This window comes from Streptomyces sp. NPDC004667 (genome assembly GCF_040609475.1).
Lineage (GTDB): Bacteria > Actinomycetota > Actinomycetes > Streptomycetales > Streptomycetaceae > Streptomyces.
Genome location: NZ_JBEXKC010000039.1, coordinates 15,167 through 71,550, shown reverse-complemented (window position 1 = coordinate 71,550; position 56,384 = coordinate 15,167). Strand labels below are relative to the sequence as shown.

The window sequence follows — 56,384 nt, the reverse complement described above, 5'->3', positions numbered from 1 at the left end:
TGGGCTTCGGCACCAGGGTGTGGATGCCGATCCGCAGGGCGTGGCAGGTCCGGCCCTCGACGCTGGGCTCGGGCAGTTCGACGAGGTCGGAGGTGTTCGGGAAGGCCGCGGCCAGGCTGGTCACGCCGGACTCGACCTCGGTGATGTTCAGGTACGTCATGGCGTCGCTCCTAGGCGTCGTTCACCTTGAGGGCCAGTCCTTGCGGGACCGCATCCTCGGGGGCGAACCTGTCCCCCCGGCCGACCTCGGCCTGGCGGGCGCGTCCGGTGGCGGTGGCGTCCTCGACGATGGCGGCCGTGACGCCGTCGCGTTCGAACGCGTCGGCCTGGTCGGCGGGTACGTAGGCGTCGATGGTGCAGCTGCCGTCCTCGTGCCGGCGGACGCGGCCGCCGACGTCGGGACGGGTCTCGCGCAGCAGCGCGCGGAGGGTGTCGGCGTCCCGGGCGGTGACCCGGACGCGCAGGATCGGGTATTCGTGGTGGGACATGACGGCCTCCCTGGGGCGCCGTCGGCCGATGTCGCCGGCGTCGGATGATGCCTGCTGATGTCGGCTCAGGGGGTGGATCGCGTACACATATGGGCGATGTGTACGTCGTATCCTCAGCGTGCGCCCCCGCCGTAGAACGCGTCAAGGGGCGCCTCGGGCATGCCGCTGAGCAGGCTGTCGAGGCCTTCGATCAGTTCGCGCTCGTCGTCGTACTCGGCGAGTTGCGGGACGAGCGCGCGCAGTCGCGGGTACTCGGCGGCGGGCAGCCGGTGCAGGCCGAGGCGCAGCATGACGTCCGGCTCGTCGGGGTTGTCGACCACCTGGCGCTTGTCCACGAGGAGGCAGCCGAGGATCCAGGCCGCGAACGTGCGGTAGATCGTCAGTGCGGTGGTGTCGTCGAAGCCGGCCCGGCCGAGGACGGCGAGGACGTGCTCGGTGAGCTGGAGCGCCGGTGCCGGCCGGCGGGCCACCGGCACGCTGAGCGGGCGGGTGGCCACCACGGGCAGGATCTCGGGGTGGGCGTGCACCGCGGCGGCGAAGGCGCGGGCGATCCGGCGCAGTTCCGCGCGCCAGGAGGGCACGGCGGCTTCGGCCGAGGTGCGCAGCCGGTCGTTGACCTCGGTGAAGAAGGCCTCGACCAGGCCGTCGAGGAGCGCCTCCTTGCCGGCCGTGTACCGGTAGATGGCCATGGGCTCCACGCCCAGGTCGGTGGCCAGGCGCCGCATGGTCAGCGCCGCGAGGCCCTCACGGTCCACCAGTGCCACGGCCGCGGCGAGCACGAGGGGGCGGCTGAGCCGCCGCCGCTTGTCCGGTGTACCCGGGTCCGGTCCGGCCATGTCCGCACTCCCGTCGCCCCGCCCGGCAACGCCCTGGGGCGTGCCGGGGCCGATCCGTGGATCGAGGGATACACAGTACATTTACTCAAATATTGTACTTAAATGCTCCCGTTGAGACCGAAGGCGGCGCCGTGGACCAGGCCGTGCCCGGTCAGAGGCGGCGCGCCGAGCTGCCCGGGGTCGGGCGGGGGTAGGTGCGGGACTGCTTCACGCTGCCGTACGCGAAGCTCGACTCGATCGCGGCGATCCCCGGGATGGCGTGGATCCGGTGGCGCACCAGGGATTCGTACGCCTCCAGGTCCTCGATGACCACCCGCAGCAGGTAGTCGCTGCTGCCCGCCATCAGGTAGCAGTCCTGGATGTGCTCGATGACGGCGACGTGCTCCTCGAAGAGCCGGACCGCCTCCGCCGTGTGCCGCTCCAGGCGGATGCGGACGAAGACGGTGATCGGCAGCCCGAAGGCGACCTGGTCGACCATCGCCGTGTAGCCGCGGATCAGGCCCGCTTCCTCCAGCCGGCGGACGCGGCGCAGACAGGGAGAGGGGGAGAGCCGCACCCGGTCGGCGAGGTCCTGGTTGGAGAGCCGGCCGTCGGCCTGCAACTCCCGGATGATCTGAAGATCGACCGCGTCCATGGCCACGTTCCGGCGCTCCTCGGCTGTTTTTCGCCACTCCTTGGCAGATTCTGCCCCAAACGTATGTCCGAGCGGCAGAACTGGCAATCGGCTGCCCCGCCCCAGGCCCTAGCGTTGCCGGCGAGCGGACCGGACCGGTCCGTAGAGCAGAGGCTGGAGTCACTTCCTTGGTCGCGACGAACACCACCCGAGCGGTCGAGCCTCCCCACACGGTGAGCGAGCCGGCCGGACACCCCGGCCTGCTCGGGCTCTCCCCCCAGGCCCGCGGCATGGCGGCGCTGCTGGTCACGGTGGCCATCTGGGCCGCCTTCGCCCTCAGCGCCCGGGCCCTGAGCGCGTCCACGCTGCTCCCCGCCGACGCCGCACTGCTGCGCTTCGGGGTCCCGCTGCTCGTCCTGGCGCCCGCCCTGTGGCGTCGGCGCCGGCGGATCGCCGCCGTACGGCCGGGTGCGGCCGCCAAGATCATCTGCGGTGCCGGGGTGCCCTTCTTCCTGGCCGCCATGCACGGCGGCGCCCTCACCTCGGCGGCCTTCGTCGGCTCGATCGTCCCCGGGATGGTCCCGCTCTTCGTCGCCGCCCTGATGGCCGCCCGGGGCCGCGGCCTGCCCCGGGGGACCCAGATCGCCGGGCTCGCGCTGATCGCGCTCGGTGTGGCCGCCCTGGTCTGGCGCTACGTGGTCCCGGTGGACGCCGACGTCCTGGAGGGCGCCGGCACCCTGCTGGTGGCCAGTGGTCTGTGGGCCCTGTACACGGTGGGCCTGCGCGACGTGGACCTCGACCCCGTCGGCTCGATCGGCCTCCTGTGCCTGCCCTCCTTCGTGGTGATCGGCCTGCTGGTGCTGACGGGGGTGCTCCCGACCGGCCTCGCCCACGCGGCGGGCGGCGACATCGCGTTGTTCCTCGTGGTGCAGGGGCTCGGCGTCGGACTGTGCGCCGGCCTCCTCTACGCCTTCGCCATCCGCCGGCTCGGGGCGGAGCGCAGCTCCGTCGTCGGCAGCCTCAGCCCCGTGGCCGTCGTCCTCCTCGCCATCCCGCTGCTCGGCGAATCCCCGACCACCGCCGTGCTGATCGGCGTCCCCCTGATCACCGTCGGCGTCGTGCTCGCCAACCGCCGCTCCGCCGGTGCCCGTTCCGCCACCGCCCGCCCCCACCCCCGCCCCGAGGTCCCCGCAGATGCTTGAGCTCCTCCCGCCGCCGCCCACCGACCCGCTGTGGGACCTGACGTACGAGTTCGGTTCCGACGAGCGCGCCGAGCGCCTCAACCTGGTACTCGGCGTCTACCGCGACCCCTCCGGCCGCACCCCCGTCATGGCCGCCGTGCGGGAGGCCGAGATCCGCCTCGCGGAGCGCTCGGAGTCCAAGGAGTACCGGGGGCTGTCCGGCAACGCCGCCTTCAACCGGGCCCTGCTCGCCATGGTGCTGGGGCCGGGCGCGGAAGCCGACCGGGCCGCGGCCGTCCAGACCGTCGCCGGCTCCGGCGCGCTGCGGCTGCTGGCCGATCTGATCTGCCGGACCCGCCCGGGGACCACGGTGTGGATCAGCGACCCGGCGTACGTGAACCACCGGCCGATCCTGGAGGCCGCCGGGCTCCGGGTGCGCACGTACGGCTGGTGCGACGACGAGGGCGGCTTCGACTCCGAGGGCGTCCTCGCGGAGCTGGGGCGGGCGGAACGCGACGACGTCGTCCTGCTCCAGGGGTGCTGCCACAACCCCACCGGAGCCGACCCCTCGGGAGAGGACTGGGCGGCGCTGGCCGAACTGGCGGTGCGGGGCGGCTGGGTCCCGTTCGTCGACCTCGCCTACCACGGCCTCGGTGACGGCCTGGAGGCCGACCTGTGGGCCACGCGCCACCTGGCCGCGCGGGTCCCGGAGATGCTCATCGCCGTCAGCTGCTCGAAGAATTTCGGCCTCTACAGCGACCGCACCGGCTGCGCCATCGTCCTCGGCGCGTCGGGCCGTTCGGTGCGGCACGCCGAGACGGCCCTGCAGAACGCCGCCCGCACCCTGTACTCGATGCCGCCCGAGCACGGGGCCGCCGTCGTGACGACCGTCCTGGAGGACGACGGCCTGCGGGCGCTGTGGCGGGCCGAACTGGACGTCATGCGGGACAGGATCGAGGCCAACCGGTCGGAACTGACCGCCCGCCTGAGCGCCCAGGGCCACGAGGCCCAGGCCCGCTCGCTCGCGCGCCAGCGCGGCATGTTCTCGATGCTCCCGCTCACGTCGCAGGAGATGCTCCGGCTGCGCAGGGAGCACGCGATCTACGGAACCACCGCCGGCCGGATCAACATCGCGGGCATTCCGGCCGACCGGATCCCTTGTCTCGCGCGCGGCATAGCGGCGGTCCTCGGGACGCGTTGACGTTCCCCCGCGCCGCCCCACGGCTCCGTTCCGGCCGAGGTCCGACCGGACCGCGGCCGGAACGCCGGGGGAGTGGCCGGATAGAACGTACGTCGAACAGGCGGGAGTTGGGGGTGTGGCATCATGGCCGCGTTGTCCGACCGCTGGGTTCGCCGGAGGACTGAGGGATGAAGTTACCTGGCACCGGATTACCGGCGTCGGAGGACAGGCGGCTCAGGCGTCGCCTCAAGAAGGTCCGTCATACGTGTGAGGCCCTGCTCGCGGAGTGGGGCATGGAACACGGCTGTGGAATCGACGAACTCCTGCGCGACCTCAGCGAGCGCCGCCAACGTCCCATCCATCTGCTGGCGACGCCCTTCCCCGAACGGCACTTGTTCGGAATCTGGCTGAAAATGGATGACTTCGACGTCATCGTGTTCGAGCAGGCGGCGACGCCCTCACACAAAGAACACATCATCGCGCACGAACTCGCCCACATCGCCTTCGACCACAGCGGCTCGGTGCGACTCGACCGGAACGACGCGGGCGATCCGAGCCTGCTCCTGCCCGACGTCGAGCCCGAAGCCGTGCGGAGCATGCTGATGCGCTCCCGCTACAGCGACGACGAGGAGCAGGAGGCCGAGACGATGGCCTCGCTGATCCTGGCCCGCGCCGCCAAGCGCTGGACGGAACCGGCCTGGGGCGTCCCCGACGAGGCCGCCGAGATCGTGGCCCGCATCGAGAGCGGACTCGGCCGACCCGACCAGGGGCCCGCGTGATCTACACGATCCTCGCGTGGGTCTGCGCCTTCGTGGGCCTCGCGGCCTTCGGCTACCGCCTCCCCGACCTGCTGCGCCGCCGGCGCGACGTCGCCCTGTGGGCCCTGTGCACCTACTTCCTCTGCTCCGGGATCAGCTTCCTCGTCGACCTGGACCAGCTGCGGCTGCACATCTCCGGCTTCTTCGGGCTGCCGAACATCACCTCCCTGATCACCCAGGCGGCGGTGGTCGTCCTCACCGCGGCCCAGCAGGTGGTCCTCGTCTACTGGTCCGCGCCCCCCGCCGAGGCCCCGCGGATGGCGCGCCGCCGCGTCCTCGTCTTCGGCGCGGCCCTGGCCGTGCTGGTGGTCTCCTCCTTCGTCGTCGGTCCCGTGGCCCACTCCGACACGGCCACCTCCACGATCCTGCTCAGCATCCAGCACGGCGGTTACGCCCTCTACATGTCGTTCTACCTGCTGGTCTGCGCCGTCGGGCAGTTCGAGACGGTGCGGCTGTCGCTGCGCTTCACCGGGATGGTCAACCGCCAGTGGCTCAAGGTCGGCATGCGCACGGTCACCGTCGGCGCCAGCCTGATCCTGGTCTACTGCGTCACCCGGGGCATCCAGATCGCGGGCACCCGCCTGGGCTTCGACGCGGCCGCCCTCGACCCCGTCCAGTGGACCAGCGGCAGCGTCGGCGCACTGCTGCAGATCGCCGGCTGGACCATCCCCTCCTGGGGCATCCACATCACGCGCGCCCGCGGCTGGATCCGCAGCTACCGCTCGTACCTGCGGTTGCGGCCCCTGTGGTGGGCGCTGTACCAGGCGTCGCCCGACATCGCCCTCGACCCGCCGAGGTCCTGGCTGGGCGACCTGGTCCCGCCCCGCGATCCCCAGTACAGCCTCTACCGGCGCGTGATCGAGATACGGGACGGACAGCTGATCCTGCGCACCGCGCTCTCGATGGCGGAGTTCACCCGCGTCGCGCGCTCCCTGGACCTCCCCGAGGACCCCACCTCCCCGCTGGGCGAGGCCCTCCAGGTGCGCGCCGTCCTGAGCCGTCCCGCCGAGGAGCGCGCCGAGCGGGCGGAGCGGGCCGACGCCGAGTCCGACATCCCGGCGCGGCCGCCCTACGAGGACTTCCGCGACGAGGTGGAATGGCTGACCAGGGTCGCGGACTCCTTCAACGCCCTCGGCCAGAGCCGTCCCGGCCCGGTCGGCGCCGGCCTGCTGTCATGACGCCGCCCGCCGCGTCCGCGGCCGTGGCCCTGGCCGCCGTCCGGCGCCTCGTGGCCCTCGACACCGAGCGGGGGGCGACCGCCGCCGTACCCGCCGTACGGGAGACCGTGCGGCGGATCCCGGAGCTGTCGGCCGACCCCGGCGCGCTGCGCCACCGGGACGCCGACGGGCTCGCGGCCCTCGCCGAACTGGCCGAGGTCATCGGCTGGATCCTCTTCGACGCCGGCCGCTACCGTCCGGCCCACCGGATGAACGCGCGGGCGCTCGCCCTCGCCCGGCTGTGCGGCGACCGCTGGACGGCGCGGCTGGTCCTGCTCAACCACAGCATGCTCACCACCCACACGGGCCACCCGCGTGCCGCACTGCTGAGCGCGGACCGGGTGCGCGGGACCCGCCCGCTGCCCGCCCGCGTCGCCGCCCTCGTACTCGTCCGCCGCGCGCACGCGACCGCCCTGCTCGGCGCGCGCTCCGAGGCGCTGGCGCTGATCGCCCGCGCCCGGAGCAGCTTCCTGGACGGCGTCTCGCACCGCGACCCGCACTGGGCCTGGTGGATCGACGAGGCCGAGCTGCTGGGCCACCACGGCTGGGTCCAGGCCAGGCTGCGCCGCTGGGACCGGGCCATCCCCCTGCTGCACCAGGCGGCCACCGCCCCCGGACCCGCCTACCGGCACCTGTTCACGGCGGAGCTGCTCTCCGCCCTGGCGGGGGCCGGGGCGTGGCGGGAGGCCGAGGACCTGATCGCGGAGGTGGCCCCGCGCGCCGCGGGCATCGGGTCGGTCCGCACGACCGAGACCCTCGGCCGGACGGCGGCGGGCCTGCGGGGGCGCGCGGACGCGCCGGGCGGCGTACGGGACGCGGCGGACTTCCTGCTGGAGTCGCTGCCCGCCTGAGCGCCCGCCCGGACCGGGGGAGGCCCCGCCCGGACCCGGCCCGGCCGCGATCCGGCCTGATCCGGTCCGCCACGCCACGCCCCGAACCGAACCGAAGCGAACCGCCAGGACCCGAACCGGACCACCAAGACCCGACCCGACACGACCCGACACGACAGACAGGACGACGACATGCGATCCATCCGGATCTCGACGCCCGCGGCCGCCTTCCTGGCGGCTGCGGCCCTCCTCTTCGCACTGGGCGGCCCCGCTTCGGAGGCCGCCTTCGGTACGCACGAGGCCTCCGCGGCGAGCGAGCAGACCGTCGCCGAGGAGGGCAGCCCGTACATCTCGACGCACCTCTACTTCGGCACCGGGCGGCACAACGGCAACCCGCCGATCACCGAGGAGGAGTTCATGAAGTTCGTGGCCGACGTGATCACCCCGCGCTTCCCCTCCGGGCTCACCCTCCAAGAGGCCCGGGGACAGTGGCGTGACAAGGAGGGCGACATCAACCGCGAGAGATCGTACGAGCTGACCGTGATGTACCCGGTGCGCGAGGCCCACGCCCGCAACGCCGACATCGAGTACATCCGGCGCCTGTACTGCAAGACCTGGGAGCTGGAGTCGGTCGGCCGCGCCGACATGCGCGCGCAGGTCGACTTCTGACCGGCCGACCGGCCCGCTGACCGGGGCGCGGGATCCTTCCCGCGCCCCCGCCCGCTTCCGCCACCGCCGGGGCCCGCGGTGGATCACCTTCGCCAGGTCCCGGCCCCAGCCGGACACAGCGCCCCGGGCCGAGCCCTCGGATAGGGTGAATCGGTAGGAATCGGACCCCCCGGGGTAAGGTCGGTGCATTGGACACGTACCAGTCGACGGGCGAGGTGCCCGATCCGCCGGCGGCGGCCGTCGGGTACGCGGGCGTACTGCGCGAGCTGCTGCCGATCGCCCTGTGGCGGGAGGACGCGGACGGCCGCGTCGTGGAGTGGTCGCTGGCCGCCCAGGACCTGCTCGGCCACCGCCCCGAGGACATCCTCGGCCGCCCCGGCGACAGCGTCCTCGTACCGGAGGCCAACCGCGAACTCGCCCGGGACCTGACCCGCCGGGTCCAGGCCGGGGAGACCGTCGTCGGCACCCTGCCCGTGCGCCACCGCGACGGCCACCGGGTGGCGATGGAGATGTGGATCGTGCCCGCCGCCGACCCGCAGGGCCGTACGGGTGCGATGCTCATCGCCGTCGAGACCTCCGAGGTCCTGCACATGCGGGACTCCCTCGCCGCCCTCCAGAGCCTGTTCACCCAGTCGCCGATCGGCCTCGCCACCCTCGGCACCGACCTGCGCTTCCTGCGCGTCAACGACGCCCTCGCCCGGATGAACGGCGCCTCCGCCGCCGAACACCTCGGCAAGCGCCTCACCGAGGTCGTGCCCGGCGTCAACGCCGTCGCCCTGGAGGCCACCATGCGCCGGGTGCTGGACTCCGGCACCGCCGTCGTCGACGTCCGCCGCACCGGCCGCACCCCCGCCGACCCCGACCACGACCACACCTGGTCCTGCTCCTACGCCCCGCTGCTCGACGGCTCCGGCCGCCCCCTCGGCGTGATCGCCTCCCTCATCGACATCACCGAGGGCCAGCGGGCCCAGCTGGAGGCCGAACGGGCCCGCGCCCGCTTCGCCCGCCTCGCCGAGGCCGGCACCCGCATCGGCACCACCCTGGACCTGCGCCAGACCGCCCAGGAGATCGTCGACCTGCTGGTGCCGGAGCTCGCGGACTCGGCCGACGTACAGCTCCTCGAATCGGTACTGGAACCCGACGAGGCCGGCGCCTCCACCCAGGGGCTCCTGCGCAGACTCGCGGCGGTCTTCCCCGACCCCTTCGCGCCGACCGCCCGGCTCAAGCCCGGCCAGACCTTCCGGATCCCGGCCGGCACGGCCTACGAACGGGTCATCGAGGACGGCATCCCGATGAACCTCTACAGCGCCGACGTCCCCGCCCTGATCACCGACCCCAGGGCCGACGAGCTGCGCGCCTACCTCGCCTCCCTCGGCTGCGCCCGCATGGTGCCCCTCGTCGCCCGCGGCAAGGTCCTCGGCGCCGTCGCCGTGACCCGGCTGCGCGGACGCGAGCCCTTCGACGAACAGGACTGCGTCCTCGTCGACGAACTCGTCGCCCGCGCCGCCCTCAACATCGACAACGCCCGCATGTACACCACCCAGCGGCGGGCCGCCCTCACCCTCCAGCGCAGCCTCACCAACAGCGCCCTCCCCGAGGTCCCCGGCCTGGAACTCACCGGCCGCTACCTGCCCGCCAGCGACCACGACGTGGGCGGCGACTGGTTCGACGCCATCCAGCTGCCCGGCGGCCGCACCGGCCTGGTCATCGGCGACGTGATGGGCCACGGCATCCACGCGGCCGCCGTCATGGGCCAGCTGCGCACCGCCGTGCGCACCCTCGCGCGCCACGACGTGCCGCCGGACCGGATGCTCCGCTCCCTGGACGCCGTCGTCGCGGACCTCGGCGAGGACGAGATGGCCACCTGCGTGTACGCCGTCCACGACCCGGCGGCCGGCGGCTGCGTCATGGCCCGTGCCGGCCACCCGCCGCCCGCCGTGGCGGCTGCCGACGGCACCGTCTCCTTCCTCCTGGGCCCGCCCGGGACCCCGCTGGGCACCGGCGGCCGGGACTTCCTCGTCCAGGAGGTCCCGTTGCCCCCGGGGACCCTGCTCGCCCTCTACACCGACGGGTTGATCGAAGCCAGGGACCGGGACCTCGACGAGGGCATGGAACGCCTCGCACGGGCCCTGCGGCGGGCCGCACGCCCCCTGGAGGCACTGTGCGAGGACATCCTGGCCGGGCTGCTGCCCGCGGCGCCCCAGGACGACGTCGCGGTGCTCCTGGCCCGCCCCCGCCCGCTCTGACGCCGCCGGGAACCCGGTCACCACCCGGAACCGGGCCGCCCGGGGACCCGCACCCCGGCCCCGTCAGCCGTGCCCCCGCCCCCGCCCCCGTCACCAGGCCAGGTCCTCCAGCGCGTCCAGGTCCAGCACCCCGGGCAGCGCCGGCCCGTCACCGTCCGACGGCGACAGCTCCGCCCAGATGACCTTGCCGCGCTCCGTGTACCGGGTCCCCCACCGGTCGGCGTACTGCGCGACCAGGAACAGCCCGCGCCCGCCCTCGTCGGTGGTGGTCGCGTACCGCAGGTGCGGGGAGGTGCTGCTGCCGTCGGACACCTCGCAGATCAGGTTGCGGTCCCGCAGCAGCCGGACCCGGATCGGCTCGTTCCCGTACCGGATGGCATTGGTGATCAGCTCGCTGAGCACCAGCTCGGCCGGGAAGGAGACCTCCTCCATCCCCCACGCGGCCAGCTGCGCCGAGGCCTCCCGGCGCACCCGCGAGACGGCCACCGGGTCGCCGGGCACCTCCCATTCCGCGATCCGGTCGGGATCCAGCCGCCGCGTGTCGGCGATCAGCAGCGCGATGTCGTCGCTCGGCGCCGGGAACAGCAGCGCCGCCAGGACGTCCGCGCAGGCCTGCTCGGGGCTGCGCCCGGTCTGCGACAGGGTCTCCCGCAGCACCGCCAGCCCGGTGTCGAAGTCCCGGTCGCGGTCCTCCAGCAGCCCGTCCGTGAACAGCACGAGCCGGCTCCCCTCGGGCAGCACCAGCCCCGCCGTCTCGAAGGGCATGCCGCCCACCCCCAGGGGGAGCCCGGCCGGCAGCTCCGGGAACTCCACCCGCCCGTCGGCGTGCACCAGGGCGGGCCCCGGGTGGCCGGCACTGGCCATCGTGCACCGCCCGGAGACCGGGTCGTACACCGCGTAGAGGCAGGTGGCGCCGGTGATCCCGGCGGTCTCCTCCACTTCCCGGCCCCCGCCCGCGCCGGGGTCCCCGCCGTTGCCCGCGGCCGGCTTGCCGTTCTCCAGCTGGTCGATCCGGTCGATCAGCTCGTCCAGGTGCCCCAGCAGCTCGTCGGGCGGGATGTCGAGGGTCGAGAAGTTGTGCACGGCGGTCCGCAGCCGTCCCATCGTGGCCGCGGCGTGCACCCCGTGCCCCACGACGTCGCCCACCACCAGCGCCACCCGGGCCCCCGGCAGCGGGATCACGTCGAACCAGTCCCCGCCCACGCCCGCCTTCGCCGGCAGGTACCGGAAGGCCACGTCCACCGCGCTCAGGTCCGGCAGCACCCGGGGCAGCAGACTGCGCTGGAGGGTCACGGCGGTGGCGTGCTCGCGGGTGAAGCGGCGGGCGTTGTCGATGGACACGGCCGCCCGTGCCCCCAGCTCCTCGGCGAAGGACAGGTCCTCCTCGTCGAAGGCCTCGGGCGAGTCGGCGGCCCGCCAGAAGTTGGCCATGCCGAGGACCACGCCCCGCGCCTGGAGCGGCACGGAGATCAGCGAATGGAGTCCGTAGTCGAGGGCGACCCGGGTCCCGGCGGCGTCCTGGGCCCGCCAGCCCATGGCGGCGTGCAGGTCGGCGGCGAGCACCGCGTGCCCGGCGTCCAGCGCGGCCGCCATCGGAGCGGTCGGCACCGCGAAGCGGATGACGTCCCCGACCGGCTGGAGCGGCTGGTCGCTGCGGACCCCCGTCATGGCCGCCCGCCGCATCTCGGTGTGCACCCCGGAGGCCGCGGAGGGCTCGTCCCCGCGCAGCACCGGCTCCAGCAGCTCGACGGTGACGAAGTCGGCGAAGCGCGGGACGGCCACCTCCGACAGCTCCTCGGCGGTACGCACCACGTCCAGGGTGGTCCCGATGCGCACCCCGGCGTCGTAGAGCAGCTGGAGCCGCTGCCGGGCCACCTCGGCGCGGCCGGAGAGCGCCGAGAGCTCCGTGGTGTCGCGCAGGGTCATGACGCTGCCCGACGGCCGCCCGCCCGAGGGCTGGGTGGGCCGTACGTTGACGGCCAGCAACCGGTCGCCCGCCAGGTGGACCTCGTCGGTGGCGACCCGGCCCGAGACCAGCAGTTCGCTGGTGCGCGGATCGAGGCCGAGGTCGGCCACGTGCCGCCGTTCGGCGTCGGGGGGCAGGTCCAGCAGCCGCCGGGCCTCGTCGTTGGCGAGCAGCAGCCGGTGGTCGGCGTCGACGATGAGGACGCCCTCGCGCACCGCGTGCAGCACCGCTTCGTGGTGCTCGTTCATCCTGGCCATGTCGGCCGCGCCCAGGCCCCGGGTCTGGCGCCGCAGCCGCCGGCTGACCAGGGCGGCGCCCGCGGTCCCCAGCAGCAGGGCCCCGGCGGCCGCGCCGAGCAGCAGCGGCAGCTGCCCGCTCAGCGCCTGGCCGACGTTGCGCACCTCGATGCCGGTGGCGACCAGTCCGACGACCTTCCCCTGCGCGTCGCGTACGGGCACCACGGCGCGGACCGCGTCGCTGGGCTTGCCCGAGAAGACCTCCGTGAACGACTGCCCGGCCGCCGCGCGGGAGAAGTCGCCCGTGGCGCGTTTGCCGATCAGCTCGGGCCGGGAGTCGGTGTAGCGGATGCCGTCCTTGGTCATGACGGCGACGAAGTCGAGGCCGGAACCCCGGCGGGCGCCCTCCGCCAGGGGCTCCAGCCTGGCCGTCGGGTCGGCGGAGGCCAGGGCGGCGGGCAGGCCGGGGGCGTGGGCGAAGGCCTCGGCGGCGGCCAGGGAGCGGTTGCGGGCGTCCTGCCTGCTGTCGTAGCGGGCCTGGAAGACCAGGGCGAGCGTCGCGGCGACGATCAGCACCAGGACGATCACCGCCTGGAGCACGAAGACCTCACCGGAGAGGCTGCGGCGGGCCAGGGAGGCGCGCGGCAGGCTCTCCGGCCGCGCGTCACCGTCCCGACCCGAACGTCCGGTCATGAGCCCTTTCTAACACTGTCGCCGCCCCGGGGTGCGGCGGCGGGGACGACGGACGGGACGGCGGACCCGGCGGACGCCGCCGCACGGTACGCGCGCGGGCTCACACCGACGTGGGCGGCGAAGTGCTGGCGGAAGGTGACCTCGCTGGCGAACCCGGCCCGCCGGGCCACCTCGGGGACCGGATGGTCGGTGCGTTCCAGCAGCTTGCGGGCCTCGTCCAGACGGTGGCGCAGCAGCCACCTGTGGGGCGTGGTCCCGGTGGCGGCGGCGAAGTGCCGGGCGAAGGAACGCGGGGACATGCCGGCCCACCGCGCGAGCGTGGCCACGTCCAGCGGCTCGTGCAGCCGGCGCAGGGCCCGTTCCCGTACGGCGGCCAGCGCCTCGGCCGTCCGGTCGGCCGACGGGGTGGGCCGGTCCAGGTACTGGGCGTGGTCCCCGGTGCGGAAGGGGCCGGTCACCATCGAGCGGGCGATCGCGGCGGCAGCCTCGGACCCGTGGGCCTCGCGCACCAGGTGCAGGCACAGGTCGATACCGGAGGCCACCCCGGCGGAGGTCCACAGCCCGTCGTCCTCCACGTAGAGCGGGGCCTCCTCGACCAGCACCTCGGGGTAGCGGGCGGCGAGCTGCGGGGCGAGCCACCAGTGGGTCACCGCGCGGCGCCCGTCGAGCAGCCCGGCCTCGGCGAGGACGAAGGCCCCCGCGCACAGGGCGGCCACCGGCACGCCCCGGGCGTGCGCCGCCCGCAGTGCGGCCAGCACCGGCTCGGGCGTCGGGTCGGTGGGCTCGGCCAGCGCCGGTACGACGACCAGATCCGCGGTGCCGAGCCAGTCGAGGCCGCGGTCGGGGGTGAGGGTGAGCCCGCCGGGCAGCGCGATCGGACCGCTCTCCAGCGCGCAGCGGCGCAGTTCGAAGGGCGGCACCCCGACCCGGGCGCGGTCCGGGCCCCAGACCTCGGTGATGACGGCGAGGTCGAAGCTGCGGATCCCGGGCTGGGCGACGATCGCGACGCGGTGCATGCGGCCACTCTGCCAGAACCGGGATGCGCGGAACTGCCATCCTGGCAGGATCCCATCGTTCGCGGACCCCGGAGCCACTGGGACGGCCCCCGCCCGACGGACACGATGGAGCCATGAACGAGACCGCGATCGAGATCGCCCCCGACAGTGCCCTGATCGTCATCGACGTCCAGAAGGGCTTCGACGACGCCGCCTTCTGGGGCCCGCGCAACAACCCGGCCGCGGAGGAGAACATCGCCGCGCTGATGGACGCCTGGCGCGAGTCGGGCCGCCCCGTGGTCCTCGTCCGGCACGCCTCCGTGCACCCGGGCTCCGTCCTCGCCCCGGACCGGCCCGGATACGCCCTCAAGGACTTCGTCGAGGAGCGCCGCGAGGACTCCCCGGTGATCACCAAGACCGTCAACTCGGCCTTCTACGGGACCCCCGACCTGGCGGCCTGGCTGACGGCCCGCGGCATCGGCCAGCTGGTCGTCGTGGGGATCCAGACCAACATGTGCGTCGAGACCACCGCCCGCATGGCCGGGAACCTCGGCTACGACGTGCTCGTACCGCTGGACGCCACCCACACCTTCGACCTCGCGGGCCCGGCCGGCCTGTCCCTGACCGCCGACGAGCTGGCCACCGCCACCGCCGTCAACCTCCAGGGCGGCGGCTTCGCCCGGGTCGTGACCACGGCCGGCCTCCTCTCCGCGACCCGCGCCACCACACTCGGCGCGTAACACCGGCCCGGTGTGAGGGCCCGCCCCCCGTCCACCCGGTACCGGCCCGGGTCCACCGACCCCACTTTGCCGGCCCGGGGGGTCCGGCCCCGGTTTCCCGGCCCCGGACCCCTGGCCCCGGTTTCCCGGCCCCGGACCCCTGGCCCCGGTTTCCCGGCCCCCCCGGGGCCCGGCCCTCAGGGGTCAGGCCCCAGGGGTCCGGCCTCGGTTTCCCGGTGTCCGGCACCGGTTTCTCGGCACCGGGGGCCCGGCCCCGCAGCGAGGATGCTTCCCCGACGCCCGAGGCCCGGCACCCCGGTGACGGGGTGCCGGGCCTCGGGGCCGTGCTCCGGGAGGAACTCAGAGCACGTCGGCGGCGATGTTCTCCGCGACCCGCTCCAGCAGGGGACCGGCGTTCGGGATGGACTTGGCCGGGTCGGGCTCCAGGTCCGTCAGCGGGTAGGCCCGGCGGATGCCGGCGCCCTCCAGGGCCTCCTGGGACAGCAGCAGACGCCCGCAGACGGCCACGACCGGCTTGCCGGCGGCCCGCGCCGCGGCGGCGACGCCCGCCGGGGCCTTGCCGTGCAGGGTCTGCTCGTCCAGCGAACCCTCACCGGTGATCACCAGCGTGGCGCGCTCCAGCGCCGGGGCGAAGCCCAGCACCTCCAGCATCAGCTCGATGCCGGGACGGAACGTGGCGCCGAGCAGCAGCGCACCGTAGCCGATCCCGCCGGCCCCGCCCGCGCCCGGCAGCACCGCGCACTCGGCGGCCTTCGGGCCGATCGCCTTCTCCAGCACCAGCGCGAAGTGCGCCAGCGCCGCGTCGAGCGTCGCCACGTCCTGCGGCGAGGCCCCCTTCTGCGGGCCGTAGACCGCCGCGCAGCCCTTCGGGCCGGTCAGCGGGTTGTCCACGTCGCTGGCCAGCACGAAGTCCACCTCCGCGAAGCGGGGGTCGATCCCGGACAGGTCCGCGGAGGCCAGGCCGGCCAGCGCGCCGCCGCCCGGACCGACCGGTTCGCCGTTCGCGTCCAGGAACACCGCGCCCAGCGCGGCCAGCATGCCCGCGCCGCCGTCGGTGGTGGCACTGCCGCCGACACCGAAGACGATCGAGCGCGCGCCCGCGTCCAGCGCGGCCTTGAGCAGCTCGCCGGAACCGTACGTGGTCGCCGTCAGCGCCGCGAAGGTGCCCGCGGGCAGCAGCTGGAGGCCGGAGGCCTCCGCCATCTCGACCACCGCGGTGCCCTCGCGCAACGCGAACGCGGCCGTGACCTGGTCGCCGAGGGGGCCGGTGACCCGTACCTCCCGGCGTTCGAACCCGGCCGCGACAGCGGCCGCGACGGTGCCGTCGCCGCCGTCCGCGACGGGGAGGGTCTCGATTTCCACGTCCGGTACGGCCTTGCGGAGCCCCGCCGTCACCCGCTCCGCGACCTGCACGGCCGTGAGCGAGCCCTTGAATTTGTCCGCGGCGATGAGCACGCGCGCGGCCTCAGTTACTGCTCCGTCCGTCACCTTGCTAATCCCTTGCTATCGAACAGTGCAGTCGCGCCACCCTGAGCTTATCCGGAGGATCCTCCTATGCCCATGAGTGGCCTGGGCCACATGCGGCGCGCCATGCGCCTAAATAGGGATATACGCCTGCATAGTGTGGCCGCATGAGCACGGAATCGCTGGAACAGCAACCTCCGGATCCCCGGGGAGAGGGGGCCGAGGCCCCGGTGGACGGTGCGCCCGACCGCACCGTCGTGGTCATCGGGGTGGTCACGGTGCTCGCCGTCGTCGCCTGGGCGGCCCTGGGCGGGAGCTCCTTCGACACGGCCTCCGGCACGGCCCTGACCTGGGTGCTGAACAACTTCGCCTGGCTCTTCGTGATCGCCGCCGATGTGTTCCTCGTCATGTGCGTCGTCCTCGCCATCAGCCGCTTCGGCCGGATCCGGCTCGGCGCCGACGACTCCGAGCCCGAGTTCACCAACCTCGCGTGGATCGCCATGATGTTCAGCGCGGGCATGGGCATCGGCCTGATGTTCTACGGGGTGGGCGAGCCGCTCACCCACTACCTGGTCCCGCCCCCGGCCTCCGGCGCCGCCCCGAGCAGCGGTGCCTCGGCCCTCGCGGCCATGGAGTACAGCTTCTTCCACTGGACCCTCACCCCCTGGGCGATCTACGGCATCGCCGGCCTCGCCCTCGCCTACGCGACCTTCCGCAAGGGCCGCGGCAACCGGCTCAGCTCCGCCTTCGTGCCGCTGATGGGGGAGGAGCGGGCCAACGGATGGGCCGGGAAGGCCGTCGACCTCCTGGCCGTCTTCGCCACCGTCTTCGGCACCGCCACCAGCCTCGGACTCGGCGCGCTCCAGGTCTCCAAAGGGCTCAGCATCACCACGGGGATCGAGGACTCCACCGGTGTCGAACTGATCATCATCGGTTCGCTGTCGGCGGCCTTCGTGCTCTCCGCCTTCTCCGGCCTGCACAAGGGCGTGAAGTGGCTGAGCAGCATCAACATCGTGCTCGCCGGCGTCCTGGCGCTCTTCGTCTTCGTGCTCGGCCCCACCGTCTACGTCCTGGACGTGATCCCCGCCAGCATCGGCGGCTACCTGCACCAGCTCCTGCCCATGGCCACCCGCACCGGCGCCTTCACCGACGCCCAGTGGCTCGGCGCCTGGACGATCTTCTACTGGGCGTGGTGGCTCTCCTGGGCCCCGTTCGTCGGCACCTTCATCGCCCGCATCTCCCGGGGCCGCACCATCCGCGAGTTCCTCATCGGCGTGCTCCTCGTCCCCAGCGGGGCCACCGTCGTCTGGTTCTGCGTCATGGGCGGCACCGCCATCCGCCTCGACTCCACCGGCGTCGTCGACTTCGCCGCCAAGATCAAGGACGGCACGGAGGCCTCGCTGTTCGCGATGCTCGACGCCCTCCCGCTCGGCACGCTCACCTCCTGGCTGGCGATGCTCCTCGTGATGACGTACTTCGTCACCAGCGCCGACTCCGCCTCCCTGGTGATGGGCTCGCTGACCAGCCGCGGCTCGCTGCACCCGCCGACCTGGCTCGTCGTCACCTGGGGCATCCTGATGGCCGGCGTGGCCGCCGTCCTGCTCGTCGCCGGCGGCCTCAAGTCCCTGCAGACCGCGACCATCCTGGTCGCACTGCCCTTCGTCATCGTCATGATGCTGCTTTGCTGGGCGCTGGTGAAGGAACTCCGTACGGACCCCGGCGCGGGCCCCGCCCGCCACCACGCCCACCACGGGATGCGCGACGCCGTCAAGGCGATGGTCGGCGACGCCGTCACCGAACAGGGCCCGGCCCGCCACCACCGGCTGCGGCGCGCCGCCGGGTCCAAGGGCCGCGACCGAGAGGAGGGCGGCCACCCACAGGGGTGATCGCGGGGGCGCCCGGAAACCGTGCCGGGCGGGCCGGTTAGGGTGGCCGCGTGACCACCACCGATGACTACGCCGCCTACATCGCGAGCCTGCCGAGGGTGCTGGCCGGGGCCGCCGCCCTCTACCGCGACGCGCGGGGCCGGGTCCTGCTGGTCGAGCCCAACTACCGCGAGGGCTGGGCCCTGCCGGGCGGCACCGTCGAGTCCGACCGGAACGAGTCCCCGCGCACCGCCGCCCGGCGCGAGAGCGCCGAGGAGATCGGCATCGACGTCCCCCTCGGGCGGCTCCTCGCCGTCGACTGGAGCCTGGGACCCGGCCGCCCGCCCCTGGTGGCCTACCTCTACGACGGCGGGGTGCTCGACGCCGACCGGCTCGACGCCGTCGTGCTCCAGGAGGAGGAACTCCTCTCCTGGAAGCTCGTCGAGCCCGAGCGGCTCACCGAGTACCTCCCCGGAGCGGTCGGCCTGCGCGCCCGGGAGGCGTGCCGCGTCCTGGAATCGGGCGGCGGCACCGTGGAACTGGAGAACGGCCGCCGGCCCGACTCCGCGTAAGACCCCGGCCCGGCCGGGGGGTTGAACACGGCGCCTACTGCGAGCAGGACAGAATCAGCAGATGATCACGATGTACGCCTGGCCCAGCACGGCCGACGGTCCCGACGCCCTCCCCATGGTCCACTTCACCACCGAAGAACAGTCGGGGGGCGAGGTCACCGAAGAGGGCACCCCCGTCTGGCTGTTCGACACCGCGATACGCGAGGGGGGCTGGGCCCCCTTCGAGGACTTCGAGGGCTGGGCCGCTCCCGCCGAGGGCTGGCAGGCCTTCTACCGCCGCGAGGACGACCTGCTCGCCGTCACCGGTCCCGGCGCCTGCGAGGGCTGGTACCAGGGCCGGCTCGGCGCCGACGGCGACTGGGTGACCGCCGCCGCCACCCAGCAGAGCGTCGTCCTGCTCGCCGCCCCCGTCCAGCACCCGTCCCTCTACGCCTACGCGGTGGAGGCCGGAGCCGGCTTCGCCCTCCTCGTCCCCCTGGCCGTGATCTGACCCGGCGGTAGCCGTCCCTACCGCCCCTCCAGCTCCAGCAGCCGCACCTTGCGGTCCAAGCCGCCGCCGTAGCCCGTCATCGCGCCCGAGGCGCCGATGACGCGGTGGCACGGCACGATGATGCTGACCGGGTTCTTCCCGTTGGCCAGACCCACCGCCCGCGAGGCGTTCGGCTTGCCGAGCTCCGCCGCGAGCCGCCCGTAGGACCAGGTCTCGCCGTACGGGATCCGCAGCAGCTGCTCCCACACGCTGCGCTGGAACGGGGTGCCCTCCAGGTGCACCGGGACGGTGAACTCCGTCAGCTCCCCGGCGAAGTACGCCGTCAGCTCGCGCACCACCTCGGGGAAGGGCCCCTCGTCGGCCGGGACGCGCTCCCCGAAGGTCTCCTCACCGGGCCGGTGCCGGTGCTCGGTCATGTACAGGGCACTGAGCACCCCGTCGGTGGCCACCAGGGTGAGGGTCCCCAGGGGACTCGGCACCTCGGTGTGGGTCTTCCCGCCGCTCACGGCGCTGTTCGCGGCACTGCTCATCGCTCGGTTCATTGCTCCGCTCCTCATACGGGGAGGTGGTTGATGGCGTGGTCCTCGGTGGCCCACAGGTACTGCACGGCGTACGCCCGCCAGGGCCGCCACCCGGCCGCCCGGCCGGTCAGGGCGGCCGGGGTGGACGGCAGTCCCAGCCCCTGGGCGGCCCGCCGGACCCCCAGGTCGGACGGCAGGAACGCGTCCGGGTCGCCCAGCGCCCGCATCGCGATGATCTCGGTGGTCCACGGCCCGAAACCGGGCAGGGCGTTCAGGGCGGCGCGGGCCGCCTCCCAGTCGCTGTCGATGCCCAGCGGCAGCGAACCGTCCGCCAGCGCCGCGACCAGGGTGGTGAGCGTGGTGCGGCGGCTGCGCGGCATCGACAGGGTCTCCGGGTCGAGGCCGGCCAGCGCCTCCGGGGCCGGGAAGAGGTGGGTCAGCCCGCCCTGGGGGTCCTCCACCGGCTCCCCGTACGCGCTCACCAGGCGGGCCGCGTGCGTACGCGCGGCCGCCGTGGACACCTGCTGGCCCAGCACCGCCCGTACGGCGAACTCCGCCGCGTCCACGGTGCGCGGAACCCGCCGTCCGGGGGCCTTCTCCACCAGCGGGGCCAGCAGCGGATCGGTGCGGAGCTGGTCGTCCACGGCCTCCGGGTCGGCGTCCAGGTCCAGCATCCACCGGCAGCGGCTGATGGCGATGGTCAGGTCCCGCAGGTCGGTCAGGGCCAGCCGGCAGCCGATGTGCTCGGGACCCGGCGTGAGCGCGACCACCCCGGTGCCGTACGGGAGCCGCAGCGTCCGCCGGTAGGCCCCGTCCCGCCACTCCTCCACCCCGGGGACCGCGGTGGCGGCCAGGTGCCCGAAGAGGTTGTCGGGGTTCAGCGGGGCCCGGTAGGGCAGCCGCAGACTGATCGTCCCGGGCACCCGGGGCTCACTGCGCCCGGCCCTCGCGGCCCTCGCCCGCAGCTCGCCGGGGGTGAGGGCGAAGACCTCGCGCACCGTCTCGTTGAAGTTGCGGATGGAGGCGAACCCGGCGGCGAACGCGACGTCGCCCATCGGCAGCCCGGAGGTCTCGATCAGCAGCCGGGCGGTCTGCGCGCGCTGTGCGCGGGCGAGCGCGAGGGGCCCGGCCCCCAGCTCGGCGCCCAGCTGGCGCTCGACCTGGCGGGTGGAGTACCCGAGCCGCGTTGCCAGCCCGGTGACCCCCTCCCGGTCGACCACCCCGTCCTGGATCAGCCGCATGGCCCGGGCCACGGCGTCGGCGCGGGCGTTCCACTCGGGAGAGCCGGGGCTCGTGTCCGGCCGGCACCGCTTGCAGGCCCGGTACCCGGCCTGCTGGCAGGCCGCGGCGCTGGGCAGGAAGCTCATGTTCTCGACCTTGGGGGGCACGGCCGGGCAGCTGGGCCGGCAGTAGATCCCGGTGGTCCGGACGGCGGTGAAGAACCACCCGTCGAAACGGGCGTCCTTCGACTGCACGGCCCTGACGCAACGGTCGGTGTCGGTGTACATGCCCCCAGCTTCCCGTCCGGACCGGCCCCGGGCTGGCAGTTTTCCGACATCAAGCCTACGCCGCCACCCTCCGGGGGTGCCCCGATCCAGCCCCGCCGGCGTTTGAGGCGCGGGGTCCGGGGCGGAGCCCGGGTCTTGAGCCTCGCGCCCCCGGGCACGGCGAAGGCCCCGGGTGCCAGGGGCACCCGGGGCCTTCGTTCGGAGCGGCACGGCGCAGCGTTACGGCAGCTGCGCCGCCCGCGCCTCCCGCCGGTTGTGGCGGAACGTGTTCGCGCGACGGGTCGTCGCGAACAGCGGGATGGTCGCCGCCAGAGCGATCTGCAGCGCGCAGCCCGTCTGGAGCAGGAGCTGTCCACCCGGGGCGTCGAAGGCCCAGGCGGCCAGCAGCCCCATGGCACCGACGATCCAGCTGAGCATCGCCGCCGCGAGGACACCCCGCGGCTTGGGGTACTCGACCCGGCTCACCATCAGCCAGGCCACCCCGATGATCGCCAGCAGCGTCGGCACGAACGGCAGCTCCAGCAGCACGATCGAGACGACCGTCAGGGCGCCGAAGGGGCTGGGCATGCCCTGGAACATGCCGTCCTTCATGGTCACGCAGCTGAATCTCGCCAGCCGCAGGACCACCGCCAGCAGCACCACGATCGCCGCCAGTGCCGACATCTTCTGGTGCGCGTCGTCGGCGACCATGCCGTAGACGAGCACGAAGTACGCCGGCGCCAGCCCGAAGCTGATCAGGTCGGACAGGTTGTCCAGCTCCGCGCCCATCGGCGAGCTGCGCAGCTTCCGGGCGACGATGCCGTCGAAGAGGTCGAAGACCGCCGCGAGGAGCATCAGTATCACCGCGGTCGCCGCGCTGTGCCGGGCCATGCCCGACTCGCCGCTGCCGGTGAGGTGCGGGATGAGGATTCCGGTGGTGGTGAAGTACACCGCCATGAATCCGCAGGTCGCGTTACCGAGGGTGAGGGTGTCCGCTATCGACAGCCGCAACGAGAGCGGCATGTCGTCTTCGGCGGACTCCTCCTCGGCATGCTCGGGAACCCAGCCGGTGGCAGGGGTCTCAGGGTCAGTCACGGTCAATTCGGGTCACCCCCGCGGTGGTGGCCTGACCGACCTCGACCGCGACCTCGACGCCCTCGGGGAGGTAGATGTCGACGCGCGAGCCGAAGCGGATCAGACCGATGCGTTCGCCCTGCTCCACCTTGGTGCCGGCCGGCAGGTACGGGACGATGCGACGCGCGACGGCGCCGGCGATCTGCACCATCTCGATGTCGCCGAGCTCGGTGTCGAAGTGCCAGACGACGCGCTCGTTGTTCTCGCTCTCCTTGTTGAACGCCGGGACGAACCCGCCGGGGATGTGCTCCACGGACGTCACCGTGCCCGCGAGGGGCGCGCGGTTGACGTGGACGTTCAGCGGGCTCATGAAGATCGCGACGCGGGTGCGTCCGTCCTTCCACGGCATGATGCTCTGCACCACACCGTCGGCGGGCGAGATGACGCGGCCCTCGGTGATCTCACGCTCGGGGTCGCGGAAGAACCACAGCATGCCCGCCGCGAGCGCGGTGGCGGGCACGGCTGCCGCGGCCCAGCGTCCGGACTTGCGCGCCCGGGTGAGGCTGATGGCCGCGGTGGCGACGGTCGGCAGAAGCCACGGCGATGCTCCGCGTGCGAGACGTCCACCGAGGAGGCCGACGCGAGGTGCAGAGGTTTGGCTGTGGGGCATGGATGACCTTCGTAGCGGGTGATTGCCGCGCCGCAAACGGGGGGACGGGACGGCGGCTTTACTGGAATGCTATCGGTTGCGCGCAACAACTGGGCAAGCCAGAAGCCGAGTCGATGGCCCAAGACCCGTGACTGCTAGTGACTCTTTTGCTGTGAATCGCTGGGCGATTCACAGCAAAAGGGACTTTCAGCCCTGGATCCGGTACTCCTCGAGCAGGCGTCGCCCGATGATCATTTTCTGGATTTCGGCGGTACCCTCGCCGATCAGCAGCATCGGCGCCTCCCGGTAGAGGCGCTCGATCTCGTACTCCTTCGAGAATCCGTAGCCGCCGTGGATGCGGAAGGCATCCTCCACGACCTCCTTGCAGTATTCGGAGGCGAGGTACTTCGCCATCCCGGCTTCGAGGTCGTTTCGTTCCCCGGAGTCCTTTTTGCGTGCTGCATTGACCATCATCGCATGGGCGGCTTCGACCTTGGTAGCCATCTCGGCCAGCTTGAACTGGATGGCCTGGTGCTCGGCGATCGCCTTGCCGAAAGTGTGACGTTGCTGGGCATAGGAGACACCCAGCTCGAACGCACGCTGAGCGACGCCACAGCCACGGGCCGCCACGTTGACGCGGCCGACCTCGACGCCGTCCATCATTTGGTAAAACCCTCGGCCCGTCTGGCCGCCGAGGACACGATTGGCCGGAATGCGCAGTCCGTCCATGATCAGCTCGGTCGTGTCGACACCCTTGTAGCCCATCTTGTCGATCTTGCCCGGAATCGTCAGGCCCGGACGGACCTCTCCGAAGCCCGGCTCCTTCTCCACGAGGAAGGTGGTCATCGACTTGTGGGGCGCCGTGCCCTCGGGGTGTCCTTCGTCACTCCGGACCAGGACGGCCACCAGGGTGGACGTCCCGCCGTTCGTCAGCCACATCTTCTGGCCGTTCAGGACGTACTCGTCGCCGTCCTTCACCGCCTTGGACGTGATGGCCGACACGTCCGAGCCCAGGCCCGGCTCGGACATCGAGAACGCGCCCCGGACCTCGCCCAGCGCCATCCGCGGCAGGAAGTGGTCCTTCTGCTCCTGCGTGCCGTGCTGCTTGAGCATGTACGCCACGATGAAGTGGGTGTTGATGATGCCCGAGACGGACATCCAGCCGCGGGCTATCTCCTCGACGCACAGCGCGTAGGTGAGCAACGACTCACCCAGGCCGCCGTACTCCTCGGGGATCATCAGGCCGAACAGGCCGAGCTCCTTGAGACCGTCGACGATCTGCTGCGGGTACTCGTCGCGGTGCTCCAGCTCGGTCGCGACCGGGATGATCTCCTTGTCGACGAACTCGCGGACGGTCTTCAGGATCTCCCGCTGGACGTCCGTGAGCCCGGCGGTCTGGGCGAGTCGGGCCATGGCTACTTCCCCTGTTCCTTCAGCGTGGGCCGGCCGGGCTGTTCGCCGCCGCGCTCCTTGATGTACGTCTCGGTCGGGACCATCACCTTGCGCCGGAAGACGCAGACGAGGGTGCCGTCCTGCTTGTAGCCCTTGGTCTCGACGTAGACGATCCCGCGGTCGTTCTTCGACTTCGACGGGGTCTTGTCCAGGACCGTGGTCTCGCCGTAGATCGTGTCGCCGTGGAAGGTAGGCGCCACGTGCCGCAGGGACTCGATCTCCAGGTTGGCGATGGCCTTCCCGGAGACGTCCGGCACGGACATGCCCAGCAGCAGCGAGTAGATGTAGTTGCCCACGACCACGTTCTTGCCGAAGTCCGTGGTGTTCTCGGCGTAGTTGCTGTCCATGTGGAGCGGGTGGTGGTTCATGGTCAGCAGGCAGAAGAGGTGGTCGTCGTACTCCGTGACCGTCTTTCCGGGCCAGTGCTTGTAGACCGCGCCGACCTCGAACTCTTCGTAGGTGCGTCCGAACTGCATCGCTCAGGCCTCCGGGATCTCGAACTTGCTGGTGCGCTGCATGCCGGCGGCCCGGCCCTTGCCCGCGATGACCAGGGCCATCTTGCGGCTGGCCTCGTCGATCATCTCGTCGCCGAGCATCGCGGAGCCCTTCTTGCCGCCCGCCTCGGAGGTGCACCAGTCGTACGCGTCGAGGATCAGCTCGGAGTGGTCGTAGTCCTCCTGGGAGGGGGAGAAGACCTCGTTGGCGGCGTCGACCTGGCCGGGGTGCAGGACCCACTTGCCGTCGAAGCCCAGGGCGGCGGCGCGGCCGGCCACCTCGCGGTAGGCGTCCACGTCGCGGATCTGCAGGAAGGGGCCGTCGATCGCCTGGAGGTCGTGCATGCGGGCCGCCATCAGGATCCGCATCAGGATGTAGTGGTAGGCGTCCGCCGGGTAGCCGGGCGGCTGCATGCCCACGACCAGGGACTTCATGTTGATCGAGGCCATGAAGTCGGCCGGGCCGAAGATGATGGTCTCCAGGCGCGGCGAGGCGCCGGCGATCGCGTCGACGTTCACCAGGCCCTTGGCGTTCTCGATCTGCGCCTCGATGCCGATCTTGCCGACCTCGAAGCCCATCGTCTTCTCGATCTGCGTCAGCAGCAGGTCCAGCGCCACGACCTGCTGGGCGTCCTGGACCTTCGGCAGCATGATGCAGTCGAGGTTCTGGCCGGCGCCCTCGACGACGGTGATGACGTCGCGGTACGTCCAGTGGGTGGTCCAGTCGTTGACGCGCACCACACGGGTCTTGCCGGTCCAGTCGCCGTTGTTCAGCGCGTCCACGATCGTGTGGCGGGCGCCTTCCTTGGCGAGCGGGGCGCAGGCGTCCTCCAGGTCGAGGAAGACCTGGTCCGCGGGCAGGCCCTGGGCCTTCTCCAGGAACCGCGGGTTGGAACCCGGCACCGCGAGGCAGGAACGGCGCGGGCGCAGCCGGTTGACCGGGGAAGAGGGCGTGGTCATGCGGGGACCTCCGTGCTTTCAACGATGGTGAGGGGGTGGAGCTTGTTGGCCTTGCGGATCTCGTCGACGATACGGCCGATGATCTCCGTTATGCCGAAGTCCTTGGGGGTGAACACGGCGGCCACCCCGGCCTCCTTCAGCGTGACGGCGTCGGCGTTCGGAATGATGCCCCCCACGATGACCGGGACGTCACCCGCCCCCGCCGTGCGCAGGCGTTCCAGGACGTCCGGGACGAGCGCGCAGTGCGAACCGGACAGGATGGACAGTCCCACGCAGTGCACGTCCTCGGCCAGCGCCGCGGAGGAGATCTCCTCGGGGGTCAGCCGGATGCCCTGGTAGACCACCTCGAAGCCGGCGTCGCGGGCCCGGACGGCGATCTGCTCGGCACCGTTGGAGTGCCCGTCCAGGCCGGGCTTGCCGACCAGCAGGCGCAGCCGGCCGGAGCCCAGCTCGTCCGCCGTGCGGGAGACCTTCTCGCGGACCAGGGCCATCGGAGTGCCCGGCTCGGCGGTGACGGCCACCGGGGCCGAGGAGACCCCGGTCGGGGCGCGGAACTCGCCGAACACCTCGCGCAGGGCGCTCGCCCACTCGCCGGTGGTGACGCCCGCGCGGGCGCACTCCAGGGTGGCCTCCATCAGGTTCTCGGTCCCCGCGGCGGCCTCCTTCAGCCGGTCCAGGGCCTGTCCGACGGTCGGGAAGACGAACGGGTCGCCGCCGCCCTGCCGGTCCGAGGACTCCTGCCGCTCGGCCCGCCAGCGGCGGATCCGCTCGACGGTCAGCTCCTCCACGGCCCCGTCCACCGTCATGATGGCGCCGTCCAGGTCGGCGGTGAGCGGGTTCTCCTCGGTCTGCTGGAAGCAGTTGACGCCGACGATCTTGTCCTCGCCGGCCTCGATCCGGGCGCGCCGTTCGGCGTGCGAGGCGACGAGCTCGCCCTTCAGGTACCCGGACTCGACGGCGGCCATGGCACCGCCCATCTCCTGGATCCGGTCGATCTCGGCCCGGCACTCCGCCACGAGGGACTCCACCTTGGCCTCGATCACGTGCGAGCCCGCGAAGATGTCCTCGTACTCCAGCAGGTCGCTCTCGTGCGCCAGGACCTGCTGGATGCGCAGCGACCACTGCTGGTCCCAGGGCCGGGGCAGACCCAGCGCCTCGTTCCAGGCGGGCAGCTGCACGGCGCGGGCCCGGGCGTCCTTGGAGAGGGTGACGGCCAGCATCTCCAGGACGATCCGCTGGACGTTGTTCTCGGGCTGCGCCTCCGTCAGGCCCAGGGAGTTGACCTGGACGCCGTAGCGGAAGCGGCGCTGCTTGTCGTTCTCGATGCCGTAGCGCTCGCGGGTGACCTGGTCCCAGATCCGGCCGAAGGCGCGCATCTTGCACATCTCCTCGATGAAGCGGACGCCCGCGTTCACGAAGAAGGAGATACGGGCGACCACCTCGCCGAAGCGCTCCTCGGGCACCTGGCCCGAGTCGCGCACCGAGTCCAGGACGGCGATCGCGGTGGACATCGCGTACGAGATCTCCTGGACCGGGGTGGCCCCGGCCTCCTGGAGGTGGTACGAGCAGATGTTGATCGGGTTCCACTTCGGGATGTGGTTGACCGTGTACGCGATCATGTCCGTCGTCAGCCGGAGCGACGGCCCGGGCGGGAAGACGTGCGTCCCGCGCGAGAGGTACTCCTTGACGATGTCGTTCTGGGTGGTGCCCTGGAGCAGGGAGACGTCCGCTCCCTGCTCCTCGGCGGCCACCTGGTAGAGCGCCAGCAGCCACATGGCGGTGGCGTTGATCGTCATCGAGGTGTTCATCTGTTCCAGGGGGATGTCCTGGAACAGCCGCCGCATGTCGCCCAGGTGGGAGACCGGGACCCCGACCCGGCCCACCTCGCCGCGGGCGAGGATGTGGTCGGGGTCGTAGCCGGTCTGCGTCGGGAGGTCGAACGCGACCGACAGGCCGGTCTGGCCCTTGGCGAGGTTGCGGCGGTACAGCTCGTTGGACGCCTCGGCCGTGGAGTGGCCGGCGTACGTCCGCATGAGCCACGGACGGTCTTTCTGGCGCTCTGTCATCTCAGGCGATCCTTATGGCCTTTGAGCGGACTCAGACGTTGCGGAAGCGGTTGATCGCGTCGAGGTGCTGTGCGCGCAGCTCGTGGTCGCGGACGCCCAGGCCCTCTTCGGGGGCGAGGGCGAGGACGCCGACCTTGCCCTGGTGGAGGTTGCGGTGGACGTCGTAGGCGGCCTGTCCGGTCTCCTCCAGGGAGTAGACCTTGGAGAGGGTGGGGTGGATCTTGCCCTTGGCGACCAGGCGGTTGGCCTCCCACGCCTCGCGGTAGTTCGCGAAGTGCGAGCCGATGATCCGCTTCAGCGACATCCACAGGTAGCGGTTGTCGTACTCGTGCATGTAGCCGGAGGTGGAGGCGCAGGTGGTGATGGTGCCGCCCTTGCGGGTGACGTAGACGCTGGCGCCGAAGGTCTCGCGGCCGGGGTGCTCGAAGACGATGTCGATGTCCTCGCCGCCGGTCAGCTCGCGGATGCGCTTGCCGAAGCGCTTCCACTCCTTGGGGTCCTGGGTGTGCTCGTCCTTCCAGAACTTGTAGCCCTCGGCGTTGCGGTCGATGACCGCGGTCGCGCCCATGGCCCGGCAGATGTCGGCCTTCTCGGGGGAGGAGACGACGCAGATCGGGTTGGCGCCGCCGGCCAGCGCGAACTGGGTGGCGTAGGAACCGAGGCCGCCGCTGGCGCCCCAGATCAGGACGTTGTCGCCCTGCTTCATCCCGGCGCCGTTGCGGGAGACCAGCTGGCGGTACGCGGTCGAGTTGACCAGGCCCGGGGACGCGGCCTCCTCCCAGCTGAGGTGGTCCGGCTTGGGCATCAGCTGGTTGGACTTGACGAGTGCGATCTCCGCCAGGCCGCCGAAGTTGGTCTCGAAGCCCCAGATCCGCTGCTCGGGGTCGAGCATCGTGTCGTTGTGGCCGTCGGAGGACTCCAGCTCGACCGAGAGGCAGTGCGCGACGACCTCGTCGCCCGGCTTCCAGGCGTTGACGCCGGGACCGGTGCGCAGCACGACGCCCGCGAGGTCGGAGCCGATGACGTGGTACGGGAGGTCGTGGCGCTTGGTGAGCTCCGAGAGGCGCCCGTAGCGCTCCAGGAAGCTGAAGGTGGAGACCGGCTCGAAGATCGAGGTCCACACGGAGTTGTAGTTGACCGAGGAGGCCATGACGGCCACGAGGGCCTCGCCCGGACCGAGTTCGGGGACCGGGACCTGGTCGAGGTGCAGGGACTTGCGGGGGTCCTTCTCACGGGTGGTGAGCCCGGCGAACATCTCCGCCTCGTCCTTGTGCACGGTGATCGCGCGGTACGAGTCGGGGAGCGGCAGATTCGCGAAGTCGGCGGGCGTAGCGGCCTGCGACTGGATCGCGTCCAGGATGTCCTTCACGGTGTTGCCTCCGGCTGAGCGCTGATGAGGGTGCGCTGAGGGGTACGCGTTGCGTGCGTGGGAGCGGGTGGGTGCTGCGAGTGCCGTCGGTCCGGCGGAGCGGTGGTGCTGGCGCACCCGTGGTGAGGTGCGCGGGGCCTGGTGACGCAGGCATCCGGGGCGCGTTCCGTGCCGAGTGGGCGTGGGCCGCGGGGACATCCGGACGAGATTCAACGTATGGCACCCCGTGTCACTCAGCAAGGCACCGCGTGCCAAAACTTTCTCTCATTTGCCTATTGACCTGCGCAGATGAGCGATGATCGATCAGAGTTACCCGTGAGTAGGGGCAAGTCGGACAAACGAAAGTGGCCGCCCCCGAATCGGGAGCGGCCACTGTGACGAGCGTGACTACCTGTTCCTGAGTGCCTCTTCGATGGTCCTCATGACCTCGTCGAGCGGGGCGTCGGTCCGGGCCACCGCGACCAGCACCTCGCCCTCGGTGCGGACGGCCGCCTGCGGAGCCGGGGCCGGGACGTCCGCGACGGCCGTGCGCCCCGCGCCGATCCCGGAGCCGAAGGTCTTGCGGACGATCGAGAAGGCGTGGTCCAGCTGCGCCTCCACGTCCCCCTGCCCACCGGCCCGCAGCCAGCGCCGCAGCACGTGGTTGTGGGCGGTGACCACCGCCGAGGCGGCCACCTCGGCCAGCAGCGGATCGTCGTTGCCGTCGTGGTGGTCCTGCTCGTCGAAGTGGGCCAGCAGGTAGCGGGTGAACAGCCGCTCGTAGCGGGCCACCGAGGCGATCTCCCGCTCCCGCAGCGCCGGCACCTCGCGGGTCAGCCGGTAGCGCTCCACCGACACCGCCGGCGAGGCGGCGTACATCTTCATGACTTCCTTGATCCCCCGGCACACCGTGTCGAGCGGGTGCTCGTGCGCCGGGGCCACGTCCAGCACCGCCTCGGCGCGGATCAGGGTGTCGTCGTGGTCCGGGAAGATCGCCTCTTCCTTGGAGCGGAAGTGCCGGAAGAAGGTCCGCCGGGCCACCCCGGCGGTCGCGGCGATCTCGTCGACCGTGGTGGCCTCGTACCCCTTCGTCGCGAAGAGCTCCATGGCCGCCGCGGCGAGCTCGCGGCGCATCTTGAGCCGCTGGGCTGCGGCCCGCGTGCCCGCCGCGCTCTCCGGGGCGTCGGAGGCCGAGGAGGCGCGGGGTGAGGTCTTGGCCGGCTGGGACATAGAGCGAAAGTACTTCATTCGCGCGGGGGAGCGCGCCTGTGGGGGGTCGGACAGGGGTGGATGCGGGGGAGGGCCCGCACTGGGCCCGGGAGGGTTCGTCCGCCGTGAGGGTCCGGCGGACCCGAGCAGCCCTCCCCACGCATCCTGCTCGTGGACCGCCGGATCGGGGGGAGTCCCCTTACCGGCGGGCGTACTCACGGAATCCGCGGCCGGTCTTCCGGCCCAGGCAGCCCGCCGCGACCAGGTGCTCCAACAGCGGGGAGGGGGCCAGGCCGGGGTCGCGGAACTCCTGGTGGAGCACCTTCTCGATGGCGAGCGACACGTCCAGGCCGACCACGTCGAGCAGCTCGAAGGGCCCCATCGGGTACCCGCCGCCCAGCTTCATCGCGGCGTCGATGTCGTCGATGCCGGCGTAGTGCTGCTCGACCATCTTGATCGCGTTGTTCAGGTACGGGAACAGCAGCGCGTTCACGATGAAGCCCGCCCGGTCCCCGCAGTCCACCGGGTGCTTGCGCACCTTCGTGCAGACCTCGCGGACGGTGGCGTGCACGTCGTCGGCCGTCAGGACGGTCCGGACCACCTCGACCAGCTTCATGGCCGGGGCCGGGTTGAAGAAGTGCATGCCGATCACGTCCTGGGGACGCGCCGTGGCCCGTGCGACGGCGATCACCGGGAGCGAGGAGGTGGTGGTGGCCAGGACCGCGCCCGGCTTGCACACCTTGTCCAGGCCCGCGAAGAGCTCCTGCTTGACGGCCAGGTCCTCGGCGACGGCCTCCACCGCCAGGTCCACCTCGGCGAAGGCCTCCAGCGAACCGGCCGGGGTGATTCGGCCGAGGGTCTGCGCGGCGGCCTCCTCGGTCAGGCGGCCCTTGGACACCGCACGGCCCAAGGACTTCCCGATCGCGGCCTTCGCGGCCTCGGCCTTCTCCTGGCTGCGGGCCGCCAGCACCACGTCGTAGCCGGCCTGCGCGAAGACCTGGGCGATGCCGCTCGCCATGGTCCCCGAGCCGGCCACGCCCACCGAGGAGACCGCACGGCCCGTGCCCAGCAGGGACCCGTCCAGCGGGGTCTGCAGGTCGCGGACGACCACCGCGCTGCCCGGCGCCTCGTAGGTGTAGAACCCGCGGCCCGACTTCTGGCCGGTCAGCCCGGCCTCGGCGAGGTGGCCGAGGATCGGGGCCGGGGCGTGCAGCCGGTCGCCGGAGGAGGCGTACATGGCCTCCAGCACGGTGCGCGCGGTGTCCACGCCGATCAGGTCGAGGAGCGCCAGCGGGCCCATCGGCAGCCCGCAGCCCAGCCGCATCGCCGCGTCGATGTCCTCGCGGGAGGCGTACTTCGCCTCGTACATGGCGGCGGCCTGGTTGAGGTAGCCGAAGAGAAGGCCGTCGGCAACGAAACCGGGCCGGTCGCCCACCGCGACGGGCTGCTTGCCCAGCTCGCGGGCCAGCTCGGTGACCGCCTCGACGGCCGGGGGCGCGGTCAGCACGCAGGAGACGATCTCCACGAGCTTCATCGCCGGGGCCGGGTTGAAGAAGTGCAGGCCGAGCACCCGCTCGGGGCGCAGCGACTCGGCGGCGAGCCGGGTCACCGACAGGGCGTTGGTGCCGGTGGCCAGGATCGTGTCGGGGCGCACGATCGCGTCGAGCTCGTCGAAGAGGCGGTGCTTGAGGTCGTAGTCCTCCGGGACCACCTCGATGACGAGGTCGGCGTCGGCCGCGGCGCCGAGGTCGGTGAAGGTGCGGAAGCGGGCCAGGACCCCCTCGCGCTCCTGCTCGGTGAGGCGCTCCTTGGCGACGGAGCGGGCCGTGGCGGCGGCGAGGGAGGCGGTGGCCCGGCGGGCGGCGGCCTCGCTGACGTCGATGCCGATGACCTCGCGGCCGGCCCGGGCGAGGACCTCGGCGATGCCGGTGCCCATCGTGCCGAGGCCGACGACGGCGACGGTGCGCGGACTGCCGGACGGGGTGGACTGACCGGACGTGGACGGAAGGTCCATCGCGGGACTCCAGTGGAATGAGGGTGACGACTGGGAAGCGCGCGCGGCGCACGGTGCGCGCGCGGGGTGCCGTACGGCGAAGGGTGCGGGGACGTGCGGGGGCGCGGTGCGGGGACGCGGGGCGTCGACGCGGTGCGCGCGGAGCCGTACGGGCGTGCCGTGCGGGGCGGGCCCGGAGTGCTCGCGCCCGGGGAGACCGGGTGCGGCGGGCCTGGGCGGCACGACCCTGTCCCGGGGTCCTGCCGTGAGTGAAGGTGGTGCGGTGAACCGACTGACACGGGCGGCTGCGTCACCAGGCCGGTCCCGTGCGTGTGGAACGACATTAACCCCGCGGTAACTGGCGCGCCAGAGCGCGGAGATGTGACCTGTACCGCCCAAATGTACCGATCATCGATGATCGATCAGAAGCGCCCGCGAACTCCGCCGAACCGGGCGTGGCGAGGCCCGCCGCGCCCTAGTGTGGCCGTGTGAACGACGTGTTGGAGCGCCTGCGGGCCGAGGCGGACGGATCGCCGGAGTACGAGGAGCTGCTCGTGGCGGGGCCCGATGCGCTGGCCGCGTCGCTGACCTCCGCCGGGCTGCGCCTGTGGGCGCGCGAACTGGCGGCCTACCGGCTCGGCCTGGCCCGGGACCGGCGTGCCTTCGAGCCGCTGGTCCTGCTCCTCAACCACCGGGACCCGGCGCGCTGCGAGGCCGCCGCGCAGGCCCTCGCCGTCCTCGGGGACCCGCGCACCGCCCGCGCGGCGGCGGCGCTGGCGACGAACGCCCTGCGCACCGCCTACGCCCTGCACCCGGTCCGGCTGCTGGCCGCGCTGCGGGCCCCCGAGTCGGCCCCGGCCCTGATGGCCACCCTGTCGAGGCTGCTCGCGCCGCACGACCCGTACTGGCGGGTGGCCCTCGCCTGCGTCGAGGGGCTCGGGGCGCTGGCCGACCCGCGGGCCCGGGACGTCCTGGTCCGGGCCCAGGCCCACCCCCGGCTGGCGGCGGCGGCCACCGACGCCCTGGGCCGGCTGGTGGCCGGGCACCCGGACGCGTGACCGGCCCCGCGCCCGCCCTTCGGGGGAGGGTTCAGCCGCGGAACCCCAGCAGCCCGTGCAGGGCGGCTCCGCCGGCCGACGGCGGCACCGCGCGCGTCGCGGCGGCCGGCTTGGGGGCGGGCTGGGCCGGGCAGGTGGCGTCCGCGGCCTGACCCGTCCTCAGGTACGCGGCGAGCTTCTCGTCCAGGCACTTGTTCCCGCTCAGGGCGACGCCGTGGTTGCCGCCGCCCTCCTCCACCACCAGCGCCGAGCCGGCCAGCTTGTCGTGCATGGTCACGGCGCCCTCGAAGGGGGTCGCCGCGTCCTCGGTCGCCTGGAACAGCAGCGCCGGGGGCAGGTCGTGGTTCGTCACGTCCGGCGTCTGGAGGGGCTCCGTCTTCCAGAACGCGCACGGGGCGTTGTACCAGGCGTTGTTCCAGGTCATGAAGGGCGCCTTGGCGTGCGTGCGCCACATGTCGGCCCGCCACGTGTTCCAGTCCCGGGGCCAGGCCGAATCCCGGCACTGCACCGCCGTGTACACGCTGTAGCTGTTGCCCGCCGAGGGCTCCACCGCCCCGAACCGTTCGTACGCCGCCACGAGCGGCTTCGGGTCCTCGCGCACCGCGTACGCGGCGAAGGCCTCGGCGAGGGCCGGCCAGTAGCCGTTGTAGTAGCCGCCCGGCATGTAGGTGTCCTCCAGCTCCGCCGCCCCCACCTTCCCGCCCGCCGGAGCGGACCGCAGCGCCGTGCGCATCGCGTACCAGCGCTCCTCGACGGCGGCCGGGTCGGTGCCCAGGTGGTAGGTGGCGTCGTACTGGGCCACCCAGGCCAGGAAGGACTTGTGGCGGGCGTCGAAGGCCTGGTCCTGGGCGAGGTTGTCCTCGTACCAGACCCCGCCCGGGTCGACCACGGAGTCCAGCACCAGACGGTGCACCCGGTCCGGGTGGAGGCGGGCGTACACCGCGCCCAGGTAGGTCCCGTAGGAGTAGCCGAAGTAGCTGAGCCGCTCGGCGCCCAGGGCCGTGCGCAGCACCTCCAGGTCGCGGGCGGCCGAGACGGTGCCCACGTACGGGAGGACGTCCGCGTGCCTGGTCTGGCAGGACTCGGCGAAGGACCGCACCCGCTCCAGGTTGGCCTGCTCGGTCGCCGGGTCGAGGGGTACGGAGTCGGGCCGGACCGGCTTGAAGTGACCTGCCCCGCAGTCCAGGACGGGCTCGCTCTTGCCCACGCCCCGGGGGTCGAAGCCGATCACGTCGTACTGGCCGGCCACGTCCTTGGGCAGCGTGGAGGCGACGAAACCGGCCAGGGCGCGCCCGCTGCCGCCCGGGCCGCCGGGGTTGACCAGCAGGGGGCCCTGGGAGGTGGCGGCGGTGTGCGGGACCCGGGTCAGGGCCAGGGAGATCTGCCGCCCGGCCGGGTGGTCGTGGTCGAGCGGGACCTTCAGGGAGGCGCACTGGAGCGTCGGGTAGCGGGGCGTCGCGCAGCCGGTCCAGCGCAGGGTGGCGGCGGCCGGGGCGGGCGCGGGCGCCGGGGCCGGTGCCGGAGCCGCGACCACCGGGCTCGTGAGGGCGGCGGCGATGGCGGAGAGCGACAGCAGTACGGCGGCGCGCTTCTTCGACGGATGCGGAACGGGGTGCAGCATGGGGCCTCCCAGCCGAGGGTTCTGGGCGGAATCGTCCCGGAAACCGTCGCGGGAAGACGGGATTGGGCAGCCTATTGGCCCGATGTGATGACCCCTCGGCAGGCGCGCGCGGCCATCGGAGTGATCACCGCGGGCGGAACCCGCGGGAGCCGGGCCCCGGGGCCGCTCCGCGGCGGCTGCGGCCCGGTCCGCCCGGTGCCCGGCCGGGGTCGGCACCGAATTCGGCCACGGGTCGGCGGACTTGGCGGGTGACCCGGCGCCGGTACCGGGACGCCCCCGCCCGGCCCGCCCGCGCACGCCCGTGCGCGCGGCCCGGCCGGGCGGGGGCGGCGGCGCCGTGGCCGGGGCGTGGACCGCTCGCGTTCCCCGGGCCGCAGATGGAGTACCCCCGGGTGTCACGGGCTCCCCCGGGGCGGCGAGGCGCCCCGGGCGGCCCGGAGGGCGTCGGCCCGGGGGCCCCGGTCCGCCGGGCACGCGGACGTCCGCGTGCCGGCCCGCCGCCCCCGGAAGGGAACGCGCGTTCCCGTGATCGCGCGGGGCGCTTCCCCGGGCCCCGGATTTGGGCGCCCGCCCCGGAGGTGGTTGGCTTGCCGCCGACGAGCGAGAACGATTGCTGGAGGAACAGGTATGGGGCAGGTCGAGGCCACCACGGAGCGCATCATCGGGGCCGACGCGGAGACCGTGTTCGACACGCTCGCGGACTACACCGGCAGCCGCTCCAAGCTGCTCCCCGAGCACTTCAGCGAGTACGAGGTCCGCGAGGGCGGCGACGGCGAGGGCACCCTGGTCCACTGGAAGCTCCAGGCCACCAGCAAGCGCGTCCGGGACTGCCTGCTGGAGGTCACCGAGCCCACCGACGGCCGGCTCGTGGAGAAGGACCGCAACTCCTCCATGGTCACCACCTGGACCGTGACCCCCGCGGGCGAGGGCAAGTCCAAGGCCGTGGTCAGCACCGTCTGGAACGGCGCGGGCGGGATCGGCGGCTTCTTCGAGCGCACCTTCGCGCCCAAGGGCCTCGGCCGCATCTACGACACCGTCCTCGCGAACCTCGCGAAGGAAGTCGAGTCCTGAGCAAGGCCGTTGCCGCGACGCCCCCGGAAGCGGCTCACCGGTTCGGGTGGTTTTCCGCGACGGAGTGAGCCGCCCGGCGCCCGTCCCGCCACCCCGGCGCACGACCGGCGCACGACCGGGCCCGAGGGCCGGCCCGCCCGGCGCCGCGCCCCGGGCGTGGCCCCCGGGACCGGAGCGGGCCGGGCGGCTAGGGTGGGGCCTCCGCGACCCGACCCACCGGGGGCACGATGAAGATCCTCATCTCCGCCGACATGGAAGGCGCCACCGGCGTCACCTGGCCCGCCGACGTACTGCCCGGGACCGCCCAGTGGGAGCGCTGCCGGGCCATGTTCACCTCGGACGTGAACGCCGCCGTGCTCGGCCTCTACGACGGCGGCGCCGACCGGGTCCTCGTCAACGAGGCCCACTGGACCATGCGCAACCTGCTGCTGGAGCGGCTCGACGCACGGGCCGAGATGCTCACCGGCCGCCACAAGTCCCTCTCCATGGTCGAGGGCGTGCAGCACGGCGACGTCGACGGCATCGCCTTCGTCGGCTACCACACGGGCGCCGGCGCCGAGGGCGTCCTCGCCCACACCTACCTCGCCAACTCCATCACCGGGGTCTGGCTCAACGGCCTGCGCGCCAGCGAGGGACTGCTCAACGCCCACGTCGTCGCCGAGTACGGGGTCCCCGTCATCCTGGTCACCGGCGACGACCTGACCTGCGCCGACGCCGCCGCCTACGCCCCCGACGCGCGCACCGTCGCCGTCAAGGACCACGTCTCGCGCTACGCCGCCGTCTGCCGCACCCCGGCCCGCACCGCCGCCGACATCCGGGCCGCCGCCGCAGAGGCGGTCGCGCTCGCCGTCCGGTACGAGCCGGTACGCGGCGGTCCGTTCGCGGTGGAGGTGGAGTTCGACGCCGAACACCTGTCGATGGCCGCCACCGTGGTGCCCGGGGTCGAACGCTGCGCCGAACGCCGGATCGCCTACACCAGTGGGACCATGTACGAGGGGATCCGGACCTTCAAAGCCGTCACGACGGTCGTCTCCGCGGCCGTGGAGGAGCAGTATGGCTGACATGCGATGGGTGGACGGCGAAAACGGCACGCTCGACGCGGCGGCCTTCGAGGAGGTCGTCGCCTTCACCTCCGACCTGATCCGGATCGACACCGCCAACCGGGGCGGCGGCGACTGCCGCGAGCGGCCCGCCGCCGAGTACGTCGCCGAACGCCTCGCCGGCGCCGGACTGGAGCCGGCCCTGCTGGAACGCACCCCCGGCCGGACCAACGTGGTGGCCCGCGTCGAGGGCAGCGACCCCACCGCGCCCGCGCTCCTCGTCCACGGCCACCTCGACGTGGTCCCCGCCGAGGCCGCCGACTGGAGCGTGCACCCCTTCTCCGGGGAGGTCCGCGACGGCGTGGTCTGGGGCCGCGGGGCGGTCGACATGAAGAACATGGACGCGATGGTGCTCGCCGTCGTACGGGCCTGGGCGCGCCACGGCGTCCGGCCGCGCCGGGACATCGTGATCGCCTACACCGCCGACGAGGAGGACAGCGCCGTCGACGGGTCGGGCTTCCTCGCCGACCAGCACCCGCACCTGTTCGAGGGGTGTACGGAGGGCATCAGCGAGTCCGGAGCCTTCACCCTCCACACCGGGCCCGGCCGGTCCCTCTACCCCATCGCGGCCGGCGAACGCGGCACCGCCTGGCTGAAGCTCACCGCGCACGGCACCACCGGACACGGCTCCAAGCCCAACAAGGCCAACGCCGTCAGCCGGCTCGCCGCCGCCGTCGCCCGCATCGGCGAACACGAATGGCCCGTCCGGCTCACCGACACGGTGGCCGCCTGCATCGCCGAACTCGCCGCCCTCCAGGGCCTGTCGGTGGATCCGCGCGCCCCCGGCTTCGACCTCGACGCCGTCCTCGGCAAGCTGGGCCCGGCCGGCGCACTGGTGGAGGCCACCCTCCGCAACAGCGCCAACCCGACGATGCTGGAAGCCGGTTACAAGCTCAACGTCGTCCCCGGACGCGCCACCGCGTACGTCGACGGGCGCACGCTGCCCGGCGGCGAAGCCGAGTTCGCCGCCACCCTCGACGCCCTCACCGGGCCCCACGTGGACTGGGAGTTCCACCACCGCGAGGTCGCCCTCGAAGCCCCCGTGGACGGGCGGACCTACGGGATCCTGCGCGGGGCCGTCGAGCACTTCGACCCCGACGCGCACGTGGTCCCCTTCTGCATGGCCGGCGGCACCGACGCCAAACAGTTCTCCCGCCTCGGCATCACCGGCTACGGCTTCTCCCCGCTGAAGCTGCCGCCCGGCTTCGACTACTGGGCCCTCTTCCACGGCGTCGACGAGCGGGTCCCGGTCGACGCCCTCCACTTCGGCGTCCGCGTCCTGGACCGCGCGCTGCGGACCCTGTGAGGGGCACCCCTTGATGGCTCCGCCCGCCTCCGACGGCCCCTACGGCAGCTGGCCCTCGCCGATCGACGCCGCCCTCGCCGCCGCCCACGACGGCCGCCCCGAGTACCTGGGGACCGTCGGCGACGAGGTGTGGTGGACCGAGCCCCGCCCCGGCGAGGGCGGTCGCCGGACCCTGGTGCGCAGGCCCGCCGACGGCAGCGCCGCCCGCTCGGTGCTGCCCGCGCCGTGGAACGTGCGCAGCCGCCTCACCGAGTACGGGGGCCAGCCGTGGGCGGGCGCCGGGCGCCCCTCGGGGGGCCCGCTCGTGGTGTTCGTCCACCACGGCGACCAGCGGCTGTACGCGTACGAGCCCGACGCGCCCGGCAGCGCGGGCCCCCGCCCCCTCACCCCCCTCTCCCCGGTCGGCGGCGGCCTGCGCTGGGCCGACCCGGTGCTGCGGGGCGCCGAGGTCTGGTGCGTGCTGGAGGAGTTCACCGGCCCCGGGCCCACGGACGTCCGCCGGGTCACGGCCGCCGTCCCGCTCGACGGATCGGCCGCCGAGGACCGGGCCGCCGTACGGGAACTCACCGACGACCGCCACCGGTTCCGGACCGGCCCGAAGCTCTCCCCGGACGGCCGGCGGGCGGCCTGGCTGGTGTGGGACCACCCCCGGATGCCCTGGGACGGTACCGAACTCCAGGTCGCCGACATCACCCCCGACGGCACCCTCACCACCCCCCGCACCGTCCTCGGCGGCCCCGAGGAAGCCGTGGCCCAGGTGGCGTGGGCGGCCGACGGGACCCTGCTCGCGGTGAGCGACCGCAGCGGCTGGTGGAACCCGTACCGGGTGGACCCGGAGGGCGGGGCGGCCGTCAACCTCTGCCCCCGCGAAGAGGAGTTCGGCGGCGCGCTGTGGAAGCCGGGACTGAGCTGGCTCGCCCCCCTGCCCGACCGGCTGATCGCCGTTCTGCACGGCCAGGGCGGCGCCGTCCTCGGCATCCTCGACCCGGAGAGCGGCCACCTGGTCGACGCGGCCGGCCCGTGGACCGCCTGGCAGCCCACGCTGGCCGTCAGCGGCACCCGCGTCCACGGGGTCGCCGCGAGTCCCCGCAGCGGCTACGAGGTCGTCGAGCTCGACACCGCGACCGGCCACACCCGGGTGGTCGGCGCCCCCGCCACCGACCCGGTCGACCCCGCCCACTACCCGGAACCGCAGACCAGGACCTTCCCCGGTCCCGGCGGCCGGGAGATCCACGCCCACGTCTACCCGCCGCACCACCCCGCCCGGCGGGCCCCCGCCGACGAACTGCCCCCGTACGTGGTGTGGGCGCACGGCGGCCCCACCGACCACGTGCCGCCCGTGCTCGACCTGCACATCGCCTACTTCACCTCGCGCGGCATCGGCGTCGTCGAGGTCAACTACGGCGGCTCCACCGGCTACGGCCGCGCATACCGGGAGCGGCTGCGCGAGCAGTGGGGCGTCGTCGACGTCGAGGACTGCGCGGCCGTCGCCCGCGCCCTGGCCGCCGAGGGCACCGCCGACCCCGGCCGGCTCGCCATCCGCGGCGGCAGCGCGGGCGGCTGGACGGCGGCGGCCTCGCTCGCCGCCACCGGCCTGTACGCCTGCGCGGCGATCAGCTACCCCGTCCTGGACCTGCGGGGCTTCGCCGCCGAGACCCACGACCTGGAATCGCGCTACGCGGACGGTCTCGCCGGACCGCCCGGGACCCTGGCCGTGCGCTGCCGCGAGCGCTCCCCGGTGGCCCGCGCCGACCGGATCGCCGCGCCCTTCGTGCTGCTCCAGGGCCTGGACGACCCGGTCTGCCCGCCCGCCCAGGCCGAACGGCTGCTGGCCGCGCTGCGCGGGCGCGGAGTGCCGCACGCGTACGTCGCCTTCGAGGGCGAGGGGCACGGCTTCCGGCGCGCGGAGACGATGGTGCGGGCGCTGGAGGCGGAGCTGTCCCTGTACGCGCAGGTCTTCGGGTTCCAGCGGGACGACGTCCCCCGTCTGGCCCTGCACGGCTGACCCCGCGCGCCGGGTGCGGGCGATCATGGGGCCATGACCCGCCACGCACCGAACGACGGCGGCCGGGGCCGCGCACTGCTCACCCCCGGCCGCGTGGGCTTCCTCGTCCTGGTGGTCCTCACCCTGGTCCTCATCTTCCAGAACACCCAGTCGACGCAGATCCGGGTGCTGGTCCCGAAGGTCACGCTGCCGCTCTGGGTGGCCCTGCTGGCGGCGGCCCTGCTGGGCGCGCTCTGCGGGGCCTACCTGGCCCGCCGACGCCGGAGGTAGGCCGGGCGGGGACACGGGCGCCGCGCGAGGGTCCTTCGGGGAGACGGGTGCCGCCCGAGGGTCCGGCGGGTGCACGGGCGCCGCGCGAGGGTCCGGCGGGGACGTGGGTGCCGCCCGAGGGCCGCGCGAGGGCCGGGTGGGGCGCGGGCGCCGTCGGCGGGGTCCGGCGGGGACACGGGCGCCGCACGCCGGATCAGCCGGTGTGCAGCCAGACGCGCAGCGGGCCGATCGGGGTGAACCCGGCGCGCACGGCGGCTTCGAGGTCCTCCCCCTGCTCGTACCCCACCACCGGCAGGCCGGGCCAGCGGGCCGCGACGGCTCCCAGGACGGCCGCCCAGGCCGCGTCGACCGCCGCGGCCCGGACCGCCGGGTCGCAGCCCTCCCCGTCCACCGTGAAGAGGTTGGACACGCCGACGACACCGCCCCCGGCGCTCGCGACGGCCCCCGCCACGATCCGCCCTCCGGAGCGGCCCGCGAGGAAGACGAGGTCCCGGGCGAGCAGGTCGGCGTGGAACAGCCCGGTGCCCGCCCCACCGTCCCAGGCCGCCTCCCAGGCCTCCAGCTCCGCGGCGGTCCGGACCCCGGACCATTCCGTGCCCGGGGCCACCGGCCCGGCCGGCCCCGGCGCCCGGTGGATCCAGCAGGCCTCGAACAGCACCTCGAACCCGGCCGGGGCCAGGTCCAGCGAGGCGAAGCTGTCCTTGACCGAGCAGCCGGGGGAGCCGGTGTCCATCCCGGCCACCACCTCCGCCGCGGAGGCCCGCGGGGTGAGGGAGACCGCGTCGGGGTAGAGCGCAGGGGTACGCCGCGCGCTGCTCCACACGGAGCCGGAGAAGGCCCCGTCGCGGCATACGGCCGCGACCCACTCGGCGTTGTTGCGGGCGGCCGCGAGCAACAGTGGCTCGGTACCGCCGGGTTCGGAATTCCCCGGGGTGGTGATCACACCGGGATGTTGCCATGCCCCGTAGCCTGGGTCGATGCCATTTCCTCCGTACCTCGTGACGGGCCCCCGGGTGGGCCTCGCCCCCTACCGCCCCGCCGACGGAACCGAGTTCACCGCCCGCGCCCGCGAGAGCCGCGCCCTGCACGAGCCCTGGCTGTTCCCGCCCACCACGGTGGAGGAGTACGAGCCCTACGCCGCCCGGCTGGCCGGGGGCGAGGGGCGGGCCGGGTTCCTCGTCCGCGAACGCGCCACCGGCGCCCTCGCCGGCTTCGTCAACATCAACAACATCGTCCTCGGCGCCTTCCGCTGCGGCGCCCTGGGCTACGGGGCCTTCGCGCACGCCGCCGGTCGCGGACTCCTGGGCGAGGCCCTCGACCTGGTCCTCGCCCACGCCTTCGCCCCGCCGGAGGACGGCGGCCTCGGACTGCACCGCCTGGAGGCGAACGTCCAGCCGGGCAACGCCGCCTCCATCGCCCTCGTGCGGGGCCGCGGCTTCCGGCTGGAGGGGCTCTCGCCGGACTTCCTCCACGTGGCCGGAGCCTGGCGCGACCACGAACGCTGGGCCGTGACGGCGGACATGTGTGCGACCCCGCGGCCCGCCTGACCGGCCACGGGCTCCTTTGCGTAATCCTGACCGGTGGTGATGTGCGGAACCCCTGTGCACCGGCCGGGACGGCGTGTTCCATTCCCTCATGGCCACCACCGTCCGACGTGCCCTACTGACCCTCCCGGCGGCCCCGTTGGGACCCGACAACCCCCTCCCCGCCCTGCGTGCGCCCGACGGGGCGCACGAACTGGACGAGCGGTCGCGCCACGGGCTGCCGCGCGACATGGCCCGCCAGGTCGGCCACGAACCGCTGCGCTCGCTGCTTCCGGTGCACGTCCGCGACGGCTACGGACGCGAGCGCGCGGAGCGGGAGTTCGAGGCGGTCGTCATCGACAACGGCCGCCTGCGCGCCACGGTGCTGCCGGGGCTTGGGGGCCGGGTCCACTCCCTCGTCCACCTCCCCACCGGACGCGAACTCCTCTACCGCAACCCGGTGTTCCAGCCCGCCAACTTCGCCCTCAACGGCGCCTGGTTCTCCGGCGGCATCGAGTGGAACATCGGTGCCACCGGACACACCACCCTGTCCTGCGCCCCCCTGCACGCCGCCCTCGTCCCCGCCCCCGACGGCGGCGTGATGCTGCGGCTGTGGGAGTGGGAGCGGCTGCGCGACCTGCCCTTCCAGGTGGACCTGTGGCTGCCCGCCGACTCGGACTTCCTCCACGTCGGCGTCCGCGTGCGCAACCCGCACGAGCGGCCCGTCCCCGTGTACTGGTGGTCCAACACAGCCGTCCCGGAGGAGCCGGGCCGCCGCGTGCTCGCCCCCGCCGAGGAGGCCTGGCACTTCGGGTACGAGCGTTCGCTGCGCCGGATCCCCGTGCCGCGCTGGGAGGACGCCGACCGCACGTACCCGCTGAACAGCGCCCACCCGGCGGACTTCTTCTACGAGGTCCAGGACGCGGCCCGGCCCTGGATCGCCTCCCTCGACGCGGACGGCCACGGCCTGGCGCAGGCCTCCACGGGGCGGCTGCGCGGCCGCAAGCTGTTCGTGTGGGGCGCGGGCGCGGGCGGCCGGCGCTGGCAGGAGTGGCTCACCGCACCGGGCACCGGCGGCTACGCCGAGATCCAGGCCGGGCTGGCCCGGACCCAGCTGGAACACGTACGGCTGGAGGCCGGGGCGGAGTTCGCCTGGATGGAGGCGTACGGGCCGCTCTCGGCGGAGCCCGGGGCGGTCCACGGCACCGACTGGGCGGCGGCCCGCGGCGCGGCCTCGGCGGCCCTCGACGCCGCACTGCCGGCCGAGGCCCTGGAGGCCGCCTACGGGGCGTGGCGCGGGCACGCCGACACAGAACCGGGGGAGCGGCTGGCCGAAGGCTCCGGCTGGGGCGCGCTGGAGGTGCTGTGCGGGGGCTTCAAGCTCCCCGGCACCCCCTTCCCGCAGTCCACCCTGGGGGAGGAACAGCGCCCCTGGCTGGAGCTGTGGCGCAGCGGGGTCTTCCCCGCCCCGAGTACGGTGGTGCCGCCGGGGCCGGCGCTGGTCGCGCCGCACTGGCGGGACATGCTGGAGACCGCCCCGGCCGACCCGCTGACCGAGTACCACCTGGGCGTGGCCCAGTGGCACGCGGGCGACACCGCCCAGGCCGTGCGCAGCTGGGAGCGCGGGCTGGCGCGGACCCCCTCCCGCTGGCCGCTGCTGCGCGCCCTCGCGGTGGCCGACGCGCTGGCCGGCGACCGGGAGCGGTCCGCCGACCGGTACGCGGAGGCCTTCGAGGACCTGGCGGTGGAGAGCCGGGGCGGCGAGCGCTGGGAGGCCGCCGAGTCCGCGCTGGGGCGGGAGGCGATGACCGCGCTGCTCGCCGCCGGACGCCTGGCGGCGGCCCGCGCGGTCTGGGACCGGCTGCGGCCCGTGCTGCGCGAGCAGGGGCGCTTCCGGCTGCTCGCGGCCCGGCTGCTGGCGGCCGAAGGGCACGTGGGCGCCGCCCGCCGGGTGTTCGAGGACGGATTCGAACTGCCCGACCTGCGGGAGGGCGAGGAGACCCTCTCCGAGATCTGGTCCACCCTCACGGATGCCCCGCTGCCACCGGCCTACGACTTCCGCATGCGGCCGCCGGGGTAGTGCCGGCCGGCGCGGGGGTCGGCCGCCGGCGGCCGGCGGTGACGACCGAGTCCATGGTGCCGCGCCGGGTCCGGCGGTATCCCACGCGCGGGGGGCCGCCGGTCAGGCCCGGCTCCCGGCCCGGCGCCCGTCAGGCCCGGCACAGCAGTTCGCCGTTCAGGACGGAGAACCAGGCGTCGGGGTGGGCGCCCCAGGCGTGCCAGGCCTCCGCGATGGAGCCCAGATCCGAGGCCGTCGCGTGGCCGCCCCGGACGGCGATGTCCGCGTACGCGGAGGCCGTCGTACGGTCCGCCCACAGCGCCGACCACCAGGCGGTCTCCTCCGGCGTCGCGTAGCACCAGGCCGTGGCCGAGCAGGTCACGTCCGTGAAGCCGGCCTCCCGCGCCCAGGCGCGCAGCCGCCGGCCGGCGTCCGGTTCCCCGCCGTTGGCGCGGGCGACCCGGCGGTACAGGGCCTGCCATGCGTCCAGGACCGGGGAGGCCGGGTACCAGGTCATCGCCGCGTAGTCGGCGTCGCGCACGGCCACGATCCCGCCGGGGCGGCAGACCCGCCGCATCTCGCGCAGGGCCCGTACCGGATCGCCGACGTGCTGCAGCACCTGGTGGGCGTGGACCACGTCGAAGGAGTCGTCGGGGAAGTCCAGGGCGTGGACGTCCGCGACGGCGAAGTCGACGGCCCCGGCCGGCTCGTGTTCGCGCACGTGGGCGGCTGCCTGCTCCAGGACGTCCGCCGCCGCGTCGACCGCCGTGACCCGGCCGCCCGGGGCCACCAGCCGCGCCAGGTCCGCCGTGATGGTGCCCGGTCCGCAGCCCACGTCCAGCACGCGCATGCCCGGCCGCAGTTCGGGGATCAGGTAGGCCGCCGAGTTGGCGGCGGTGCGCCAGCGGTGGGAGCGCAGGACCGACTCGTGGTGGCCGTGCGTGTAGACGGCGCGCTCGTGCGGCTCGTGGGTCCCGTGCGTGTCGTTCATGGCTGCACCCCTCTTCGTCGAAGCGTGATGATCACGGTAGCGGCTCGATCGGAATCTGAGACGAGCGTTTTGACATGTGGACACGATGCTTGTGTTCCAAGGGGATTGGGCAGGTCGGTGGCAGGGAAAGGCAGGGGCGAGGACAGTGGGCCCCAGGGGGACCCGACCGCGGAGGACGGTGAGACCCATGCCGGAGACGCTGCTCGAACAGCACGCCGCGGCGCTGCGGCTGTTCGGCGAGCGCGTACGGGAGGTCGCGGACGCCCAGTGGGACGCGGCGACCCCCTGCACCGAATGGAACGTGCGGGACCTGGTCAACCACGTCACCGGCGAACAGCGCTGGATCCCGCCCCTGCTCACCGAGGGCCGCACGGTCGCGGAGGTCGGCGACGCGCTCGCCGGGGACCTGCTCGGCCCGGACCCGGTGGCCGCCTGGGACCGGGCGGCGGCCGGAGCGCTCGCCGCCTTCGCCGCGCCGGGTGCGCTGGAGCGGACCGTCGCGCTCTCGTACGGGCCCACGCGGGGGTCGGCGTACTGCTCGGAGCTGATCACCGACTGCGTCGTGCACACCTGGGACCTCGCGCGGGCGATCGGTGCGGACGACCGGCTGCCGGACGGGCTCGTGGAGTTCGCCATCAAGGAGGTCATGCCCTACGCGGACAGCCTCGCGGCGAGCGGCATGTTCGCCGCACCGTTGGACGTGCCCGCAGGGGCGGACGCGCAGACCCGGTTGCTGGCCATGACCGGGAGGCGCGGCTGACGGTGCGGCCGGCGGGCCCATGGTCGGCGGGCATAGTGGGACGAATGATCGTATAAAGGTCGGAGTTGTTCGTTCAGCGGCGACGGAGACGACAGCGACGGCAGTGGTGGCGGTGGCAGCGGCGGGAGGCGGACACGTGGTGGGGATGGCGGACGGGCCGGCCGGGGTGTCCGGGGACTGGCGCTCGGCCGCGCGGGGACGTGGTCCGGTCCGCTACGGCCCTCCGGCGCCGCAGCCCGGCCTGCCCGTCCTGCCGGAGCTGACCGCCGTTCTCGCGGACGCGGCCGGCCGGGCCGCACCCGAACCCCCGGGCGGCGGTGAGGCCGTCCACGAGGCGGCCTGCCGGCACTGGGCCCGGCGGGGGCTCGCCACCGCCCCCGAGAACGTGGCCGCCGGACCCGGCGCCCCCGCCCTGCTGCTGGCCCTGCTCGGCGCGTACGGCGGCGACGTCATGCTGCCCCGGCCGTGTCCCGCCTGGTGGACGCCACAGGTCCGGCTGCTGGGACGCCGGGCCTACCACGTGCCCACCCCGGCGGAGTGCGGCGGCATCCCCGATCCCTACGCCCTGCTGGAGACCGTCCGGCGGGTCCGGGCCGAGGGCGGCGACCCGCGCGTCCTGCTGCTGTCGGTGGCCGACGACCCCACCGCGACGGTGCCGCCGCCCGAGATGGTGCGGGAGGCCTGCGAGGCGGCGGAGTCGGCGGGTCTGTTCGTGGTCAGCGACGAAAGCTGGCGCGACACCGTGCACCGGCCGTACGACACCCTGGTGCTGAGCCCCGCCGAGATGCTCCCCGAACAGGCCGCCGTCCTGATCGACCTGGCCGGATCCCTGCTGCCGCCCGGCTGGCCCGCCGCCGTGCTCCGTTTCCCCGGTACCCCGCGGGGCACCTGGCTCAGGGCCCGCACCCTCGACGTCCTCACGGCCACCGGCGCCCTGGTCGCCGGGCCGGTCGCGGGGGCCGCCGCACACGCCCTCGACGAACCCGACGCCGTCGCCGGGCGGGCGTACGCGGCCGCCGCGATGCACGGCGCGGTCGCCGCCGCCGCGCACCGGGAACTGCTGACCGCAGGGGCGCTCGCCCGGCCCCCGCAGGCCGGGCGGCACCTGTACGCGGACCTGAACCCGCTGCGCGCCGGGCTGGCCCGGCACGGTGTCGGCGACGCGATGGAGCTGGAGGACTGGCTGGGCGCCCGGCTGGGCGCGCCGACACCCGGCGGGCAGCGGTTCGCGGACGACCTGGGCGCGCTGCGCGTGCGGCTGTCGACGGGACCGCTGCTGGGCGCCACCCCGGAGGAAAGGCTCGCCACGCTCGGCGCCCGCGACCCGCTGGGGCTGCCGCACGTCCGGGGCGCGCTGGACCGGCTCGGGTCGGTGCTCGCCGGGCTGGCCGACTGACCTTCCCCCGCCCGGACCGGCCGTGCTGGAGCGCGGGACCCCAACAGCGGTCGCGGACCGATCGGTTGGGGTCCGTACCGATAGGATCACCTGTTCATGGACCTCGGTACGGGCATCAAGATGATCTCCCTTCCCGGCGGGCGGGTGACCCTGTCCGACCGGCGGACGCAGCGCAGCTGGCAGGTCGCGCTCGAACCCTGCCGGCTCTCCGCCCTGCCCGTCACCCAGGGGCTGTACGCGCGGGTCACCGGTCTGCGCCCGAGCACCGTCCACGGGGACCGGCTGCCCGTCGAGGGCGTCTCCTGGTGGGACGCGGTCCGTTTCTGCAACGCCCTCTCCCTGGACGAGGGCCTCGCCCCCGCCTACCGCCTCGACGGCGAGAGCGCCGCGTGGGACACCTCCGCCGACGGCTACCGGCTGCCCACCGAGGCCGAATGGGAACACGCCTGCCGCGCCGGCACCGACGGCCCGCGCCACGGCCCCCTCGACGACATCGCCTGGTACCGGGGCAACTCGGACGGGACCCTCCACGAGGCGGGCGGCAAGCTCCCCAACGCCTGGGGCCTGCACGACATGCTCGGCAACGTCTGGGACTGGTGCTGGGACCTCTACGACCCCGAGGTCTACGGCACCTACCGGGTGCTGCGCGGCGGCGGCTGGTTCGACGAGCACTGGAGCTGCCGGGCCTCGGCCCGCCGCCGCAGCCACCCCACCTTCCGCGTCGACGACGTCGGCTTCCGCCTCGCCCGCTCCGGCGCGGCCTGAACCGCCGGGCCTTCACGGTCGACCCCCTGTCGCACCCGGCCCCGCCTGGCATACCGTGCCGGTTCCGGCACACCACCCACCGTGAGGGGCGCGCACGTGGACGACGGCGAACTGCTGTTCCTGGGGGCGGCCCGGCAGGCCGACCTCGTACGGTCCGGGAAGGTCACCGCGCGGGCGCTGACCGAGGCCGCGCTCCGGCGGACCGAACGCCTGGACCCCGGGCTCGGGGCGTTCCGCGCGGTTCTCGCCGGGCCGGCCCTCGCCGAGGCCGACGCCCGCGACGCGGCCCGCGCGGCCGGCGAGGGGGACCTGCCCCTGCTCGGGGTGCCCGTCGCCGTCAAGGACGAGCTCGACGTCGCCGGTGAGGTCACCACGTTCGGCGGCGCGGCCCACCGCGTCCCGGCCGCCAAGGACTCCGAGGCGGTCCGCCGGCTGCGGGCGGCCGGGGCCGTGATCATCGGCAAGACGGCGATGCCGGAGTACGGCCAGTGGCCGTTCACGGAGTCGTCCGCGCACGGCTACGCCCGCAACCCCTGGGACACCGCACGCACCACCGGCGGCTCCAGCGGGGGCAGCGCCGCCGCCGTCGCCGCCGGACTGGCCGGCGCCGCGCTCGGCGGGGACGGCGGCGGATCCCTGCGCATCCCGGCCGCCTGCTGTGGGCTGTTCGCCCTCAAACCGCAGCGCGGCCGCGTCTCCACGGCCCCGCACCCCCACCTCTGGTACGCCCTCGGCACCATCGGACCGCTCACCCGCTCCGTGCTCGACAGCGCCCTCCTCTACGACGTCCTCGCCGGCCCGGCCCCCGGCGACCGCTGGGCGGCCCGGCCCGCCCCGACGAGCTTCGTGCGGGCGGCCTCCACCGAGCCCGGCCGGCTGCGGATCGGCTGGTCGGCCACCCCCGCGGTACCCGGCGTGCGCCCCCACCCCGAACACGTGGCGGCCCTGCGGCGGACGGTGGCGGCCCTGCGCGAACTGGGCCACGACGTACGGGAGGTCGACCCCCGCTACCCCGACACCACGGCCGCGTTCCTGCCGCAGTTCTGCGGGGGCGTCCGCGCGGAGGCCCGCACCGCCGACCGGCCCGAGCTGCTCGAACGCCGCACCCGGCAGACCCTGCGCCTCGCCCGGCTGGTACCCGAGGCGGCCGTGGAACGGGCCGTGCGCGCGGGGGAGCGGATGGCGGTACGGGCCAACCGCGTCTTTGACCGCGCCGACCTGCTGCTCACCCCGACGCTCGCCCGGCGGCCCCGGCGGGTCGGTGCCCTGGACGGCGCGGGCCTGGCGGGCGCGATGCTGCGCTCCCTCCCGATGATCGCCTACACGGCGCTGTGGAACGTCACCGGCAACCCCGCCGCCTCCCTCCCGGCCGGCTTCGCCACGGACGGACTGCCGCTCGCCGTCCAGCTGGTGGGCCGGCAGCACGACGAGGCGACCCTCCTCCAGGTCTGTGCCCAACTCGAAGCCGCCCGCCCGTGGGCCCACCGCATCCCCGGCCAGGCCCTCTGACGGACCCGCCACGAGCACGGAACCGGACCTGCCGCGGGGCGGAACCGGACCTGCCGCGGGCGGGGCACCGGACCTGCTCCGGGCACGGAACCGGACCTGCCGCGGGCACGGAGCCGGACCCGCTCCGGTCACGGCACCGGACCCGCTCCGGGCGCGGGCCCGGCGCCGCCGAGGGCCCGGCCGGGCGCATTCACCGACCCGCCGGGTCCACCCCGTCCGTCCCGCCCGTCCCGTTCCCCCGGTCCGTCCCGTCCGGCCCCTCGGGCCGCAGCCGCCGCCACACCGGTGGGACCGCGCTGATCAGCAGCGTCAGGCCCACCGCCAGGACCACGCCCTTCCACGGCTCGGAGAACAGCGAGCCGCCCACGATCCCGATCAGCGCGTACGTCGCCGCCCAGGCCAGACACGCCGGCCCGTCCCCCCGCACGAACCGCCGCAGCGGCACGCCGCCCAGCAGACAGGCCAGCATCACCGGGATCCGCCCCGCCGGGACCAGCCGCGACAGCACCAGTACCAGCACCCCGTGCTCGTCCAGCTTCGCCTGCGCCCGCTCCAGCCGCTCCGGCGTGGCCCGCCCCCGCAGGGATTCGAGCCGGCGCGAGCCGCCCCGCGAACGCACCCCCCGCTGCCCGAGCCAGTACAGGACGACGTCACCGCAGAAGGCCGCCACCGAAGCCACCGCGAACACCCCCAGCACCCCGAACGGCAAGGCCTGCTGATGGAAGGCCACCACGGCCGCCGAACTCACCAGCGCCCCCGTGGGGACCACCGGCACCAACGCCCCCAGGGCCACCAGCACGAACAGCGCCGGGTACCCCACCGCCCGCTGCGTGGTCTCCGGCGGCACCCGGCCGACGACCTCCGCCGCCTCCCACCACGGCGTCACGGCAGCCGCACCCGCTCCCCGTGCCCGGGAACCCGTACGGTCACCTCCGGCGCGAGCCGCAGCGCGCACCGGGCGAACTCCTCGCCCGGCGAGTGGAACTCGTGCGGCCGCACCGCGTCCATGCCGATCGGCCAGTACGTCCCGTAGTGCACCGGCACCGCCGCCGCCGGACCCAGCTGCGCCGCCGCCCGGGCCGCCCGCTCCGGATCCAGGTGCCCGGGCCCCAGGTAGGGACCCCAGCCGCCGACCGGCAGCAGGGCCACGTCCACGGGCCCGACCTCCTCGGCCATGGCCTCGAACAGCCCGGTGTCCCCGGCGAAGTACGTACGGGCCGCGCCCTGGACCACGTACCCCAGGGCCGGTGCCCGCTGCGGCCCGAACGGCAGCCGCCGCCCGTCGTGCCGGGCGCTGACCGCCCGTACCCGTACGCCCTCGCGCACCGCGACCTCGTCCCCCGGGGCCACCTCCGTCACCGCCAGCCGGCGGATCCGCGCCAGCCGGGCCAGCCCCGGTACCGCCCGGCCCGCCCCGCGCGGCACCACCAGCCGGCTGCCCACCGGAAGCCGGGCCAGCGACGGCAGGTGCAGGTGGTCGGCGTGCAGGTGCGACACCAGCACCACGTCCGCCTCCGCCGCCTCGGGCGGGGGCACCGCACCGCGGCGCCGCCGCAGATGCGCGAACCGCCGGGCGAACAACGGGTCCGTCAACACCCGTACCCCCGAATCCCGCACCGTGCACGTGGCATGACCCCACCAGGTGATCTCCACCGGCACCCCGGCACTCCCTCCCTCGGCCCCCACGGTCCACCGAGCGTAGGTCTTCCCCCGCCGATCCGCGCGCACGGCGGAGGCGCAGAAGCGGAACCCGACAGCCCCCTCCTCCCGGAGCCCACAACGGAGTAGGGTCGGGCGCCATGGATGCGCTGCGCGTGGCCGCGATCGCCAGCCTGGCCCCGCTCGAGGAACTCGACGCCGACCCCTTCGCCGTGGACACCCGGGGCCAGCACGCCATGTGCGCGCGCTGGGCCGCCGAGCAGGGCTACGTGGTCACCCGCCACCTGCTCTTCTACGGGCTGCGGACCGACCACTGCGGGCTCTGGTGCGACGTGGACGCCGGGCAGGTCGACCTGTTCGTCGCCCCCAACCGGCGCGTCCTCGCCCGCGCGCTGCGCTCCGTCGAGGAGTTCACCGCGGAGTGCGCGCGCCGCGGGGTCCGCCTGGAGACCACCGGGCTCGACGAACCGCACTACACCCCCGCCATGAAGGCCGAGGTGCACCGCCGCCTGTCCATGCCGACCGCCGGATACGACGGCACGTAGGCCACCCCTGCCGCACACCCCTGCCGCACACCTGCTCCGCACGCCCGCCGCCCGCGTCCGTGCGCCATCCGTGTCGACCGGCCGGGTCCACCGCCCTGTGCGACGCTGGCGAGGGGACCGCGGGCGGGGCGCGGACCGTGGAGCGAGGCGGGTGCGGCGTGAGGCGAGGGCGGTTGCGGTGGCGGGCCGCGGGCGGCGCGCTGGTACGGGTGCTCGTGGTGTGGGCGGTGTCCACCCTCACCATGCTCGCGCTCGCCGCGCTCCTGCCCGACTTCCGCCTCCAGTCGGCCGACGGCGACAGCGTCACCCGGGTCGGGCTGACCGCCGCCTGGGCCGCCGGGGCCTTCGGCCTGCTGAGCGCCCTGGTCTGGCCCGCCCTCGTACGCGCCCTGCTGCTCGTGCCCGCCCTGGTGCTCGGGGTGCTGGTGTTCTTCCTCAACGGCTCGCTGCTGCTGATGGCGTTGAACCTGATCCCCGGGGAGCGGGGCGCCGAGGTCGCCCCCGACACCGCGGTGGTCGTCGCGGCGGTGATGTCCGCCGTCGCCTCGGCCACCTCCACCGCCCTCGCGGTACGCGACGACGAGGCCTACCGGCGCCGCCTGTACCGCCTCGCCGACCGCCGCCGGCGCCGCTACGGGACGCCCCCGGGAGGCAGCCCCGGACTGGTGTGCGTGCAGCTCGACGGGGTCGGCTTCGAGGTGCTGCGCCGTGCCGCGGCCGAGGGACTGATGCCCACGGTGGCGGACTGGCTGGAGCGCAGCCACCGCGTGACGTCCTGGCGCACCGACTGGTCCAGCCAGACCGGAGCCAGCCAGCTCGGCATCCTGCACGGCTCCAATTTCGACGTCCCGGCCTTCCGCTGGTACGAGAAGGACACCCGCGAGGTGATGGTCTGCAACCGGCCCACCAGCGCGGCCGAACTCCAGCGCCGCGCCGTCGAGCGCACCGCCGACGGCGGCCTGCTCACCCTCGACGGCGCCAGCCGCGGCAACCTCTTCGGCGGGGGCGCCGACCAGCTGGCGCTGGTGCTGTCGGTCGCGGCCCGCAGGGGCCCCGCCAACCGTTCCCGCTCCGGGTACTTCGCCTACTTCTCCGACCCGGCCAACGCGGTGCGCACCACCGTGTCCCTGGCCGCCGAGGTGGTCCGGGAGATCGGCCAGTCGCTGCGCGCCCGCGCCCGCAAGGTGACGCCCCGGGTCTCCCGAGGTGGCCTGTACCCGCTGATGAGGGCCTTCGCGACGGTCGTCGAACGCGACGTGGTCGTCTACGCGGTGATCGGGGACATGCTCGCGGGCCGCGCCTCGGTCTACGCCGACCTGGTCGCCTACGACGAGGTCGCGCACCACTCGGGACCGCACGGCCACGACACCGACCGGGTGCTGGCACGCCTCGACCGGAGCCTGGCGCTGATCGCCCGGGTCGCCGAGCACGCGCCGCGGGAGTACCGGTTCGTCCTGTTGTCGGACCACGGACAGAGCCCCGGGGAGACCTTCCTCGGCCGGTACGGCCTGAGCCTGAAGGACCTGGTCCGGGCCGGCTGCGGGCTGCCCGTCCCGCGCCGGGCCGGCCGGACCCGCAGCGGCGCCGAGGCGCGCGCGGCCGTACGGGCCGCCCTGCACCGGCCGGTGGAGGAGGCGGGCGAGGAGGCCCGCCCGGAGCCCGGACCGGATCCGGTGGTGCTGGCCTCGGGCAACCTGGGGCTGATCTCCTTCCCCGACGTGCCGGGGCGGGCCTCACGGCACTGGATCGAGCGGACGCACCCCGCCCTGCTGCCCACCCTGGCGAACCATCCCGGTGTGGGCTTCCTCCTGGTGGACGGGGAGGTGCTCGGGCCGGCCGGGGCGGCGGCCCGGCTGGACGTGCCCGGCGCGGCGGAGGAGCTGCTGGCGGCCTTCGGCCCGGGCGCGGCCGACGCGGTCCGCCGGACGGACTCGTTCCCACACGTGGCGGACATCATGGTCAACTCCGCGTACGACCCGGAGACCGGGGCCGTCCACGCCTTCGAGGAGCAGATCGGCTCGCACGGGGGCCTCGGCGGGGAGCAGGGCCACCCCTTCCTGATGTGGCCGACGGAGCTGTCGGAGCCCGGCCCGGAGCTGGTCGGCGCCGAGGCCGTGCACCACGTACTGCGCCGCTGGCTGAGGGAGGCGGACGGGCCGCAGGTCCCGCTGACCGGCACCGGCCGGCGCCCGGAGGATCACCGGCCGGACGGCCCGCCGGACGGAACCCTTCCTTCCGCAGGGGTGTCCGCGCCGGACGAAAACCGGTGATTTGGTGGCGTCTCCGGCGTGGTCGACCATGTGCTGACCTGCCCACCATGTGAGACATTCCGAGGCGCACCACCGATGACCAGCACCGCAGCCCCGTCGACCCAGGTCGACCGGGCCCCCGAAGCACCCGCGGCTCCCGAGGCCCCCGGACCCGCCGGCGCCCCGTCGGGTGCCCGCCCCGGAGACCGGCACGCCCGCCGCTTCGGCCTCCCGATCGCCATCTGCCTGGTCATGGGCAACATCATCGGCGGCGGGATCTTCCTGCTCCCCGCCTCGGTGGCCCCCTTCGGCACGGTCAGCCTCGTGGCCTTCGCCGTCCTCACCGCCGGCGCGATCGCCCTCGCCCTGGTCTTCGGCCGCCTCGCCGAGCGCCACCCGCAGACCGGCGGGCCGTACGTGTACGTCCGCGCCGCGTTCGGGGACTTCGCGGGATTCCTCGCCGCCTACAGCTACTGGATCACCACCTGGGTCTCCAACGCCGCCCTCGCGGTCGCGGCCGTCGGCTACCTCGGGGTGCTCTTCCCGGCCTTCGGCGCCCACCGGTGGTCCATGTGCCTGGCCGCCCTGGCCGTCCAGTGGCTGCCCGCCCTCGCCAACCTCGCCGGCACCCGGTACGTGGGCGCCGTCCAGCTCGTCGCGACCGTACTGAAGCTGGCCCCGCTGCTGCTGGTGGCCGTCGGCGGGCTGTTCTTCTTCGACCCGGCGAACCTCGGCCCCTTCCGGGCCACCGACCAGAGCCCCGTCGGGGCCGTCTCGGCGTCCGCCGCGATCCTGCTCTTCAGCTACCTCGGCATGGAATCCGCGGCGGTGAGCGCGGGCGAGGTCCGCGACCCGGCCCGCAACGTCGGCCGGGCCACCATCCTGGGTACGGCGGGCGCCGCCGTCGTCTACCTCCTCGGCACCCTCTCCGTCTTCGGGCTGGTCGCCCACGAGAAGCTGGTCTCCTCCCAGGCCCCCTTCTCCGACGCCGTCAACGCGATGTTCGGCGGCACCTGGGGCGGCACGGCCGTCGCCTGCGCCGCGGTGATCTCGATGGTCGGCGCGCTCAACGGCTGGACCCTGCTCAGCGCGCAGACCCCGTACGCCGCCGCCCGGGACGGGCTCTTCCCGAAGGTCTTCGAGACGAAGAGGCGTGGGGTCCCGGTGGTCGGCGTCCTGGTCACGACCGGGCTGGCCTCCGCGCTGACCGTCTACAACTACACGGCCGGCTCCGGGGGCGTCTTCGAGATGCTGGTGCTCGTCACCACCTTCACCGCCACCGTCCCCTACCTGCTGTCCACCGCCGCGCAGCTCTACTTCCTGGCCTCCGGCCGGAGCGAGCGGGTCCGGCGCGGGCAGCTGGTGCGCGACGCCGTCCTCGCCGCCCTGGCCTTCGCCTTCTCGATGTGGCTGGTCGCCGGATCCGGCTACGCGGCCGTCTACCAGGGCGTGCTCTTCCTCTTCGCGGGCGTGCTGCTCTACGCGCTGATGGCCGCCCGCAAGCACCGGCTCCCCGCCTGACCTGCGGAGTAGCGTGGTCAGAGGGGACCGCCCAGGGGGTCGCAAGGGGGTCGCCATGTCGGCGATCAGAGAAACCATCGACATCTCCCGCAGCCCGGCGGAGGTCTACTCCTACGTGACGGACCCGACGCACCTGCCGGAATGGCAGGACAGCGCGGTGTCGGTCCACCCGCTGGGCGACATGCCGGTCCACGTCGGCTCCCGGGTCGAGATCACCCGGCGGATCGGCAAGCGGGAGTTCCCCGCGACCATCGAGTTCCTGGAGCTGGACCCGCCCAGGAGCTGGCACCTGCACGGGATCGACGGCCCCGTACGGCCCGACGTGCGGGGCACCATCGAACCCCTCGGAGACGGCCGGCGCTCCCGGGTGACCCTCGCCATGGACTTCGAGGGCCACGGCGTCGGCAGGGCCCTCGTCCCGCTCCTGGTGCGGCCGTACGCCCGCAAGGAGATGCCCCGGGGCGAGGAGAAGCTGAAACACATGCTGGAACACCCCGCCGCCTGAGGCGCGCGGCCGGAACGCGGAAGCCCGCGCCGTGGGAACGGCGCGGGGGTGCGCGGTGCCCCCCCCGGGCCCCCGGGCCCGCGGGCGCCGCGGGGGGGGGTTTGGGGCGGCCCCCGGGG

At 73.9% G+C, this 56,384-nt stretch carries 50 protein-coding genes (1 of these 50 cut by a window edge); 27 read left to right on the top strand and 23 right to left on the bottom strand.

The window, feature by feature from the left end:
- From ABZW32_RS22200 to ABZW32_RS22185, 4 genes are all read right to left on the bottom strand, one after another.
- A protein-coding gene (locus tag ABZW32_RS22200; protein ID WP_356218301.1) for a M14 family metallopeptidase crosses the window boundary here: on the bottom strand, positions 1 to 160 show its beginning. It extends 914 nt beyond the left edge of the window; the window shows 160 of its 1,074 coding nt (coding positions 1–160); it begins with the start codon at positions 158 to 160; the stop codon falls past the left edge of the window.
- Between the two features lie 10 nt (positions 161 to 170).
- On the bottom strand, positions 171 to 488 hold the full coding sequence (locus tag ABZW32_RS22195; RefSeq protein ID WP_356218300.1) for a hypothetical protein: 318 nt from the start codon (positions 486 to 488) through the stop codon (positions 171 to 173).
- Between the two features lie 113 nt (positions 489 to 601).
- Positions 602 to 1,324, bottom strand: coding sequence for a TetR/AcrR family transcriptional regulator C-terminal domain-containing protein (locus tag ABZW32_RS22190; protein WP_356218299.1), 723 nt, complete (start codon positions 1,322 to 1,324; stop codon positions 602 to 604).
- 151 nt (positions 1,325 to 1,475) lie between these two features.
- Positions 1,476 to 1,958, bottom strand: a complete 483-nt coding sequence (locus ABZW32_RS22185; RefSeq protein WP_356218312.1) for an Lrp/AsnC family transcriptional regulator — start codon at positions 1,956 to 1,958, stop codon at positions 1,476 to 1,478.
- Between the two features lie 167 nt (positions 1,959 to 2,125).
- On the opposite strand from ABZW32_RS22185, the gene ABZW32_RS22180 reads away from it, so the two are divergent.
- The 7 genes from ABZW32_RS22180 to ABZW32_RS22150 all read left to right on the top strand — a co-directional run bounded on the left by ABZW32_RS22180 (position 2,126) and on the right by ABZW32_RS22150 (position 10,078).
- Complete coding sequence (locus tag ABZW32_RS22180; RefSeq protein WP_356218297.1) at positions 2,126 to 3,139, top strand: DMT family transporter; 1,014 nt, start codon at positions 2,126 to 2,128, stop codon at positions 3,137 to 3,139.
- On the top strand, positions 3,132 to 4,319 hold the full coding sequence (locus ABZW32_RS22175; protein ID WP_356218295.1) for an aromatic amino acid transaminase: 1,188 nt from the start codon (positions 3,132 to 3,134) through the stop codon (positions 4,317 to 4,319). The genes ABZW32_RS22180 and ABZW32_RS22175 overlap by 8 nt, the downstream gene beginning before the upstream one ends.
- 272 nt (positions 4,320 to 4,591) lie before the next feature.
- Positions 4,592 to 5,077 carry a toxin gene (locus ABZW32_RS22170; RefSeq protein ID WP_356218293.1) on the top strand — a complete coding sequence of 162 codons (486 nt, stop codon included), beginning with the start codon at positions 4,592 to 4,594 and terminating at the stop codon, positions 5,075 to 5,077.
- Positions 5,074 to 6,294: an MAB_1171c family putative transporter gene (locus ABZW32_RS22165; RefSeq protein ID WP_356218291.1), complete on the top strand. Its 1,221-nt coding sequence runs from the start codon at positions 5,074 to 5,076 to the stop codon at positions 6,292 to 6,294. Before ABZW32_RS22170 ends, ABZW32_RS22165 begins: the two co-directional genes overlap by 4 nt.
- Positions 6,291 to 7,184: a DNA-binding protein gene (locus ABZW32_RS22160; protein WP_356218289.1), complete on the top strand. Its 894-nt coding sequence runs from the start codon at positions 6,291 to 6,293 to the stop codon at positions 7,182 to 7,184. Before ABZW32_RS22165 ends, ABZW32_RS22160 begins: the two co-directional genes overlap by 4 nt.
- 171 nt (positions 7,185 to 7,355) lie before the next feature.
- The gene (locus tag ABZW32_RS22155; RefSeq protein WP_356218288.1) at positions 7,356 to 7,832 is read left to right on the top strand and encodes a DUF3574 domain-containing protein; all 477 of its coding nucleotides are present in this window, start codon (positions 7,356 to 7,358) and stop codon (positions 7,830 to 7,832) included.
- Between the two features lie 188 nt (positions 7,833 to 8,020).
- Positions 8,021 to 10,078 (top strand): SpoIIE family protein phosphatase, encoded by a 2,058-nt coding sequence (locus tag ABZW32_RS22150; RefSeq protein ID WP_356218287.1) that lies wholly within the window; start codon positions 8,021 to 8,023, stop codon positions 10,076 to 10,078.
- A 90-nt stretch (positions 10,079 to 10,168) separates the two neighbouring features.
- Here ABZW32_RS22150 and ABZW32_RS22145 read toward each other — a convergent pair whose 3' ends face one another.
- Both ABZW32_RS22145 and ABZW32_RS22140 read right to left on the bottom strand, forming a co-directional pair.
- Positions 10,169 to 12,973 carry a SpoIIE family protein phosphatase gene (locus ABZW32_RS22145; protein WP_356218286.1) on the bottom strand — a complete coding sequence of 935 codons (2,805 nt, stop codon included), beginning with the start codon at positions 12,971 to 12,973 and terminating at the stop codon, positions 10,169 to 10,171.
- Positions 12,970 to 13,989, bottom strand: coding sequence for a helix-turn-helix domain-containing protein (locus tag ABZW32_RS22140; protein ID WP_356218284.1), 1,020 nt, complete (start codon positions 13,987 to 13,989; stop codon positions 12,970 to 12,972). The genes ABZW32_RS22145 and ABZW32_RS22140 overlap by 4 nt, the downstream gene beginning before the upstream one ends.
- 113 nt (positions 13,990 to 14,102) lie before the next feature.
- Here ABZW32_RS22140 and ABZW32_RS22135 point away from each other — a divergent pair, with 113 nt between their 5' ends.
- Positions 14,103 to 14,708 carry a cysteine hydrolase family protein gene (locus ABZW32_RS22135; RefSeq protein WP_356218282.1) on the top strand — a complete coding sequence of 202 codons (606 nt, stop codon included), beginning with the start codon at positions 14,103 to 14,105 and terminating at the stop codon, positions 14,706 to 14,708.
- Between the two features lie 339 nt (positions 14,709 to 15,047).
- On the opposite strand, the gene ABZW32_RS22130 is transcribed toward ABZW32_RS22135, so the two are convergent.
- Positions 15,048 to 16,196, bottom strand: coding sequence for a glycerate kinase (locus ABZW32_RS22130; protein ID WP_356218281.1), 1,149 nt, complete (start codon positions 16,194 to 16,196; stop codon positions 15,048 to 15,050).
- Positions 16,197 to 16,339: 143 nt separating this feature from the next.
- Between ABZW32_RS22130 and ABZW32_RS22125 the strand changes: the two genes are divergently transcribed.
- The 3 genes from ABZW32_RS22125 to ABZW32_RS22115 all read left to right on the top strand — a co-directional run bounded on the left by ABZW32_RS22125 (position 16,340) and on the right by ABZW32_RS22115 (position 19,099).
- Positions 16,340 to 18,058 (top strand): BCCT family transporter, encoded by a 1,719-nt coding sequence (locus tag ABZW32_RS22125; protein ID WP_356218279.1) that lies wholly within the window; start codon positions 16,340 to 16,342, stop codon positions 18,056 to 18,058.
- A gap of 50 nt (positions 18,059 to 18,108) precedes the next feature.
- A complete protein-coding gene (locus tag ABZW32_RS22120; RefSeq protein ID WP_266843700.1) occupies positions 18,109 to 18,609 on the top strand; it encodes an NUDIX hydrolase in 501 nt (166 codons plus the stop codon).
- Between the two features lie 61 nt (positions 18,610 to 18,670).
- Entirely contained in the window at positions 18,671 to 19,099 is a 429-nt protein-coding gene (locus tag ABZW32_RS22115) for a hypothetical protein (RefSeq protein ID WP_356218277.1), read from the top strand.
- A 17-nt stretch (positions 19,100 to 19,116) separates the two neighbouring features.
- On the opposite strand, the gene ABZW32_RS22110 is transcribed toward ABZW32_RS22115, so the two are convergent.
- The 11 genes from ABZW32_RS22110 to ABZW32_RS22060 form a co-directional block, all read right to left on the bottom strand.
- The gene (locus ABZW32_RS22110; protein ID WP_356218310.1) at positions 19,117 to 19,629 is read right to left on the bottom strand and encodes a methylated-DNA--[protein]-cysteine S-methyltransferase; all 513 of its coding nucleotides are present in this window, start codon (positions 19,627 to 19,629) and stop codon (positions 19,117 to 19,119) included.
- Between the two features lie 23 nt (positions 19,630 to 19,652).
- A complete protein-coding gene (locus ABZW32_RS22105) occupies positions 19,653 to 21,128 on the bottom strand; it encodes an AlkA N-terminal domain-containing protein (RefSeq protein WP_356218275.1) in 1,476 nt (491 codons plus the stop codon).
- Positions 21,129 to 21,347: 219 nt separating this feature from the next.
- Complete coding sequence (gene pssA / locus ABZW32_RS22100; protein ID WP_356218273.1) at positions 21,348 to 22,208, bottom strand: CDP-diacylglycerol--serine O-phosphatidyltransferase; 861 nt, start codon at positions 22,206 to 22,208, stop codon at positions 21,348 to 21,350.
- Complete coding sequence (locus ABZW32_RS22095; protein WP_356218271.1) at positions 22,195 to 22,851, bottom strand: phosphatidylserine decarboxylase; 657 nt, start codon at positions 22,849 to 22,851, stop codon at positions 22,195 to 22,197. The genes pssA and ABZW32_RS22095 overlap by 14 nt, the downstream gene beginning before the upstream one ends.
- Positions 22,852 to 23,037: 186 nt before the next feature.
- Positions 23,038 to 24,243, bottom strand: coding sequence for an acyl-CoA dehydrogenase family protein (locus tag ABZW32_RS22090; RefSeq protein WP_356218270.1), 1,206 nt, complete (start codon positions 24,241 to 24,243; stop codon positions 23,038 to 23,040).
- Positions 24,244 to 24,245: 2 nt separating this feature from the next.
- Complete coding sequence (locus tag ABZW32_RS22085; RefSeq protein WP_030010163.1) at positions 24,246 to 24,758, bottom strand: MaoC family dehydratase; 513 nt, start codon at positions 24,756 to 24,758, stop codon at positions 24,246 to 24,248.
- A 3-nt stretch (positions 24,759 to 24,761) separates the two neighbouring features.
- Positions 24,762 to 25,736 (bottom strand): CoA ester lyase, encoded by a 975-nt coding sequence (locus tag ABZW32_RS22080; protein WP_280916825.1) that lies wholly within the window; start codon positions 25,734 to 25,736, stop codon positions 24,762 to 24,764.
- Positions 25,733 to 27,802, bottom strand: coding sequence for a protein meaA (locus ABZW32_RS22075; protein ID WP_356218267.1), 2,070 nt, complete (start codon positions 27,800 to 27,802; stop codon positions 25,733 to 25,735). Before ABZW32_RS22075 ends, ABZW32_RS22080 begins: the two co-directional genes overlap by 4 nt.
- Positions 27,803 to 27,833: 31 nt before the next feature.
- On the bottom strand, positions 27,834 to 29,171 hold the full coding sequence (ccrA, locus tag ABZW32_RS22070; protein ID WP_356218265.1) for a crotonyl-CoA carboxylase/reductase: 1,338 nt from the start codon (positions 29,169 to 29,171) through the stop codon (positions 27,834 to 27,836).
- A 387-nt stretch (positions 29,172 to 29,558) separates the two neighbouring features.
- Positions 29,559 to 30,380, bottom strand: coding sequence for a TetR family transcriptional regulator (locus tag ABZW32_RS22065; protein ID WP_356218263.1), 822 nt, complete (start codon positions 30,378 to 30,380; stop codon positions 29,559 to 29,561).
- Between the two features lie 178 nt (positions 30,381 to 30,558).
- Complete coding sequence (locus ABZW32_RS22060) at positions 30,559 to 32,373, bottom strand: 3-hydroxybutyryl-CoA dehydrogenase (RefSeq protein WP_356218261.1); 1,815 nt, start codon at positions 32,371 to 32,373, stop codon at positions 30,559 to 30,561.
- Positions 32,374 to 32,840: 467 nt separating this feature from the next.
- Between ABZW32_RS22060 and ABZW32_RS22055 the strand changes: the two genes are divergently transcribed.
- Positions 32,841 to 33,410, top strand: a complete 570-nt coding sequence (locus ABZW32_RS22055; RefSeq protein ID WP_356218260.1) for an adenylosuccinate lyase — start codon at positions 32,841 to 32,843, stop codon at positions 33,408 to 33,410.
- Positions 33,411 to 33,441: 31 nt separating this feature from the next.
- Here ABZW32_RS22055 and ABZW32_RS22050 read toward each other — a convergent pair whose 3' ends face one another.
- On the bottom strand, positions 33,442 to 35,031 hold the full coding sequence (locus ABZW32_RS22050; protein ID WP_356218258.1) for an alpha/beta hydrolase: 1,590 nt from the start codon (positions 35,029 to 35,031) through the stop codon (positions 33,442 to 33,444).
- Between the two features lie 627 nt (positions 35,032 to 35,658).
- Here ABZW32_RS22050 and ABZW32_RS22045 point away from each other — a divergent pair.
- From ABZW32_RS22045 to ABZW32_RS22025, 5 genes are all read left to right on the top strand, one after another.
- A complete protein-coding gene (locus tag ABZW32_RS22045; protein ID WP_356218257.1) occupies positions 35,659 to 36,102 on the top strand; it encodes an SRPBCC family protein in 444 nt (147 codons plus the stop codon).
- A gap of 227 nt (positions 36,103 to 36,329) precedes the next feature.
- Positions 36,330 to 37,163: a M55 family metallopeptidase gene (locus ABZW32_RS22040; RefSeq protein WP_356218255.1), complete on the top strand. Its 834-nt coding sequence runs from the start codon at positions 36,330 to 36,332 to the stop codon at positions 37,161 to 37,163.
- A 1-nt stretch (position 37,164) separates the two neighbouring features.
- Positions 37,165 to 38,508 carry a M20/M25/M40 family metallo-hydrolase gene (locus tag ABZW32_RS22035; protein WP_356218308.1) on the top strand — a complete coding sequence of 448 codons (1,344 nt, stop codon included), beginning with the start codon at positions 37,165 to 37,167 and terminating at the stop codon, positions 38,506 to 38,508.
- A gap of 13 nt (positions 38,509 to 38,521) precedes the next feature.
- Positions 38,522 to 40,513, top strand: a complete 1,992-nt coding sequence (locus ABZW32_RS22030) for a prolyl oligopeptidase family serine peptidase (protein ID WP_356218253.1) — start codon at positions 38,522 to 38,524, stop codon at positions 40,511 to 40,513.
- A 33-nt stretch (positions 40,514 to 40,546) separates the two neighbouring features.
- The gene (locus ABZW32_RS22025; RefSeq protein WP_356218251.1) at positions 40,547 to 40,783 is read left to right on the top strand and encodes a lipopolysaccharide assembly protein LapA domain-containing protein; all 237 of its coding nucleotides are present in this window, start codon (positions 40,547 to 40,549) and stop codon (positions 40,781 to 40,783) included.
- 193 nt (positions 40,784 to 40,976) lie between these two features.
- Here ABZW32_RS22025 and ABZW32_RS22020 read toward each other — a convergent pair whose 3' ends face one another.
- Entirely contained in the window at positions 40,977 to 41,726 is a 750-nt protein-coding gene (locus tag ABZW32_RS22020; RefSeq protein WP_356218250.1) for a hypothetical protein, read from the bottom strand.
- 34 nt (positions 41,727 to 41,760) lie between these two features.
- Here ABZW32_RS22020 and ABZW32_RS22015 point away from each other — a divergent pair, with 34 nt between their 5' ends.
- Entirely contained in the window at positions 41,761 to 42,330 is a 570-nt protein-coding gene (locus ABZW32_RS22015) for a GNAT family protein (RefSeq protein WP_356218248.1), read from the top strand.
- Between the two features lie 88 nt (positions 42,331 to 42,418).
- A complete protein-coding gene (locus ABZW32_RS22010) occupies positions 42,419 to 44,386 on the top strand; it encodes a DUF5107 domain-containing protein (protein ID WP_356218246.1) in 1,968 nt (655 codons plus the stop codon).
- Positions 44,387 to 44,516: 130 nt separating this feature from the next.
- Here the strand turns inward: ABZW32_RS22010 and ABZW32_RS22005 are convergent, their stop codons facing one another.
- The gene (locus ABZW32_RS22005) at positions 44,517 to 45,356 is read right to left on the bottom strand and encodes a methyltransferase domain-containing protein (protein ID WP_356218244.1); all 840 of its coding nucleotides are present in this window, start codon (positions 45,354 to 45,356) and stop codon (positions 44,517 to 44,519) included.
- 187 nt (positions 45,357 to 45,543) lie between these two features.
- On the opposite strand from ABZW32_RS22005, the gene ABZW32_RS22000 reads away from it, so the two are divergent.
- The 4 genes from ABZW32_RS22000 (at position 45,544) to ABZW32_RS21985 (ending at position 49,786) form a co-directional block, all read left to right on the top strand.
- Positions 45,544 to 46,116 (top strand): TIGR03086 family metal-binding protein, encoded by a 573-nt coding sequence (locus tag ABZW32_RS22000; protein WP_356218242.1) that lies wholly within the window; start codon positions 45,544 to 45,546, stop codon positions 46,114 to 46,116.
- A 145-nt stretch (positions 46,117 to 46,261) separates the two neighbouring features.
- The gene (locus ABZW32_RS21995) at positions 46,262 to 47,512 is read left to right on the top strand and encodes an aminotransferase class I/II-fold pyridoxal phosphate-dependent enzyme (RefSeq protein ID WP_356218307.1); all 1,251 of its coding nucleotides are present in this window, start codon (positions 46,262 to 46,264) and stop codon (positions 47,510 to 47,512) included.
- Positions 47,513 to 47,608: 96 nt separating this feature from the next.
- Positions 47,609 to 48,277, top strand: coding sequence for an SUMF1/EgtB/PvdO family nonheme iron enzyme (locus ABZW32_RS21990; RefSeq protein WP_356218240.1), 669 nt, complete (start codon positions 47,609 to 47,611; stop codon positions 48,275 to 48,277).
- An 81-nt stretch (positions 48,278 to 48,358) separates the two neighbouring features.
- Positions 48,359 to 49,786, top strand: coding sequence for an amidase (locus ABZW32_RS21985; RefSeq protein WP_356218238.1), 1,428 nt, complete (start codon positions 48,359 to 48,361; stop codon positions 49,784 to 49,786).
- 190 nt (positions 49,787 to 49,976) lie between these two features.
- Here the strand turns inward: ABZW32_RS21985 and ABZW32_RS21980 are convergent, their stop codons facing one another.
- Together ABZW32_RS21980 and ABZW32_RS21975 are read right to left on the bottom strand one after the other, a co-directional pair.
- Positions 49,977 to 50,672 carry a VTT domain-containing protein gene (locus tag ABZW32_RS21980; RefSeq protein WP_356218236.1) on the bottom strand — a complete coding sequence of 232 codons (696 nt, stop codon included), beginning with the start codon at positions 50,670 to 50,672 and terminating at the stop codon, positions 49,977 to 49,979.
- Positions 50,669 to 51,445, bottom strand: coding sequence for an MBL fold metallo-hydrolase (locus ABZW32_RS21975; RefSeq protein ID WP_356218234.1), 777 nt, complete (start codon positions 51,443 to 51,445; stop codon positions 50,669 to 50,671). The genes ABZW32_RS21980 and ABZW32_RS21975 overlap by 4 nt, the downstream gene beginning before the upstream one ends.
- Before the next feature lie 140 nt (positions 51,446 to 51,585).
- Here ABZW32_RS21975 and ABZW32_RS21970 point away from each other — a divergent pair, with 140 nt between their 5' ends.
- The 4 genes from ABZW32_RS21970 (at position 51,586) to ABZW32_RS21955 (ending at position 56,265) form a co-directional block, all read left to right on the top strand.
- A complete protein-coding gene (locus ABZW32_RS21970) occupies positions 51,586 to 51,990 on the top strand; it encodes a hypothetical protein (protein ID WP_356218232.1) in 405 nt (134 codons plus the stop codon).
- A gap of 158 nt (positions 51,991 to 52,148) precedes the next feature.
- Complete coding sequence (locus ABZW32_RS21965; RefSeq protein ID WP_356218230.1) at positions 52,149 to 54,260, top strand: phage holin family protein; 2,112 nt, start codon at positions 52,149 to 52,151, stop codon at positions 54,258 to 54,260.
- A gap of 75 nt (positions 54,261 to 54,335) precedes the next feature.
- Positions 54,336 to 55,760 (top strand): amino acid permease, encoded by a 1,425-nt coding sequence (locus ABZW32_RS21960; RefSeq protein WP_356218228.1) that lies wholly within the window; start codon positions 54,336 to 54,338, stop codon positions 55,758 to 55,760.
- 55 nt (positions 55,761 to 55,815) lie between these two features.
- Positions 55,816 to 56,265: an SRPBCC family protein gene (locus ABZW32_RS21955; RefSeq protein ID WP_356218226.1), complete on the top strand. Its 450-nt coding sequence runs from the start codon at positions 55,816 to 55,818 to the stop codon at positions 56,263 to 56,265.
- Positions 56,266 to 56,384: the final 119 nt, after the last annotated feature.

Bases quoted from the DNA above. Each gene is read 5' to 3' on its own strand.
- ABZW32_RS22195 (WP_356218300.1), bottom strand. From the start codon at position 488: ATGTCCCACCACGAATACCCGATCCTGCGCGTCCGGGTCACCGCCCGG.
- ABZW32_RS22190 (WP_356218299.1), bottom strand. From the start codon at position 1,324: ATGGCCGGACCGGACCCGGGTACACCGGACAAGCGGCGGCGGCTCAGC.
- ABZW32_RS22185 (WP_356218312.1), bottom strand. From the start codon at position 1,958: ATGGACGCGGTCGATCTTCAGATCATCCGGGAGTTGCAGGCCGACGGC.
- ABZW32_RS22175 (WP_356218295.1), top strand. From the start codon at position 3,132: ATGCTTGAGCTCCTCCCGCCGCCGCCCACCGACCCGCTGTGGGACCTG.
- ABZW32_RS22170 (WP_356218293.1), top strand. From the start codon at position 4,592: ATGGAACACGGCTGTGGAATCGACGAACTCCTGCGCGACCTCAGCGAG.
- ABZW32_RS22160 (WP_356218289.1), top strand. From the start codon at position 6,291: ATGACGCCGCCCGCCGCGTCCGCGGCCGTGGCCCTGGCCGCCGTCCGG.
- ABZW32_RS22155 (WP_356218288.1), top strand. From the start codon at position 7,356: ATGCGATCCATCCGGATCTCGACGCCCGCGGCCGCCTTCCTGGCGGCT.
- ABZW32_RS22145 (WP_356218286.1), bottom strand. From the start codon at position 12,973: ATGACCGGACGTTCGGGTCGGGACGGTGACGCGCGGCCGGAGAGCCTG.
- ABZW32_RS22140 (WP_356218284.1), bottom strand. From the start codon at position 13,989: ATGCACCGCGTCGCGATCGTCGCCCAGCCCGGGATCCGCAGCTTCGAC.
- ABZW32_RS22135 (WP_356218282.1), top strand. From the start codon at position 14,103: ATGAACGAGACCGCGATCGAGATCGCCCCCGACAGTGCCCTGATCGTC.
- ABZW32_RS22125 (WP_356218279.1), top strand. From the start codon at position 16,340: ATGAGCACGGAATCGCTGGAACAGCAACCTCCGGATCCCCGGGGAGAG.
- ABZW32_RS22115 (WP_356218277.1), top strand. From the start codon at position 18,671: ATGATCACGATGTACGCCTGGCCCAGCACGGCCGACGGTCCCGACGCC.
- ABZW32_RS22110 (WP_356218310.1), bottom strand. From the start codon at position 19,629: ATGAGCAGTGCCGCGAACAGCGCCGTGAGCGGCGGGAAGACCCACACC.
- ABZW32_RS22105 (WP_356218275.1), bottom strand. From the start codon at position 21,128: ATGTACACCGACACCGACCGTTGCGTCAGGGCCGTGCAGTCGAAGGAC.
- ABZW32_RS22095 (WP_356218271.1), bottom strand. From the start codon at position 22,851: ATGCCCCACAGCCAAACCTCTGCACCTCGCGTCGGCCTCCTCGGTGGA.
- ABZW32_RS22090 (WP_356218270.1), bottom strand. From the start codon at position 24,243: ATGGCCCGACTCGCCCAGACCGCCGGGCTCACGGACGTCCAGCGGGAG.
- ABZW32_RS22085 (WP_030010163.1), bottom strand. From the start codon at position 24,758: ATGCAGTTCGGACGCACCTACGAAGAGTTCGAGGTCGGCGCGGTCTAC.
- ABZW32_RS22080 (WP_280916825.1), bottom strand. From the start codon at position 25,736: ATGACCACGCCCTCTTCCCCGGTCAACCGGCTGCGCCCGCGCCGTTCC.
- ABZW32_RS22075 (WP_356218267.1), bottom strand. From the start codon at position 27,802: ATGACAGAGCGCCAGAAAGACCGTCCGTGGCTCATGCGGACGTACGCC.
- ABZW32_RS22065 (WP_356218263.1), bottom strand. From the start codon at position 30,380: ATGTCCCAGCCGGCCAAGACCTCACCCCGCGCCTCCTCGGCCTCCGAC.
- ABZW32_RS22060 (WP_356218261.1), bottom strand. From the start codon at position 32,373: ATGGACCTTCCGTCCACGTCCGGTCAGTCCACCCCGTCCGGCAGTCCG.
- ABZW32_RS22050 (WP_356218258.1), bottom strand. From the start codon at position 35,031: ATGCTGCACCCCGTTCCGCATCCGTCGAAGAAGCGCGCCGCCGTACTG.
- ABZW32_RS22045 (WP_356218257.1), top strand. From the start codon at position 35,659: ATGGGGCAGGTCGAGGCCACCACGGAGCGCATCATCGGGGCCGACGCG.
- ABZW32_RS22040 (WP_356218255.1), top strand. From the start codon at position 36,330: ATGAAGATCCTCATCTCCGCCGACATGGAAGGCGCCACCGGCGTCACC.
- ABZW32_RS22035 (WP_356218308.1), top strand. From the start codon at position 37,165: ATGCGATGGGTGGACGGCGAAAACGGCACGCTCGACGCGGCGGCCTTC.
- ABZW32_RS22030 (WP_356218253.1), top strand. From the start codon at position 38,522: ATGGCTCCGCCCGCCTCCGACGGCCCCTACGGCAGCTGGCCCTCGCCG.
- ABZW32_RS22025 (WP_356218251.1), top strand. From the start codon at position 40,547: ATGACCCGCCACGCACCGAACGACGGCGGCCGGGGCCGCGCACTGCTC.
- ABZW32_RS22015 (WP_356218248.1), top strand. From the start codon at position 41,761: ATGCCATTTCCTCCGTACCTCGTGACGGGCCCCCGGGTGGGCCTCGCC.
- ABZW32_RS22010 (WP_356218246.1), top strand. From the start codon at position 42,419: ATGGCCACCACCGTCCGACGTGCCCTACTGACCCTCCCGGCGGCCCCG.
- ABZW32_RS22005 (WP_356218244.1), bottom strand. From the start codon at position 45,356: ATGAACGACACGCACGGGACCCACGAGCCGCACGAGCGCGCCGTCTAC.
- ABZW32_RS22000 (WP_356218242.1), top strand. From the start codon at position 45,544: ATGCCGGAGACGCTGCTCGAACAGCACGCCGCGGCGCTGCGGCTGTTC.
- ABZW32_RS21995 (WP_356218307.1), top strand. From the start codon at position 46,262: ATGGCGGACGGGCCGGCCGGGGTGTCCGGGGACTGGCGCTCGGCCGCG.
- ABZW32_RS21990 (WP_356218240.1), top strand. From the start codon at position 47,609: ATGGACCTCGGTACGGGCATCAAGATGATCTCCCTTCCCGGCGGGCGG.
- ABZW32_RS21970 (WP_356218232.1), top strand. From the start codon at position 51,586: ATGGATGCGCTGCGCGTGGCCGCGATCGCCAGCCTGGCCCCGCTCGAG.
- ABZW32_RS21960 (WP_356218228.1), top strand. From the start codon at position 54,336: ATGACCAGCACCGCAGCCCCGTCGACCCAGGTCGACCGGGCCCCCGAA.
- ABZW32_RS21955 (WP_356218226.1), top strand. From the start codon at position 55,816: ATGTCGGCGATCAGAGAAACCATCGACATCTCCCGCAGCCCGGCGGAG.